Raw genomic sequence first — 56,144 nt, forward strand, 5'->3', positions numbered from 1 at the left:
CCACCCCGCAATACGATATACTAATGGGTCTGGTGGGCGCGTTTTTGTTTATAACACACCGCGACGCGCCCCCGCCCCGGGGTCCTGCCCGTGGCCGGGGACGCGTCGTGTCCACGGGTCAGGCGCCCACGTTCTCCTTGACCGTGATGCGGCCCTTGCGGATGGTCGCCACGCGCGGGGACTGCTTCGCCAGGGCCGAGTCGTGGGTGACCATGACGAAGGTGAGCCCGAGCTCCTTCCACATCCGGATCAGTACGTCCATGATCTCGTCGCGCATCGACTCGTCGAGGTTTCCGGTGGGCTCGTCGGCGAGCAGCACCTTCGGTTCCTTCACCAGTGCCCGGGCGATGGCCACCCGCTGCTGCTGACCGCCGGACATCTCGGCGGGCAGGTGCCCGAGCCGCTCGCCGAGCCCGACCGCGGCCAGCGCCTCGGCGGCCTTCTCGCGGCGCTCCTTCGTCTTCACTCCGAGCGGGACGAGCGCGGTCTCGACGTTCTCCTGCGCGGTGAGGGTCGGGATCAGGTTGAAGGACTGGAAGACGAAGCCGATGCTCTCGCTGCGCACCCGGGTGAGCCGGGCCTCCGGCAGCTTGGCCAGGTCGGTGCCGTCGAGGAGGATCTCGCCGGAACTGGGGCGGTCGAGCGCGCCGAGCATCTGCAGCAGGGTGGACTTGCCGCCGCCGGTGGGGCCCTGGATGACGAGCCGGTCGCCGTCGGGGATCGTCAGGTCGATGCCGTCGAGGGCGTGAACGGTGTCCTTGCCCCGGGTGTAGCGCCGGGTGACGCCTTTGAGTTCGTACATGGGTCAACTCCTGGATTGCGGTACGAGGGTGAGGGCCCGTCGGCAGTGGGGCGGGGCCCGCGAGGGCGGTGCCGGCACCGGTGCCGCCGGCGGTTCCGGTGCCGGCGGCGCTACGCGACGCGGCGCAGCGCGTCCGCCGGCCGGAGGCGGGAGGCGCGCCAGCCGCCGAAGGCACCGGCGACGAGACCGCCGGCCACCGCGAGGCCGACCGCGAGGGCGACGGTCGTGAGACTGACCGGCGCCGTGAGAGCGACCTCGAGGGTCTTGGCAGCCGCTTCCTGGCCGGGACCGCCACCGCCCGGGCCGCCCATGCCGCCTCGACCGCCCGCACCCCCTCCGCCGCTGCTGCCGAGTTCGGCCTGCAGCGTGGGGCTGACCGCGGTGACGGCGTACGCGCCCGCCAGGCCGAGCGCGATACCGAGCGCGCCGCCGATCAGGCCGTGCACGACCGCCTCGCCGACCACCTGTCCGGTCACCCGCCCCGACTTCCAGCCCAGCGCCTTCAGCGTGCCGAACTCGCGCACCCGGCGGGACACCGCCGAGGAGGTGAGCAGCCCGGCGACGAGGAACGCGGCCACGAGCACCGCGACCGACAGCCACGTGCCGACGCCGGTGGCGAGGGAGGACGCGGTGGACAGCGAGCCGGAGACGGTGTCCGCGAGGTCGGCGGAGGTGGTGACCGTCGTTCCCGAAACGTTCTTCCGGATCGCGGACTTGACGCTGTCGATCTGCTGCGAGTCGGTCGCCCGGACGTAGATCGTGGTGACCTCGTCCTCGGCGTCGGCGAGGGCCTGGGCCTGCTTCAGCGGGATGTAGAGGTCGGCCGCGGCGTCTCCGCTCTCGGCGGTGGCGATACCGATGATCTTGAACTTGGTGCTCTTGACCGTGACGGTGTCACCGGTCCCGAGCTCCTTCTCCTTGGCGTGGGCGGAGTCGACGACGGCCACCTCCGCGTCGGTCTCGCTCGCCTTGAAGGTACGGCCGTCGGTGATCCCGGAGGAGGTCAGCGGGCCGAGCTCCGACTCGGTGACGTCGGTGCCGTAGACGGAGTAGCTGTTGACGTCGAAGTCGGCGCCGCCGCCCTGGACCCGGCCGCCCTCCGACGGCGCGGCCCCGCCTGGACCGCCCTGCTGACCGCTCTCGCCGCTCTCGCCGTCCTGCTGGACCTGGCCGCGGGTGAACTCGCCGCTGACCTTGACGACCTGGAGGCTCAGCCCTCCCACTGCGTCGGCGACACCGCCCTGCTCGCCGACCTTGTCCACGGTGGAGCCGGCCAGGCTCTGGAAACCCTGCACCACGACGCGGTCGGTGCTCTGCTCCCCGCCGGAGTCCTCGTCCTGGGCGTCGAAGCTGAAGCTCGGCCGCTCCGAGCGCTCCGCGCCCTCTTCGGGCGCCTCCATGGCCTTGGTGACCGTCATGTCCGTGCCCAGTCCGTACAGCGACTGCAGGACCTTCTCCTGCGCCCTGCCCATCCCGGAGGACACGGAGCTGACGACGATGACCAGTGCGATACCGAGCGCGAGGCCGGAGGCGACGACGAGGGCCGCTTTTCTGCGGCGGCGCAGTTCGCGCCTCAGGTAGGTGAAGAACATGGAGGCAAGCTAGGGACGGCCCCTGATGAAGTGTTAAGCCCGGGATAAGAGCCGCATGAGAAGAGGACCGGGCCGCACGAACAGACGGATGCCGCCGCCCGCCCGGGAGGGCGGACGACGGCATCGGTCGAGCGGGTCGGGCAGTGGTGCCGGCGGCCGGGTCAGACCGCCGAGCCCGCCTTCCACTGGGCCCAGTCCATGTTCCAGCCGTTGAGGCCGTTGTCCGGGGCGATGGTCTTGTCGCCGGTGTTCTGCACGACGACCACGTCACCGACGATCGAGTTGTCGTAGAACCAGGAGCCCGGCGTGTTCGGGTCGTCGGCGCCCTTGGCGTCGGCCAGTCCGACGCAGCCGTGGCTGGTGTTGGCGCTGCCGAAGATGGACTTGGCACCCCAGTAGTTGCCGTGGATGAAGGTGCCGGAGGTGCTCAGGCGCATGGCGTGCGGCACGTCCTTGATGTCGTACTCGCCCTCGCCGTCGTCGTCGGTGAAGCCGACGGTCGCGCCGTTCATCCGGGTCTCCTTGAACTTCTCGGAGATCACCATCTTGCCTTCGTACGTCTTGTTGTCGGGCGACCCGGCGGAGATCGGGATCGTCCGGATGGTCTTGCCGTTCTGCGTGACCTTCATCTGCTTGGTCTCGGCGTCGACGATCGAGACCTGGTTGCGGCCGATCTTGAAGTTGACCGTCTTCTGCTGGACTCCGTAGACACCCTCGGCACCCTCGACCCCGTCGAGCGCCAGCTTCAGGGTGACGGTGGAGTTCTCCTGCCAGTAGTCCTCGGGACGGCAGTCCATGCGGTTGGCGTTGAACCAGTGGCAGGCGACCTCCTGGCCGCTGCTGGTGGAGACGGTGATGCCCTTCTGGACCTCGGCCTTGTTGGCGATCGCCTTGTCGAAGTTGATCGACACCGGCATGCCGACGCCCACGGTCGAGCCGTCGTCCGGGGTGAAGGTGCCGATGAAGCTGTTGGTCGGCGAGACCGTGGTGAACGACGCGTTCTCGTGGGCGGCGCGGCCCTCGGAGTCCTCGGCGGTGGCGGCCAGCTTGTAGGTGGTGGCGCGCTCCAGCTGGCCGCTGGGCTTCCAGCTCTTCTTGTCCGCCGATATCTCACCCTCGACGACGGTGCCGTCGGTGGCCGTCATCTTGACCTCGGTGAGCGTGCCCTTGGTCACGGCGACCGCGGCGGAGTTGTTGATGGAGGCGTTGTCCGAGCCGTCCTTCGGCGTGATCTTGATCTGGGCCGCGGAGGTCTTCTTGGCCGCCGCCTCGTCGACCTCGGTCTGCGACGCGCCCTTGCCGCTGTCCCCACCGGAACTCGTGTCCTCACCGCCGCCGGAACACGCCGAGAGCACCATCACTCCGCCGAGCAGGGCGGACGCAGCCATCAGGCCCCTGCGCCGCTTACCGTCCGTCATCACACGCTTCTCCATCGTCGCCGCTTGCCCGAACCCCACGGGCCCCGCACCCGAAGCCGAGAGTCCCCGTCAAACACTTCAACGCTACGGCCGGTAGGTCCCGTTCCATATGGGCCGCGAATGTGGGGCTCACCACGTCCATCGCGGCCGGGCGGGAGGTGATCGGCCCATGCGTCACCAGAGACGCCGGTCCCCGGGCAGCGGTTGCCACCCGGGGTCACGATTTCCCCAAACCGGGCCGGCCAGTCACACCGGCCCGCCGCAATTCACCTCATTCGCTCCCTAGTTGTTCAAGCTGGCGAGTATTCCACACTTAGCCACCTTTGCCCTCTTCATGAAGTATGCCCGCATTGAGCTATTTGTCGTGCTCGTCTGACGCGTCGTCGAACTCGTCACCGTCGAGGTCCCACTCGGGCGAGTCCGGGTCGTAGTCGATCTCCTCGCTGCTCCACGAGGCCTGCTGGAGTTCCACGCCCGGCACGTCACCGACCAGACCGAACGGGTCGACGAGATGCGCGAGCGCCTCGGCCATGTCCTCGGTCACCGCGTCCTGGACGGGCTCCCGCTCCTCGGCCGGCAGGTCGCCGTCGTCCGCGATCCTGGCCAGCGCGGCCCTGGCCAGTGCGTCCTCGTCACCGATCTCGAGAACAAGGTCGACCCGAAGCCGTACAAACCGTGATGTCTCTGGAGTGCTCATGCCCGGAGCGTACGGCTCCGGCTCCCGTGACTTTCCTGTGACCCGAGACTTTCACTACCATCAGCCCACACGGCCAATTCGCCAGCGCCACAAGGGGATCGATATTCCGTGTCATCCGCGCTCCGTCCGTTGCTGACCGCCACCGCCGCGGGCACCCTGCTGTGCGCCCTGTGGTTCGTCCCGTCCGCCAACGCGACCTCCGAAGCCCCGGCGGGAAGAACCGCCCCGGCAAGCCCGTCTCCGCAGGTCACAGAGCAGGCAAGGGCTGTTTCCAGCACCTCGGTCGGCACCTCGACCGTGTCGTACGACGGCACCGTCGGCGAGGTCCGGCTCGCCGACACCGGCAGCTTCAACAGCACGCCGTACATCGTCGGCGGCACCGCCTGCCTCACCCTCGGCGCGGGCTTCGTCGTCTACTCGGTCCGCCGGGAACGGCTCGACTTTTGACGTGCTTGACCTTCCCTTGGGATGATCTTGACCGCGGCGCTTCCTGTGCCGCGGCTCCCGTCACCGCAGCGGGCCGGTGACCCGTTCCACAGCCGCCAGCAGGCGTCCGTCGCGTACGAACGCCTCCGCCGCGGCGAGGTCGGGCGCGAGATGGCGGTCCGGGCCGGGACCGCCCACACCGGCCTGTCGCGCGGCCTCGACCACGGCCCGGGTCGCGGGCGCCGGGGTGAGGCCCTCGCGCAACTCCACCGCACGCGCGGCGGCGTACAGCTCGACGGCGATGACCCTGGTGAGGTTGTCGACCGAGGTACGCAGCTTGCGTGCGGCCGACCAGCCCATCGAGACGTGGTCCTCCTGCATCGCGGAGGACGGGATCGAGTCCGCCGACGCCGGGACGGCCAGCCGCTTCAACTCGCTCACGAGCGCGGCCTGCGTGTACTGAGCGATCATCAGACCGGAGTCGACGCCCGCGTCGTCGGCGAGGAACGGCGGCAGCCCGTGGCTGCGGTTCTTGTCCAGCAGCCGGTCGGTGCGGCGCTCGGTGATGGAGCCGAGGTCGGCGACGGCGATGGCGAGGAAGTCCAGCACGTAGGCCACCGGGGCGCCGTGGAAGTTGCCGTTGGACTCCACCCGCCCGCCCCCGGAACCGAACGCCCCCGAACCCGTGCCGTCGTAACCGGTGTCGCCGGGCAGCACCACCGGATTGTCGATGGCGGCGGCGAGTTCGCGCTCGGCGACCAGCCGGGCGTGTGTGATCGTGTCCCGTCCGGCGCCCGCGACCTGCGGGGCGCAGCGCACCGAGTAGGCGTCCTGGACACGCGGGGCGTTGTCCTGGTGATGTCCCGTCATGCCCGAACCGGCGAGCACGGCCAGCATGTTGGCGGCGCTGGCGGCCTGGCCCGGATGCGGGCGGATGGCATGCAGTTCGGGGGCGAGGACCTTGTCGATGCCGAGCAGCGCCTCCAGGCTCATCGCGGCCGTGACGTCGACGGACCGGTACAGGGTGTCGAGGTCGGCGAGGGCCATGATCAGCATGCCGAGCATGCCGTCGGTGCCGTTGAGGAGGGCGAGCCCTTCCTTCTCGCGCAGTTCGACGGGCCGGATCCCGTGCTCGGCGAGCAGGTCGCCGGCGGGGCGCAGGGTCCCGTCGGGCCCTTCGGCCTCCCCCTCGCCCATCAGGGCCAGGGCGCAGTGGGACAGCGGGGCCAGGTCGCCCGAGCAGCCGAGGGAACCGTACTCGTGCACCACGGGGGTGATCCCGGCGTTCAGCACGTCGGCGATCGCCTGCGCGACCTCGGGGCGTACGCCGGTGTGCCCGGAGCAGAGGGTCTTCAGCCGCAGGAACATCAGGGCGCGGACGACCTCGCGCTCGACACGGGGCCCCATGCCGGCGGCGTGCGAGCGGACGATGTTGCGCTGCAGCCGATCACGCAGCTCGGGGCCGATGTGCCGGGTCGCCAGGGCGCCGAAGCCGGTGCTCACCCCGTACACGGGGTCCGGCTTGGCGGCCAGGGCGTCCACGATCTCGCGGGAGGCGGCGAGGGCGGCCAGCGCCTCTCCGGAGAGCTCGACGCGGGCACCGCCGCGCGCCACGGCGAGCACGTCGGACGCGGTCACGCCGGACGCCCGCCCGTCACCCACCACCACCCTTTCAAGGCCGCGCTTCGCGTCTTCCCCGTTCACCACGGTATGCATATCCATATTCAGGAGCGTACGCAGTGAATGCCGTGATGTCACCACCGGGACCGAGGGTCACCCCTTACCGTTGCGCCCGGGCCCCGGGCGCGCGGCCCCCCTACGGCGAGTGCCGCCCCCGGAACCGGCGCCGCTCGCCGTCCGGCTCCCGCACCGGCTCGTCCGCCAGGCGCACGACCGGGTCACCCGGGCCCTCGCGCCCGGCGACGACGGGATGGCGTGCCCGCCCGGCCTTCGCGCGGTACTGCGCCGCGTCGGCCAGCCGGAAGAGCCGCCGGGCGGAATGCACGGGACCGATGGCGTCCCCGGTGGAGGCCACCCCGCAGGCCACACCGTCCCCGATACCCAGCTCCACGGCGCGACGGCACACTTCGTCGGCCACCTTGACCGCCTCGCCGGCGGGCGGCCCCACCGCCAGCAGACAGAACTCGTCCCCGCCGAGCCGCGCCGCGAGGGCACCGGGCAGCATGGCCCCGCACAGGGACAGCACGGTCCCGAACCGCTCGAGCAGCCGGTCGCCGACGGCATGCCCCAGGGTGTCGTTGACCTGCTTGAGCCCGTTCAGATCGCACACGACGAGGCTGACGACGGCCCCGTCCCGGCGGTGCCGCTCGATCGCCTCGTCGAGCCGCACATCCACGGCCCGGCGGTTGGCCAGCCCGGTGAGCGCGTCCGTGTACGCCAGTCGCCGCGCCTCCTCCAGCCGCTCGGTCTGCGCGATCCCGGCGGCGACGACGGCGGCCAGCACCGTCGCGAAGTCGGCGTCGCCCCGCCCGAAGACGGGTGCGCCCACCGGCCGGGCCACGTACAGCTCGCCCCACGCCCGCCCGTGCAGCACGATCGGGGCGACCACGCAGCAGCCGCGCCCGCGCCGGCGCAGGGCCGCCACCCGCTGGTGGGTGTAGCCGGGCCGCCCCTCCGTCGCCCCCCGGGCGGTCTCCACCCAGGCATCCGGCTCACCGCCGCCGGCCGCCCACCGCTCGTGCAGGAACTCGGTGATCTCGGCGAACTGGTGCACGGGATAGGCCTCGTCGTCCGGGAACTCCTCCTCGCCCTCGGCCAGCTCGCCGACGTTGACCAGGACCCGCAGCCGCCCCAGTTCGCGCTCCCACACCGACAGCGCGGCGAAACTCCCGCCGAGCGCCCGGCGGGCCCCGTGGGCCGCGGCCCGCCAGACCTCCCGCGAGCTGTGCGCGGCGGCCATGCCCTGAGCCAGCTCCACCACCGCCGCCAGCCGGCTGTCCTCACCCATTCCTCCAGGCTAGGGACGATCGGCATGAATAGGCATATTTAGGGAGCGAACGGGGAGCGCGACCATGCCCCCAGACGGTCGGCTTCGCTGCCCGCCGTGGAGCCCCACTCCCGTCGTGTTCTTCGCGGCCCGGCAGGAGGGCCGCCGGCCTCCGGGCCGGGCATGACTGCACCCCTGTCGAAGGCATCGTCCACAGGGGTCGCCACCGGGCCCGAGAGGTGCCGTCGGAGACGCCGACGAGAGGTCCGACCACCGCCCGGCCGAGCACGGTACCCGGCATCCCGCGGGCGGCAGGTCCGCATCACGTGGATGCGCGCGTACGGCGCCGACGCCCAAGCCGGCACCGCCCGTCGGCCCGACGCCCCTCCACTTCCGTGCACCGGCGCCGTTCTATTCCCCCGGCCAGTCCGGCGTGCGCTTCTCGTTGAAGGCGGCGACGCCCTCCGCGCGGTCGCCCGAGAACGCCACCGACCTCCAGGCGGCGTCCTCCACCTCGAGGCCGGCCGGCAGATCGAGCCCCTGCCCGAGCCGCAGCGCCCGCTTGGCCGCCCGCAGCCCCACCGGCGAGTTGGCGGCGATCCCGGCGGCCAGGGCCAGCGCCTCCTCCCGGTCCCGTCCCGCCTCCACGAGTTCGTCGACGAGCCCCAGTTCCCGCGCCTCGGCGGCCTCCACCCGGCGCGCCGTGAAGATCAGCTCGGCGGCCCGCGCGGCGCCCACCCGTCTGGGCAGCAGCTGCGTACCGCCACCGCCCGGAATCACCCCGACGGACACCTCGGGCAACCCCACCACGGCCGTACCGTCGGCGACGATCACATCGCAGGACAGGGCCAGTTCGAATCCGCCGCCCAGCGCGAACCCGTGCACCGCCGCCACCGTCGGCACCGGCAGCTCCAGCACACCGGTGTACGCGCCGCGCGCCACCGGCCGCTGGCGCACCAGGTCGGCGTCGCTGAAGGAATTGCGCTCCTTCAGATCGGCCCCCACGCAGAAGGCCCGCTCGTGCGACGAGGTCAGCACCACCACCCGTACGGCCGGGTCCTTCCCCAGCGCCGCGCAGGCCCCGGCGAGGGACCGGGCCATCTCGGTCGAGACGGCGTTCATGGCCTTGGGCCGGTCGAGGACGAGCTCCGCGACACGCCCCTGCTCATGCCGCCGCACCAGCACGAACTCCCCGAACCGTTCCTCACTCATGACACCCTCCGGTTAACGCGGGTTAACATCCGTCGCCCCGATCATCGCAGTCGGCCACCGCCGGCGAAAGGGCGCGCGCCCCGTCCCCTCCTCGCCCCCCGTCCACCCGTTCGAGTGGCATCCCGCCGACTCCGGCCCGGCCCCGTACGGGGAGGCCTGGCGTGCGAGGCACCGCGACACGTGGGGGCGCGTACACAGGGGGAGGAATCACCATGCCGACGAACACGCCGACCTGATCGCCCAGGTCGCCCCGACCAACCGTTCCGCCCGTTCCGCCCGAGCCACCCGAGCCACCCGAGCCGCGGTCCGCCGGGCGGGAGGTGGCCCGGGGAGCACCGGCGCACACCGGATTCGCCCTCTTCGGCACGCGTGTCCGGGGCCGCCACCGCAGACCCCGCCCCCAAAAGCTCCTGCCGGCCGCCGGCGGGCCGGCGCTGACCGCGGGCGCCCTGAGCCTCGTATGCCTGGCGTCCGACCCGGGCCCCGCCGGCCTCGGCGCCGGCACGGCCCCCGCCCGGTCGCCCCGGCCCCCTCGACCGCCACAAGCCCCGGCGCGGACAGCACGGGCGACACGGGCGGTGCCGCGGACAGCGCCGCTCCGGCGTCCCCGGCCGCCCCCGGGGCCGGCCCCCCTCGCCCACCGCGCCGGGCGGTCAGAGCGCGCCGCTGCGCACCCCCGGCGCCCCGGGCAGCACCGCCGCACCGCCCGCCGTCACATCGCCCCCTCACCACTCCCCACCTCCCCGGGGCCCCACCGGACGCACCCGGTGCCCCGCAGCCGCCGGTCCCCACCGGTGCCCCGCCGGACGACCCCGCTCCCCCACCTGCCCCGCGGACCGCACTCCGCCGCAGCCGAAACCACCGCCACCGGACCGGCAGGCACCACCCCCGCCACCGGACCGTCCGGGCGAACCGGACGGCGACGTCCCCCTCCTCTGCGTACCGGTCATCGGCCTGTGCGTGGGCGGCGGACCCGGCCTCAAGGGCTGAACCACCAGGGGCCGTCCCCAGGCCGCCCGGGGGCCGCCGGGAAGCCGGCTCTCAAGACCTCTGGGGATCGTCCCGACGCGTGAGCAGCCACGGCTCGACCACGCCCAGGCCGCGTACCGGCCGCTGCCACATCGGCTGCAGCCCGAAGCGGTACGTCGGCGGTTCCTCGCCCTCCTTCTCCGCCTCGGCCGCCGCCTCGGCCGCCGCCGCCTCGGAGGCGGGCGCGTCACCGGTGCGGATCAGTTCCTCGGCGAAGGCGGTGTCGACGAGTACGGCGTCCCGAGGGGCTATCGAGGTGAGCCGGGAGGCGAGGTTCACCGTCGTGCCGAAGACATCGCCCATCCGGGTGGTGACGGTGCCGAACGCCATGCCGACCCGCAGCTCCGGCATCGTCTCGTCGTTCGCCATGGTCTCGATCAGCCGCAGGGCGATCTCCGCGGCCGTTCCCGCGTCGTCGGCGGCGTAGAGCACCTCGTCGCCGAGGGTCTTGATGAGCCGCCCGCCGCGCGCGGCCACCAGGTCGGCGGCGGTCGTCTCGAAGGCCTCGACGAGTTCGCCGAGCTCCTCCTCCTCCATGCGCCGGGTCAGCCGCGTGAACCCGACGAGGTCGGCGAACGCGACGGCGAGCCGACGGTCCACCATCTCCTCGTCGTCGGCGGCCTGCAGCACCCGTCCGGCCGAGGCGGCGAGCTGCCGGCGCCAGACGTAGACGAGGAACTCCTCCAGCTCGGGCAGGAGCAGCTCGATGATGGGGTACGTGACCTCGGTGCGTGTCATGCCCAGCTCGGGCGGCTCGGTCAGTCCTTCCAGGAAGGAGTCGATCTGCCACTCGGCCAGTCGCGCGGTGGTCTGTCCGGTGGACCGCGCCACCTGCACGGCCATGGCCTCGCTCAGCAGCCCCGCCTCGACCAGGCCGGCCAGCCGGCGCAGCGCCAGGACGTCGGCCTCCGTGAACGCCTTGGCCTGCCCGACGTCGGCGAACCCCATGGCCCGCCAGAACCGTGTGGCCAGCTCCACCGTGACGCTGGCGCTGCGGGCCGCCTGAAAGGGGGTGTAACGGCGCTCGGCACCCAGAATGAGCTGTTCGAGACGCAGAGCGAGCGGGTCCTCGCCGTTGTCGGCGGGACGGGAGCCGTCCCCCCGCTCGCGCGCGGCCGAGGGTGGCGGAAGCTCCGCGCGGCCCTGCGCTTCCGTTCCGGAGCCCGAGTCGTCGACGGTCACGCGTTGCTGCCCTTCCGATCTGCCACGGCCATGTCTCGACCGGCCTCAACTCTACGGCAGGTGTGCGCCAGCTCACTCCGTTCGGTTGTGCCCGCAGGTGGCACGACCGGCGCACCCGGCATCGGGGTACCCACCGTACGCACCCGCACCCGTGCCCGCGTGCGCCCCTCACCCGCCCCCGGGCCGGCAGGGCCTGTGGACCACGGGGCGCCACGGGCCGACAGGGCTCACGGGCCCGACGGGGCTTACGGGCCCGACGGGGCTTACGGGCCCGACGGGGCTTACGGCTCGACGGGGCTTACGGCTCGACGGGGCTTACGGGCCGACGGGGCGTACGTGCACGATGTCGCCCGCTCCCACCGGTTCCTGCATTCCCTCCTCCGTGGCCAGCACCAGGCGCCCGTCCCCGTCGACGGCGACCGCCTCGCCCAGCAGCACCCGGTCCCCCGGCAGCTCGGCGCGCACCACCCGCCCGAGGGTCGCGCACCCCGCCGCGTACGTCTCCTGCAGGCCGCTCGCGACCGGGTCGCCGCCCGCCTCCCGCCAGCGCCCGTACCACTCCTCCAGCGACCGCAGCACGCCCCGCAGCAGCGGGTCCCGGTCCGTGGTCACCGCGCCGGCCAGCGCCAGCGACCCGGCGGTGGGCACCGGCAGCTCGTCGGCACGCAGGCTGACGTTGATCCCGACGCCGATCACCACCCCGTCGTCCCCGGCCCGCTCCGCGAGGATTCCGGCGGCCTTGCGCTCCTCGCCGCCGACGGTGACGAGAAGGTCGTTGGGCCACTTCAGGGCCGTGTCGACGCCCGCGGTCCGGGACAGTCCGGTGGCCACCGCGACGCCGGTGAGCAGCGGCAGCCAGCCCCAGCGGGCCACCGGCACCCCGGCGGGCCGGAGCAGTACGGAGAAGAAGAGACCGGAGCGGGCCGGCGCCGTCCACTGCCGGTCCAGGCGGCCCCGCGCGGCGGTCTGCTCCTCGGCGATCAGCACGGACCCCTCGTCGGCCGTCCCCTCGTCGGCGCGGGCCACGAGGTCGGAGTTGGTGGAGCCGGTGCGCTGCACCACGTCGACCTGCCGCCACAGCCCGCCGTCGCGCACCAGGCCTCTGCGCAGGCCGGCGGCGTTCAACGGCGGGCGGTCGAGATCGGACCAGCGTCCCGACCCGCCTTTCGACCCGGGCGGGAGGTCCGGGCCGGTCGCGCCTTCGTCATCCGGTGACTTCGTCATGCGGCCACCCTAGGTACGACGTCCCGCGCGCCGCACCGCGGCGGGGACGGGTCGGGGCGGATCTCAGCCCGTTCCCGGCTCTGTGAAGGGGGAAGCAGTGTGGGAAAGACCGCACTGCCGATCCCAGGGGCCCCCACTACGCTACGGATGAGTAACCGTCCCCCCTTTTGAGCAGGCAGGGAGCCGTATCCCGATGTCCGAGCCGGAAGTGCAGCAGCCCGACATTCACACGACCGCGGGCAAGCTCGCGGATCTGAGGCGTCGCATTCACGAGGCGACGCACGCCGGTTCGGAACGGGCCGTGGAGAAGCAGCACGCCAAGGGCAAGCTGACGGCCCGTGAGCGGATCGGTCTGCTGCTCGACGAGGGGTCGTTCGTCGAGCTGGACGAGTTCGCCCGGCACCGTTCCACCAACTTCGGGCTGGAGAACAACCGTCCGTACGGCGACGGCGTCGTCACCGGGTACGGCACGGTCGACGGCCGCCCGGTCGCCGTGTTCTCGCAGGACTTCACGGTCTTCGGCGGGGCGCTGGGCGAGGTGTACGGGCAGAAGATCGTCAAGGTCATGGACTTCGCCCTGAAGACCGGCTGCCCGGTCATCGGGATCAACGACTCCGGCGGTGCCCGGATCCAGGAGGGCGTGGCCTCGCTGGGCGCCTACGGCGAGATCTTCCGCCGCAACACCCATGCCTCCGGGGTGATCCCGCAGATCAGCCTGGTCGTCGGCCCGTGCGCGGGCGGCGCGGTCTACTCCCCGGCGATCACCGACTTCACGGTCATGGTCGACAAGACCTCTCACATGTTCATCACCGGTCCGGACGTCATCAGGACGGTCACCGGCGAGGACGTCGGCTTCGAGGAGCTGGGCGGCGCCCGCACCCACAACTCCGCCTCGGGCGTGGCCCACCACATGGCCGGGGACGAGAAGGACGCCATCGAGTACGTCAAGCAGCTGCTGTCGTACCTGCCGTCCAACAACCTCTCCGAGCCCCCGGCGTACCCGGAGGAGGCGGACCTCACCGTCACCGACGAGGACCGCGAGCTGGACACGATCGTCCCGGACAGCGCGAACCAGCCGTACGACATGCACGCGGTGCTCGAGCACGTCCTGGACGACGGCGAGTTCTTCGAGACGCAGGCGCTGTTCGCGCCGAACATCGTCACCGGCTACGGGCGGGTGGAGGGCCGGCCTGTCGGCATCGTCGCCAACCAGCCGATGCGGTTCGCCGGATGCCTGGACATCACCGCCTCCGAGAAGGCGGCCCGTTTCGTGCGCACCTGCGACGCCTTCAACGTGCCGGTGCTGACCTTCGTCGACGTGCCCGGCTTCCTGCCCGGGGTCGACCAGGAGCACGACGGCATCATCCGGCGCGGCGCCAAGCTGATCTTCGCGTACGCGGAGGCGACCGTTCCGCTGATCACCGTCATCACTCGCAAGGCCTTCGGCGGCGCCTACGACGTCATGGGCTCCAAGCACCTGGGCGCCGACATCAACCTGGCGTGGCCCACCGCCCAGATCGCGGTGATGGGCGCGCAGGGCGCCGTCAACATCCTGCACCGCCGCACCATCGCCGAATCGGACGATGCCGAGGCCACCCGTGCCCGGCTGATGCAGGAGTACGAGGACGCGCTGCTCAACCCGTACGTGGCGGCCGAGCGCGGCTACATCGACGCGGTGATCATGCCGTCGGACACCCGCCGGCACATCGTCCGCGGGCTGCGTCAGCTGCGGACGAAGCGGAGCTCCCTGCCTCCGAAGAAGCACGGCAACATCCCTCTCTAGGCCCGTTGGAGCCACCATGACGATCAAGGTCGTACGGGGCAACCCGACCCCGGAGGAGCTGGCCGCCGCACTGGCGGTGGTCCGGGTGCGCGCCGCGGCGGCGTCCGCCGTGCCGTCCGGCGCGCCCGCTCCCCGCGACTCCTGGTCCGACCCGTCCCGCATCGCCGGCCGCCGCCTGCCCCAGCCGGGGCCGACGGCCTGGTCGCGCACATACTGGCCGGGCTGAGCCGCAGCCGGCCTCAGGGGCGCGAGGCTGTCCCGATGTCCGGCTCCGCCGCGCGGGCACACAGGAGGACGACAGAGGGGGGCGATTTGAGTACCCGTACTCAGGCGCCCTCCCCCGGCTCAGCCCCACGCTGGTGGCATGCTGTGGTCCGATCCCGAGAACGAGCCGCCGAAGGAACTGCGGGACACGCAGGAGATGCTGCGGCGGCTGGGCGTTCTCGTGGCACTGGCCATGGTCCTCGCGATGATCGTGATCGGCGTGCGGTGAGACGCGCTGCGAGAGGTCCGGTGAGACCTCCGGTCTCCGGTGGGACCTCCGGTGTCCGGTGGGACCTCCGGTGTCCGGTGGGACCTCCGGTGTCCGGTGGGACCTCCGTGGGGGCGCCCGGACACGCCGGTGGGCGGATGCGCCGATACGCTGATCGCATGACAGATCAGCCCCGCCGCCGGCTCGTGCTCGCCTCCCAGTCCCCCGCCCGGCTCGGACTGCTCCGCCAGGCCGGACTCACCCCCGAGGTGATCGTCAGCGGAGTCGACGAGGACGCCGTCACCGCGCCCACACCGGCCGAACTGGCCCTCGCCCTCGCCGAGGCGAAGGCCTCCGTCGTCGCGGCGAAGCCGGAGGTCCTCGGTGCCCTGGTGATCGGCTGCGACTCGGTGCTCGAGCTGGACGGCCAGGCCCTCGGCAAGCCCGCGGACGCCGAGGAGGCCACCGCCCGCTGGAAGGCGATGCGGGGCCGCGCGGGCGTCCTCCAGACCGGCCACTGCATCTACGACACCGCCACGGACGGCAGCCGGTACGCCTCCGCCACCGCGTCCACCGTCGTCCGCTTCGGAGAACCCTCGGACGAGGAGATCGCCGCCTACGTCGCCTCCGGCGAACCGCTCCATGTCGCGGGGGCGTTCACCCTGGACGGCCGCTCGGCCCCGTTCATCGAGGGCATCGACGGCGACCACGGGAACGTCATCGGCATCAGCCTGCCGCTGGTGCGGCGCCTGCTGGCCCGGCTGGACGTGGGCATCACTCAGCTGTGGGCGCCGCGGGAGAGGTGACCGGGGCGCCGCCGGCGGCGGGCTCGGCGGGTGGTCCGGTGGCGCCGGCGGGCCCGCCCGGACGGCTGTCGGGGTCGTACGTCATCAGCAGCAGCACGATGAGGGCGAACACCGCCGTCATGCAGAGGAACGCGGACGCGCCGACCAGCCCCCACGCGAAGGCGCCCAGCAGCGCGTGCACCACGGCGGCGCTGATCAGCAGGACCCGGCCCGGCCCGAAGGGGGCGCGGTCGCGCAGGGCGACCAGCAGCGCGACGAGGCCGCACAGGGCGAAGTACAGCCCGAAGACGATGCCGCCGGCCTTCGAGGACACCGACATCATGTGCGGGTCGAGGCCGGCCAGTGACATGTCCTGCCGGTCGACGACGATCCCGAGGAACCAGTTCAGGGCACCGATGCCGAACCCTTCGGCGAAGAGCACGAGTGCCACGGTCCACGCCACCGGTCTGCGGACCACCGGCCCCCACCCACTTTCGAGCACGACTGCGGTTACCCCGAGTATGTTCGAGACGGCGCGAACGTTACTGGCAAGTAAAGTCAGGGACAAGGGTCCCGCGAACGGCAAAGAATCATTGGGCCATTCGTAGGGACTCGACAAAAAAACGCAGTGGGCCGCAGCACGCTCTCACAGAGACCTTGACCACATGGGAAGGCTAGGGTTTCCCGGAGGAGTCTTGCGTACCAAGGCGCGACATGGGATTTCGCGGGTCGAGCGAGCCTCGAATCACGCTCCGTGTGGGCAAGCTCACCAGTGGGGACGGGTCGTAGTGCCGTGTCGGCAGTCCCTAAACTCGGCTTGTTTCAAGGAGGGAGCCTCAATCGTGCGCAAGGTGCTCATCGCCAACCGTGGCGAAATCGCTGTCCGCGTGGCCCGAGCCTGTCGGGATGCCGGTATCTCGAGCGTGGCCGTCTACGCGGACCCGGACCGGGACGCTCTGCATGTCCGCGCCGCGGACGAGGCGTTCGCCCTGGGCGGTGACACTCCCGCGACCAGCTACCTCGACATCGGCAAAGTCCTGAAGGCCGCCCGCGAGTCGGGTGCCGACGCCATCCACCCCGGCTACGGCTTCCTCTCCGAGAACGCCGAGTTCGCCCAGGCGGTCCTCGACGCCGGGCTCGTCTGGATCGGCCCGCCGCCGCAGGCCATCCGCGACCTCGGCGACAAGGTCGCCGCCCGCCACATCGCCCAGCGCGCCGGCGCCCCCCTGGTGGCCGGTACGCCCGACCCGGTGTCCGGCTCCGACGAGGTCGTCGCCTTCGCCGAGGAGCACGGCCTGCCGATCGCGATCAAGGCCGCGTTCGGCGGTGGCGGCCGCGGCCTGAAGGTCGCCCGCACCCTCGAAGAGGTCCCGGAGCTGTACGACTCCGCGGTCCGCGAGGCGGTGGCCGCCTTCGGCCGCGGCGAATGCTTCGTCGAGCGCTACCTGGACAAGCCGCGGCACGTGGAGACCCAGTGCCTGGCCGACCGGCACGGCAACGTGGTCGTCGTCTCCACCCGTGACTGCTCGCTGCAGCGCCGCCACCAGAAGCTGGTCGAGGAGGCCCCGGCGCCGTTCCTGTCCGACGAGCAGGTCGCGGAGCTGTACTCGTCCTCGAAGGCCATCCTGAAGGAGGCCGGCTACGTCGGCGCCGGCACGGTGGAGTTCCTGGTCGGCCTCGACGGCACGATCTCCTTCCTGGAGGTCAACACCCGTCTCCAGGTGGAGCACCCGGTCACCGAGGAGGTCTCCGGCATCGACCTGGTGCGCGAGATGTTCCGCATCGCCGACGGCGAGGTCCTCGGCTACGACGACCCGCCGCTGCGCGGTCACTCCTTCGAGTTCCGGATCAACGGCGAGGACCCGGGCCGCGGCTTCCTTCCCGCCCCCGGCACCGTCACCGCGTTCGCCCCGCCGTCCGGTCCGGGCGTGCGCCTGGACGCGGGCGTCGAGTCCGGTTCGGTCATCGGCCCGGCCTGGGACTCCCTGCTGGCCAAGCTGATCGTCACCGGCCGCACCCGCGAGGAAGCGCTCCAGCGGGCCGCCCGCGCCCTGGACGAGTTCCAGGTCGAGGGCATGGCCACCGCCGTCCCGTTCCACCGCGCCGTGGTCAGGGATCCCGCGTTCGCCCCCGAACTCACCGGCTCCGGAGACCCGTTCACGGTCCACACCCGCTGGATCGAGACCGAGTTCGTCAACGAGATCAAGCCCTTCACCGCCGGCACGGACGCCGAGGCGGACGAGGAGGCCGACCGGGAGACCGTCGTCGTCGAGGTCGGCGGCAAGCGCCTCGAGGTCTCCCTGCCCGCCTCGCTCGGCATGTCGCTGGCCCGCACGGGCCTCGCGGCCGGGGCCAAGCCCAAGCGCCGGGCGGCGAAGAAGTCCGGCCCCATGGCCTCGGGCGACACCCTCGCCTCCCCGATGCAGGGCACCATCGTGAAGATCGCGGTGGAGGAGGGCCAGGAGGTCAAGGAGGGCGACCTCGTCGTCGTCCTGGAGGCCATGAAGATGGAGCAGCCCCTCAACGCCCACCGCTCCGGCACCGTCAAGGGCCTGAGCGCGGAGGTCGGCGCGTCCGTCACGTCCGGCGCGGTCATCTGCGAGATCAAGGACTGACGGCCCGGCCGTACGACATTCGGGGGCGAGCGGCGGACCGGCCTCGGTCCACCGCTCGCCCCCGTCCTCGGCCGATACGCCGGTGCCCGCCCCCGGTGCCCGCCCGGCCCCACGAAGGGGGCGAGCGGTCCCGGCCTGCTTTCGGCAGGACAGGCCCGCTCGGGCTCGCCCCGACCGCCGTACCGCTCGTCGGCCTCACCGTCGGCGGTACTGCGGTGGACCTCGCGTCAGGCGTCGGCCGCAACGGCCCGTGTCGGGCGACCGGGGCACCCCTGTCATGCTCGGTGCGGACAGCAGTCCCCAGGTCAGGACCGGCCGGGACGACGGCCCGTGCCGGAGGGACGGGCCGAGCAGCGGATCCGCGCCGGACGGACCGGCTCACCGCCTGCGCAGGTCCGCGACCCGTGCCCGCTCCGTGCTCTGGGCCTGTTCGGCCGCCCCCAGACCCGCCGCCGACCGCAGCCCCGGCCCCTGCCGACGGGGCCCCGGCAGCGGCATGTCCCGGCGCTGCTGCTGCCGTGCCGGGGCCCCGTCACCCCCCGGGCCCGCGATGCCTCCCGCCGCTCCGGCCACGGCGATCTGGACGCCCTGGTCGGCGAGTGCCTGCAACTCGGTGCCTGCGCGGTCGTCGTGCGCGGGCGGCTCGTCCGTCACCAGGCGGGTGATGAGGTCCGTGGGCACGGTCTGGAACATGGTGTCCATGCCGAGCTTGCCGTGGTCGGCGAGGACCACCACCTCCGCGGCGGCCTGCACCAGCGCCCGGTCGACGGAGGCCGACAGCATGTTGGACGTGGACAGCCCGCGCTCTGCGGTCAGCCCGCTCCCGGAGAGGAACGCCCTGGACACCCGCAGTCCCTGGAGGGACTGTTCGGCACCGCTGCCGACGAGGGCGTAGTTCGAACCGCGCAGCGTACCGCCGGTCATCACGACCTCGACCCGGTTGGCGTGCGCCAGCGCCTGGGCCACGAGCAGGGAGTTGGTGACGACGGTCAGCCCGGACACCCGGGCCAGCCGGCGCGCCAGCTCCTGCGTGGTGGTACCCGCACCGACCACGACGGCCTCGCCCTCCTCCACGAAACTCGCGGCGAGGTCGGCGATGGCGGTCTTCTCGGCGGTCGCGAGATGGGACTTCTGCGGGAAGCCGGACTCCCGCGTGAAACCACCCGGCAGTACCGCACCGCCGTGCCGGCGGTCGAGGAGTCCTTCTGCCTCCAGCGCGCGCACGTCCCGCCGTACGGTCACTTCGGAGGTCTGGACGACGCGGGCGAGTTCACGGAGCGACACGGCCCCGTTCGCTCGCACCATTTCGAGGATCAATTGGCGACGTTCTGCAGCGAACACGAAACTGACAGTAACTCCAGCGACCGTCTGTTTTCAGCACTTTGCGCTGAATAGCAGAAGTTGTTCGCGCACCCGACCGTCAAGTGGTATAAGCGCCAAGTGACGGCCTGGTTGCATCGCTCGTGCCGCACGCGTATCCCACAACTCCCCGTTACCAAAGGAGAGTTGACGGAGGCCCGTGGGACGTCGGCGGGATCCGCGGGGCGTCGACCGGCAGCCGGGTTCGATCCGTCAGGCTTCCCCGGGCACCTTCCGCGTGTGCAACTGCCGTGCCACCTCGGCGATCGATCCCGACAGCGAGGGATACACGGTGAAGGCGTTCGCGATCTGCTCGACCGTCAGGTTGTTGTCGACCGCGAGCGAGATGGGGTGGATCAGCTCCGAGGCGCGCGGCGCGACCACGACGCCGCCCACCACGATCTCGGTGCCCGGCCGGCAGAGGATCTTGACGAATCCGTCGCGGATGCCCTGCATCTTCGCGCGGGGGTTGCGCAGCAGCGGCAGCTTCACGACCCGCGCGTCGATCTTGCCCGCGTCGACGTCGGCCTGGGTGTAGCCGACCGTGGCGATCTCGGGGTCGGTGAACACGTTCGACGAGACGGTCTTCAGGTTCAGCGGAGCGACCGCGTCGCCCAGGAAGTGGTACATGGCGATGCGTCCCTGCATCGCCGCCACCGACGCCAGCGCGAAGACCCCGGTGACGTCACCGGCCGCGTACACGCCCGGGGCGCTGGTGCGGGAGACCCGGTCGGTCCAGATGTGCCCCGACTCGCGCAGCCTGACCCCGGCCTCCTCGAGCCCCATGCCCGCGGAGTTCGGGACGGCGCCGACGGCCATCAGGCAGTGCGACCCGGTGATGACCCGCCCGTCCGCGAGGGTCACCTCCACCCGGTCCCCGACCCGCTTGGCGGACTGCGCGCGCGAGCGCGCCATGACGTTCATGCCGCGTCGGCGGAAGACGTCCTCCAGTACCACGGCGGCGTCCGGGTCCTCGCCCGGCAGCACCCGGTCGCGCGACGACACGAGCGTCACCTTCGAGCCCAGCGCCTGGTACGCGCCGGCGAACTCGGCGCCGGTCACACCGGATCCGACCACGATGAGCTCCTCGGGGAGCTCGTTCAGGTCGTACACCTGGGTCCAGTTCAGGATGCGCTCGCCGTCCGGCAGCGCGTCGGCCAGCTCACGCGGCTTGCCGCCGGTGGCGATGAGCACCGCGTCGGCGGCCAGCGTCTCCTCGGTCCCGTCGGCGGCCCGGACGACGACCTTGCGCGAGCCGTCCAGGGCCTGCATGCCCTCGAGCCGCCCGCGGCCGCGCAGCACCCGCGCGCCGGCCCGCGTCACGGACGCCGTGATGTCGTGCGACTGGGCCAGGGCCAGCCGCTTCACCCGGCGGTTCACCTTCCCCAAGTCCACGCCCACGACCCGGGCGGCCTGGTCCACGTGCGGGGTGTCGTCGGCGACGATGATGCCCAGCTCCTCGTAGGAGGAGTCGAAGGTGGTCATCACCTCGGCCGTGGCGATCAGGGTCTTCGACGGCACGCAGTCGGTGAGGACCGACGCGCCGCCCAGGCCGTCGCTGTCGACGACGGTCACCTCCGCGCCGAGCTGCGCGGCGACCAGCGCCGCTTCGTATCCGCCGGGTCCGCCACCGATGATCACGATCCGAGTCACGTACTCCATTCTCCCGCACCCCGCACCGTGCGACCGCCCCGGGGGTCCGGCCGTGGCCCCGCTGTTACCGGACCTGTTGCCGGAGTGGCCCGCGGTGCGGCTGCCGTACGCTCTCCACCATGTCGCTCTACGCCGCTTACGCCGGCAACCTCGACGCGCGGCTGATGTCCCGCCGCGCCCCGCACTCGCCGCTGCGCGCCACCGGCTGGCTGAACGGGTGGCGGCTGACCTTCGGGGGCGGGAACCGGGGTCTGCCCTGGTCGGGCGGCCCCGACGGCGGCCTCCCCGCCGAGGACGGGACCGGGGCCGGGACCGGGGCCGGGACCGGCCTTGCGCAGGGGAGCGGAGGCGGAAGCGGGAACGGGAACGGCGCACTCGCGACCATCGTCGAGGACCACTTCGCACAGGTCTTCGTCGCGCTGTACGACATCGCCCCCATGGACGAGGAGTCCCTCGACCGCTGGGAGGGCACGGGCCTGAACATATACCGGCGCACCCGCGTCCGCGTGCACACCCTGGAGGGCGAGGAATCCGCCTGGACGTACGTCCTGGACGCCTACGAGGGCGGCCTGCCCTCGGCCCGCTACCTGGGCGAGGTCGCCGACGCGGCGGAATCCGCGGGCGCGCCCCACGACTACGTGATGGAACTGCGCAAGCGCCCCTGCTGACTCCGGCCGCGCGCCCGCTCGTACGAACCCGCTCGTACGAAGCTGCGCGCCGGAGCCGGTCGCGTTCTCGTCGGAAACGACAAGACAACGATCGCGAGCCCGTGAGCTTCGACATCTACGCGCGTAGGCGAACACCGGCTACTCTCATCCGCGTGAACGCTTCTCTTCTTCCGGACGACATCCAGGGCGACCCCCACACCGCAGCCGGCGCGGCAGCCGCGCGCCTGCGCGAGCTCACGGGCGCCGAGACCCACGACGTCGCCCTCGTGATGGGCTCCGGCTGGGCACCGGCCGTGGACGCCCTCGGCGCCCCCGACGCCGAGTTCCCGGTCACCGAGCTGCCCGGTTTCCCGCCGCCCGCGGTGGAGGGCCACGGAGGCACGGTCCGGTCCTACCGCCTCGGCACCAAGCGCGCCCTGGTCTTCCTGGGCCGCACCCACTACTACGAGGGCCGCGGCGTGGCCTCCGTCGCGCACGGCGTCCGCACCGCCGTCGCCGCCGGCGCCAAGACGGTCGTCCTGACCAACGGCTGCGGCGGTCTGCGCGAGGGCATGCGCCCCGGCCAGCCGGTCCTGATCAGCGACCACATCAACCTCACGGCCACGTCCCCCATCGTCGGCGCCAACTTCGTCGACCTCACCGACCTGTACTCGCCGCGTCTGCGGGCGCTGTGCAAGGAGGTCGACGCGAGCCTGGAGGAGGGCGTCTACGCCCAGTTCCCCGGCCCGCACTACGAGACCCCGGCGGAGATCCGCATGGCACGGGTGATCGGGGCGGACCTGGTGGGCATGTCGACGGTGCTCGAGGCCATCGCGGCGCGGGAGGCGGGCGCGGAGGTGCTCGGCATCTCCCTGGTCACCAACCTCGCCGCCGGCATGACCGGTGAACCCCTCAACCACGAGGAGGTCCTCCAGGCGGGCCGCGACTCGGCCACCCGGATGGGCACCCTCCTGACCCAGGTCCTGGGCCGCCTGTAGGGGGAACCCCTCCACGGGACCTGCAGGCCCCTTCCCGGGAACCCTCCGCAGGAGACCGGCACGGGCCCTCTTCACGGGCTCCGCGCCGGTCCCCTTCCCGGTCCCCCTCCCCGGGCCCTCTTCGCGGGCCCCCTTCACGGGGCGGGACGACGACGCAACGACCCCTTCGAGAGGCTGACCGACACGTGCACGACGACCTGACCACTCGCGCCCGCACCTGGCTCGCCGAGGACCCCGATCCCGAGACCCGTGCGGAACTCGCGGCACTCCTCGACGCCGACGACGTCACCGAACTCACCGCCCGTTTCAGCGGCACCCTCCAGTTCGGCACCGCGGGCCTCCGCGGCGAACTGGGTGCCGGCCCCCAGCGGATGAACCGCGCCGTCGTCATCCGCGCCGCCGCCGGCCTCGCCGCGTACCTGAAGCGGCACGGGCACACCGACGGCCTCGTCGTGATCGGCTACGACGCCCGCCACAAGTCGGCGGACTTCGCCCGCGACACCGCCGCCGTCATGACGGGCGCCGGCCTCCGGGCCGCCGTCCTGCCCCGGCCCCTGCCCACGCCGGTGCTCGCCTTCGCCATACGGCACCTCGGCGCGGCCGCCGGGGTCGAGGTCACCGCCAGCCACAACCCGCCCCGCGACAACGGCTACAAGGTGTACCTCGGCGACGGCTCCCAGATCGTCCCCCCGGCGGACGCGGAGATCGCCGCCGAGATCGCGGCCGTCGGGTCCCTGGACGGCGTACCCCGTCCCGACGCCGGCTGGGAGACCCTGGACGACTCCGTCCTGGACGCCTACCTCGCCCGCACGGACGCGGTCCTGGCCAAGGACTCCCCCCGGACCGCCCGCACGGTCTACACGGCGCTGCACGGCGTCGGCAAGGACGTCCTGCTCGCCGCCTTCGCGCGGGCCGGTTTCCCCGAGCCGGTCCTGGTCGCCGAGCAGGCCGAGCCCGACCCGGACTTCCCCACCGTCGCGTTCCCCAACCCGGAGGAGCCCGGCGCGATGGACCTGGCCTTCGCGACGGCCCGCGGGGCGGAGCCGGACCTGGTCATCGCCAACGACCCGGACGCCGACCGTTGCGCCGCGGCCGTCAAGGACACCGCCGCAGACGGGGGCTGGCGCATGCTGCGCGGCGACGAGGTGGGGGCGCTGCTCGCCGCCCACCTGGTCCGCCGCGGGGTGAGCGGCACGTTCGCCGAGTCGATCGTCTCGTCGGCGCTCCTCGCCCGCATCGCGGAGCAGGCGGGTCTGCCGCACGAGGAGACGCTGACCGGCTTCAAGTGGATCGCCAGGGTCGAGGGCCTGCGCTACGGCTACGAGGAGGCGCTGGGCTACTGCGTCGACCCGGACGGCGTACGCGACAAGGACGGCATCACGGCCGCCCTGCTCCTCGCCGAGCTGGCCTCCGAGCTGAAGGAGGAGGGCCGTACGCTCCCGGACCTCCTCGACGACCTCGCCGTGACCCACGGCCTGCACGCCACCGACCAGCTCTCCGCCCGCGTCGAGGACCTGTCCCTCATCGCGGACGCGATGCGCCGGCTGCGCGAGAACCCCCCGGCCGAACTGGCCGGCCTGCCGGTCACCGAGGCCGAGGACCTGACCCGGGGCACGGACACCCTGCCGCCCACCGACGGCCTGCGCTACGCCCTCCGGGGCGCCCGCGTCATCGTCCGCCCGAGCGGTACGGAGCCCAAGCTGAAGTGCTACCTGGAGGTCGTCGTCCCGGTCACCGCGCGGGGCGACCTTCCCGCGGCCCGCACCGAGGCGGCGGCCCTGCTGACCGCGATCAAGCGGGACCTGAAGGCGGCGGCCGGCATCTGAGCGACCGGCCTCGGGAACACACGCGGGAAAGGGACAGGAGGGGCTGCCGGTCCGGCAGCCCCTCCTGTCGTACCGTCCCTCAGCCGAGCCCCAGCAGGACCGCCAGCAGCACGGCGCCGGCCAGCGACGGGGCGATGATCCCGTAGGCCCACCGCACGCTCGCCTCACCCTGGGCGTGCGCCTCGCCCGTGTTCCTCTCGTGCAGCTCGCGCAGCTCGTCCATCGAGCCGTCGGTCCCCGTCCGCTCGCCCCCGCCCGGCCGGTCCGAGGCGGAGCCCACGTACCGGGGCCCGGCGTTCGCGCCTCCGCCGAGGGAGGCCTCGGGGCCCAGCACCGCGCTGTCCGAGGCCTGCGGGTACCGCCGCGCCGCCTTCTTGCGGGCCCGCAGCGACACGGGCAGGGCCCACAGCTGGTACTTGGTGCCGTCGTCGGAGAAGACCTCGTTGGTGTAGCCGGAGCGCAGCGAGGAGACCCGCCCCCAGGGCAGCACGATCGTGCGGAACGGGTTGCGGACGCGCAGCCGGTCCTCGTTGGCGTACACCGCGGGGACCAGGGTGTAGGCGGCCACCAGGGGCACGAGGAACAGCAGCGCGGCGAGCGCGAGCCACGGGGCGTCGCCCTCGCCGACGATCACGGCGTCGAGGGCGAGCCAGCAGGCGAGGCCGAGGATCAGCGCACCGCCGACGAACCCCGAGGTCGACCGGTACACCCGGTCGGCGTACTCGGGCTCCGGGCCCGCCGAGCCGTCCGCGCTTCCCGAGCCCGCCGCAGCCGGAGTCGGAGCCGGAGAGTCCGCGGGCGCGGGCTCCGAAGCCGCCGGGGACTCCGGTTCCGCCGAGGGCTCGGCGGACTCGGCGGAGTCCTTCGTCCCGTCGGCAGGCTCGGTGGACTGGGCAGGCTCGGCGGGCTCCCGGTCGGACGGCTGAGGCTCGGGGGTCGTCATGCCCCCGATTCTGCCCGACGCCCGCACCCGCACCGGCAGGCGGTGGGCGGGGGCGGGCGGAAGCCGGGCGGGGCCCCGCTCCTGTCGCCGAACGGGCCGGAGGGCTGTACAGCCGCTACGCGCGTAGATATGCTCGGCTGGTGACCATGTCCTCCACTGCACCCTCCTCCCCCAAGCCCTCGCCGGCGTCCGAGCGGGGCGGTGCCCCCGCCGCGCTGAGCGACGTCACCGCGTCCGACAGCACGCTGCGCCGCTTCCTGCACGGGCTGCCCGGCGTCGACGCGGTCGGCCTGGAGGCGCGTGCCGCCTCGCTCGGCACCCGCTCGATCAAGACGACCGCGAAGGCGTACGCCATCGACCTCGCCATCTCGATGGTCGACCTGACGACGCTGGAAGGCGCGGACACCCCGGGCAAGGTCCGGGCGCTCGGCGCGAAGGCGGTCCGCCCCGACCCCTCCGACCGTACGGCCCCCGCCACGGCCGCGGTCTGCGTCTACCCCGACATGGTGGCCACGGCCAAGGAGGCCGTCGCCGGCTCCACGGTCAAGGTCGCCTCCGTCGCCACCGCCTTCCCGGCCGGCCGTGCCCCGCTCGCCGTCAAGCTGGCCGACGTCCGGGAGGCCGTCGCCGCCGGTGCCGACGAGATCGACATGGTCATCGACCGCGGCGCGTTCCTCGCGGGGAACTACCGGAAGGTGTTCGACGAGATCACCGCCGTGAAGGAGGCCTGCGGGGCGAGCGCCCGGCTGAAGGTCATCTTCGAGACGGGTGAGCTGTCGACGTACGACAACATCCGCCGGGCGAGCTGGCTCGGCATGCTGGCCGGCGCGGACTTCATCAAGACCTCGACCGGCAAGGTGGCGGTGAACGCCACGCCCGCGAACACGCTCCTGATGCTGGAGGCGGTCCGTGACTTCCGTGCGCAGACCGGGGTCCAGGTCGGCGTGAAGCCGGCCGGCGGCATCCGCACCACGAAGGACGCGATCAAGTTCCTCGTCCTGGTCAACGAGACCGTCGGCGAGGACTGGCTGGACAACCACTGGTTCCGCTTCGGTGCCTCCTCGCTTCTGAACGACCTGCTGATGCAGCGTCAGAAGCTGGCCACCGGCCGCTACTCCGGCCCCGACTACGTGACGGTGGACTGATCACCATGACCAAGAAGACCAAGAAGACCAGGACCACGGCCGTGCAGGCCGCCGAGGCCGGCGGGACCAGCCCGGCCACCACCGGCCGGGCGGCCACCGCCCAGGCCGCCCCCGCCCGCTCGTCCGCGTTCGAGTACGCTCCGGCGCCGGAGTCCCGCGCGGTCGTCGACATCGCCCCGTCCTACGGCCTGTTCATCGACGGCGAGTTCACCGGGGCCGCCGACGGGCGGGTCTTCAAGACCGTCAGCCCCGCCACCGAGGAGGTCCTCTCCGAGGTCGCGCAGGCCGGCGAGGCGGATGTGGACCGCGCGGTGAAGGCGGCCGGGAAGGCCTTCGCGGCCTGGTCGGCGCTGCCCGGCGCCGAGCGGGCGAAGTACCTGTTCCGCATCGCCCGGATCATCCAGGAGCGCAGCCGCGAGCTGGCCGTCCTGGAGACGCTGGACAACGGCAAGCCGATCAGGGAGACCCGGGACGCCGACCTGCCCCTGGTCGCCGCGCACTTCTTCTACTACGCGGGCTGGGCCGACAAGCTCGAGCACGCCGGCTACGGGGCCGACCCGCGCCCCCTGGGCGTGGCCGGCCAGGTCATCCCGTGGAACTTCCCGCTGCTGATGCTCGCGTGGAAGATCGCCCCGGCGCTCGCGACCGGCAACACGGTCGTCCTGAAGCCGGCCGAGACCACCCCCCTCTCCGCCCTGTTCTTCGCGGACGTCTGCCGTCAGGCGGGCCTGCCCCGGGGTGTCGTCAACATCCTTCCCGGATACGGCGACGCGGGCGCCGCGCTGGTCGCCCACCCCGACGTGAACAAGGTCGCCTTCACCGGCTCCACGGCGGTCGGCAAGCAGATCGCGCGGACCGTCGCCGGCAGCCGCAAGAAGCTCACGCTCGAACTCGGCGGCAAGGGCGCCAACATCGTCTTCGACGACGCCCCGATCGACCAGGCCGTCGAGGGCATCGTGAACGGCATCTTCTTCAACCAGGGCCAGGTCTGCTGCGCGGGCTCCCGCCTGCTGGTCCAGGAGTCGATCCAGGACGAGCTGCTGGACTCCCTCAAGCGCAGGCTCTCCACGCTGCGGCTGGGCGACCCGCTGGACAAGAACACCGACATCGGCGCGATCAACTCCGAGGAACAGCTCGCGCGGATCACCTCGCTCGTCGAGCAGGGCGAGGCCGAGGGCGCCGAGCGCTGGTCCCCCGCCTGCGAACTCCCGGAGAACGGTTACTGGTTCGCGCCGACGCTGTTCACCGGCGTCACCCAGGCACACACGGTCGCGCGGGACGAGATCTTCGGCCCGGTGCTGTCGGTGCTCAGCTTCCGGACCCCGGACGAGGCCGTCGCCAAGGCCAACAACACGCCGTACGGCCTGTCCGCGGGCATCTGGACGGAGAAGGGCTCCCGCATCCTGGCCGTCGCGAACAGGCTCCGCGCGGGTGTCGTCTGGTCCAACACGTTCAACAAGTTCGATCCCACCTCGCCGTTCGGCGGCTACAAGGAGTCGGGATTCGGCCGCGAGGGCGGCCGCCACGGCCTGGAGGCGTACCTCGATGTCCGATAAGACCGACAAGAACGTGAAGGCAGGCAGGGCCGAGACGGTCGGGCAGCCGCGGCTGAGCGTCTTCAAGACCTACAAGCTGTACGTCGGCGGGAAGTTCCCGCGTTCGGAGAGCGGCCGGGTGTACGAGGTGACGGACTCACAGGGCACGTGGCTCGCCAACGCCCCGCTGTCGTCCCGCAAGGACGCCCGTGACGCGGTGGTCGCCGCCCGCAAGGCGTTCGGCGGCTGGTCGGGGGCGACGGCGTACAACCGCGGTCAGGTCCTCTACCGCGTCGCGGAGATGCTGGAGGGCCGCAGGGAGCAGTTCGTGTGGGAGGTCGCCGACGCGGAGGGCCTGTCGAAGGACCGGGCGGAGGCCCAGGTGGACGCGGCGGTGGACCGCTGGGTCTGGTACGCGGGCTGGACGGACAAGATCGCCCAGGTCTTCGGCGGCGGAAACCCGGTCGCGGGCCCGTTCTTCAACCTGTCCTCCCCCGAGCCGACCGGCGTGGTCACGGTCCTGGCGCCCCAGGAGTCGTCCTTCCTGGGCCTGGTCTCGGTTCTCGCCCCGGTGATCGCGACCGGCAACACCGCGGTCGTCATCGCCTCGGAGAAGGCCCCGCTCCCGGCGCTCTCGCTCGGCGAGGTCCTGGCCACCTCCGACGTGCCCGGCGGCGTGGTCAACATCCTGTCCGGCCGTACGGCGGAGATCGCCGCGCCACTGGCCGCGCACCAGGACGTCAACGCGATCGACCTCGCGGGCGCCGACGAGGCGCTCGCGAAGGAACTGGAGATCGCCGCGGCCGACAACCTCAAGCGCGTCCTGCGTCCACAGCCTGTGGACGACTGGTCGGCGACGCCCGGAACCGACCGCATGACGGCGTTCCTGGAGACCAAGACGGTCTGGCACCCGACGGGCTCCCTGGGCGCCTCGGGCTCCGCCTACTGACCGAGGAGCCACCGCGGGCCGGAGAGCCGCGTCCCTTCCGGGAGGGGGCGCGGCTCTCCGCACGCCCGGCGGACGGGCCGGGGATCAGGCGCCCAGCAGACCCGTCGCCCGCCCGGCGGCCGGAAGGGCGTCGACCGACTCCGCCTGGGCCACCGGGCCGGTCAGGTCCCGGGAGGACACCGGCCTGAAGTCGGCGACCTGGGTGCCGACGCCGTTGTCGAGCGGGTCGACGCCCGTACCGGCCAGCGGGTTGGGCTTCAGGCCGGAGACCGGACCCGCGACATGGCCGACCGTGCCGGCCAGGGGCTGCGCACCGGCCTGCGGGTCGACGGCGCCGAGCGACGCGGGACGCGTGGTGCGCGGGCCCTGGGCCGCCTCCGAGTCCGCCGCTGCCGCCGTCGCCGCGCCCGCTCCCAGGGCGACTCCCGCGGCCGCCAGGGCGGTCAGGGCGCGCCGGGCGGCCGGCTTCTTGGGTGCTGCGTGTCGGGCCATCACTGCTGCCACCTCTTGCCTCCACCGGCCACTCCCGCTGAGTGACCGGACCGACGCGCAGCGTAGTGGACGTGTGGTGCGCGCCTCAAAGCGGACCCGCACGGTCGTGCAACGCCCGCTCGATGCGCCAGACTGGTGTCCCGTGAGTTCCCAGTCGCCCTTCTCCGCGCGTGTCGTGCTGCTCTGCGGCCCCTCCGGCTCCGGCAAGTCCCTCCTCTCGGCCCGCTCCGGCCTGCCGGTGCTGCGCCTCGACGACTTCTACAGGGAGGGCGACGACCCGTCGCTGCCCCTCGTGACGGGCAGTTCCGACATCGACTGGGACCACCCCGGCTCCTGGGACGCGGACGCCGCCGTCGCCGCGATCGACCGGCTGTGCCGTACGGGCCGTACGGATGTGCCCGTCTACGACATCGGCCTGAGCGCCCGTACGGGTGCGTCGCACGTGGACTTCGGCGCGGCCCCGCTGTTCATCGCGGAGGGCATCTTCGCCGCGGAGATCGTCACGCGCTGCGGCGAACTGGGCCTCCTGGCCGACGCGTTGTGCCTGAGCCGGGGTCCGGTGAAGACCTTCCGCCGTCGGTTCCTGCGGGACCTCAGGGAGGGCCGCAAGTCCGTGCCGTTCCTGCTGCGCCGCGGCTGGCGGCTGATGCGGCTGGAGCGGTCGATCGTCGGCCGCCAGACCGCGCTCGGCGCCCACGCCTGCGACCGCGACGAGGCACTGGCCCGCCTCGCGGCCGCGCGGGGCGGCAGCGGACGGGCCGGGGCCGGTACGAGTGCGGCGCGCACGCCCGCACAGTCCGCTTGGACGTCATCTCATTTGGATCGCTAGCTGTCCGGTCGTGGTTCCGATCGTGCAGCGGCTGGTGCCGGATGAGTTGCGGGAACTGTTCCAGCGGGTGGTGCCCGAGGCGCCTTCGCGACCACAGGGCGGTGATCGGCGTCGGCATGGCGATCGGGAGGTGCTGGCCGCGATCGTGTTCGTAGCGACTTCCGGATGCACGTGGCAGCAGCTTCCCGCCGCGTCGTTCGGACCTTCCGGTGCGCCGGCTCACCGCCGGTTCGCCGAGTGGTCGAAAGCCAGGGTGTGGGCCAAGCTCCACCGCCTGGTCCTCGACGAACTCGGCTCCCGCGGCGACCTGGACTGGTCGAGGTGCGCGATCGACTCGGTGAACATGCGGGCCCGGAGAAGGGGGACCTGACAGGCCCGAATCCTGTGGACCGGGACAAGCACGGGTCGAGGATCCTTCTGATCACCGAGCGGACCGGTCTGCCCGTCTCCGTCGGGATATCCGGCGCCAACGTTCACGACAGCCAGGCCCTGATCCCGCTGGTGAAGGGCATGCCTTCGATTCGATCCCGCCGAGGACCTCCCCGCCGCAAGCCCGGCAAGCTCCACGCCGACAAGGGCTACGACTACCGCCACCTGCGGCAATGGCTCTCCGGCCGAGGCATCCGACACCGTATCGCCCGCAAAGGCATCGAGACCTCACAGCGCCTCGGCCGACATCGCTGGACCATCGAACGCACCATGGCCTGGCTCGCGGGATGCCGCCGACTCCACCGCCGCTACGAACGCATGGCCGAACACTTCCTCGCCTTCACCAGCATCGCCCGCGCTCTCATCTGCTACCGCAGATTCGCCACATGAGATGGCCGCTTACCGGGCACGGCAGGTCCTGAGGTAGCTGAGGAACGATGCCTGCAGCCCAGTCACGTGCGTTTCGTGCATGAGTGCGCTGGTGACGGATCCGCTGCGTGAGGTGAGGCGGTGAAGGAACGTGGCCGCGTTCTTCGCGAGATTCTGGTAGACCGCCACGTCTCCGAGGATCTCTCGGTCGTTGAAGGTCACGTGAAGCTTGGTGGCAGGCAGGGTGTCACCCATTGCTTGAAGACGAGCGAAGACCTGACTGTCCGCATTGACAATGCCGGGGCTGCCCGCGCCGATGCTCTCGAAGAAGGTGCTATTGGTGAGCCAGGCGTAGAGACTGAAGAGTCCGCCGTAGGAATAGCCGAAGAGGCCGTGACCGCTCGGGGCTGTGCCGTAGTCGCGTTCGATCCGCGGGTGCAGGTCGTCGGTGAGGAAGTTCAGGAACATATCCCCGCGACTGTCGCTCAATTCAGCGAGGTAGGCGTCGGCTTGCTCGCGAGTCATCGTGCCCGCTTCGACCCCCATCTCCACCGCATCGATGTACTCCTTCGCGATGGGTTCGCCGGGGGGCACGAGGTCGCGGTTGCGCAACCGCTCCCAGTGCTCTGCTTCCTCGCCTGCGTAACCCACGCTGACTTGGACGTAGGGCTGAATCGACTGCATGGGGTCCAGTTGCGTGACGATGAGTGGGGCGGTCATGCCCACGGCCCAGTTGCCGTCGAGCACGTACACGACAGGCGCTTGCGCCGCGGCAGGGTCGTAGCGCGGTGGCGTGGTGACCCAGACGCCGTAGTCGTGCCCACCGCTGGAGCGCATCTCGAAGTAGTCGGTGTGGGCGAGGCAGCCCTGCCACATGGTGCTCATCTGAGGTCCTTTACGATTTGGCCAGCCTGGATTACGAGGACGGCGTTGGTGGGGTCGGAGAACAGTTCTGGGTCTTCGAGCGGGTTGCCGTTCCAAAGAACGAGGTCTGCCTGCGCGCCGGGAGTGATGACACCCACCTGGCCGGACAGGCCGAGGATCTCGGCGTTGGTCTGGGTCGCCGCCACGAGCGCTTCCATCGGCGTCTCGGGGGCTGCGCGCAGGCTGAGTTCTCTGCCGCGACGGTCCTGGGCCGGACCGATGAGATCGGAACCCAGCCCGATCCGTACTCCTGCGTGCTTGGCGACAGCGAGCGCCTTCGTCATCTGCTCGCGTGCGCCCTTGGCTCGGTCGCGGGTCGACTCGGCGAGACCGGCTCCGGCGGTGTCGTGCAGCAGTTGCTCGACGACAGCGAACGTGGGCACGAGGGCAACCTCGCGAGCGGCCATCAGGGTCGCTGTGGATTCGTCGAGGCTGGTGCCGTGCTCGACACAGCGCACCCCGGCCTCGACCGCGTTTCGTATGCCCTCGTTGTTGTGGGCGTGAACTGTCACATAGGTGTTCCGTGCCGCAGCTTCTTGAACTGCAACAGCGATCTCTTCGACGGTGAACTGGGTGTCGGTCAGTCGATCATGTGCGCCCACCACTCCGCCGGTCACGCAGAGCTTCAGGAAGGAGGCTCCGCGACGGAAGGCTTCGCGGACGTTGTGTCGCAGCTCGTCCGCGTTGCCCGCCATCGTGGAGAGGGCGCACAGGCCCGCGATGTGGTGGCTGCTCCACAGCTCGGTGGGTTCCCATTCGGCTCCGTAGTAGCCGTGCCCGCCGATCTGGCACTGAACAGGTCCGCACGACAGGACGCGCGGCCCTCTGACCTTGCCCTTCTCGATCGCGGTGACGACACCGCCGTCGATCCCGCCGGTGTCGCGAACGGTGGTGAAGCCGGCGTCGAGCGTCGCGCCGGCCGTGGCGAAGATGTCCGCCGCGATCTCGGCGGCGCTTATCCGAAACGAGAAGTGCGGCTGGATCGGGCTCGACAGGCCCAGGTGGACGTGAGCGTCGATCAGGCCGGGCGTCATCGTCAATCCCTCGGCATCGAGACGCTCACCGGGCGCGCCGGAGGCACCGAGTCGGGTGATGCGGCCGTTCTCGACAGTGATGTCGAGGTTGCTGGGATCGCGCCCCGATCCGTCGATGACCGCCGCGCCGACTACACGAGCAGGTCCCATGGTCGATCCTCCGCCGTTGCGAGCTGACTGCGACCATGTGCGAAGCAACACGGAACCGCCAATCCTTCTTTTCCAATGGATAAACTGTGGGAGTGATCCTGTCAACCTCGGAACGCAAGGGCAGCGCGCGCGAGCGACTCCTGGCACGGCTTCTCGACGCCTTCGGCGAGGCCCTTCCCCCGCCGGAGATGTCGCTCCGTGAGATCGCCGCCCGGATCGAGACCAGCCACGCCCTGTTGCGATACCACTTCGGGTCACTCTCGGGCGTCTTGGCCGCCATGCTCAAGGCGCAGCGGTCCCGTGACAACGAGGCACTCTTGGAGGCCGCCCAGCAGGGCACCTTCGACGATTTCGTTGTGGCGATCTGGCGTACTTACACCCGGCCAGAGCAGCTGTCGCGTGCCCGCGGCTTCTTCTACGTCGTCGGACTGGCCGCGTACGGCCCCGAGGACTTCCGTGAGTTCGTAGAGTCGATCGGCGACCTGACCGTGACGCTGTCCTCACTCGCGGAACGCGAAGGGCTCGACACGAAGGAAGCGCGGGATGTGGCCACCGTCACCATTGCCGCGATTCGCGGCCTCCTCTTGCAGGAAGTCCTGACTCCCGGAACCCGCTCGGAGGACGAGGTCACCTTGATCCTGCGCATGGGAGAGGGCCGATCCGTTCCACCATCACGTCCGGAGCGTTAAGACCGTGTCCTACGTGGTGACGCGGACCTCCGCACGCACAGAAGCGGGACCGGAAGGCCCCCCGGCCCTCCAGTCCCGCTTCCTTGTGGCTCCCCCGCTCCGCGGTGACGTCCCCCGACGTCCCCGCGTCCCCCGTTACCTGCTCCCCCCGGTTTCCCTCGGTCCCCCTGAGATCCCCCGATCCCCTCGGTTCCCCGTTTTCCCCGTGCCCCCGTGCTTCCCCCCGTACCTTCAGGCGACCAGTTCGCCGAAGGCGTCCTCCTCGTCACGGCCGAAGCTCAGGACCTCGTCGTCGCGCAGCCGGCGGAGCGACCGCCAGATGCTCGACTTCACCGTGCCGACACTGATGCCGAGGATGTCCGCGATCTCCGGGTCCGTGCGGCCCTCGTAGTAGCGCAGGACCAGCATGGTGCGCTGGAGCTCCGGCAGCCGCGCCAGCGCCTGCCAGAGGACCGCGCGCAGCTCGGTGCCGCGCATCGCGTCCGTGTCGCCCACCGTCTCCGGCAGTTCCTCGGTCGGGTACTCGTTCAGCTTGCGGCGGCGCCACGCGCTGATGTGCAGGTTGGTCATGGTGCGGCGGAGGTATCCGCCGACCGCGGCCTTGTCACTGATCCGGTCCCACGCCCGGTAGGTCGAGAACAGCGCGCTCTGCAGCAGGTCCTCGGCCTCGAAGCGGTCGCCGGTCAGGTGGTAGGCGGTCGCGTACAGGGAGGCGCGTCGCTCCTGGACGTAGGTGGTGAACTCCACCTCCGACAGGGAACGGCGCTCCCCCGTCCCCTCCCCGTACCCGCTTCCCCCGTGCGTTTCCCCCGTGTTCCCCGTGCCCCCCGTGGGCGCGTCGATCACCGTCATGAAGCCGGTGTGACGCCCGATGCCGCGACCGCACCCCCGTTTGGTCGCGGCACCGGTCTTCTCGCCACCCCGGTGCACGTCGTGCAGACGCGTGACAACCGCGCTGTTGCTGATGCCGTGCAGCGTGTTCATCTCGCGCCCCCCGTCGTGGACTTCCGGTGTGTTCGCCTTGCTGTCCTGCTGATGACGAAAAGCTTGCCCGGGTGACTTCATCGCCGTGTCCGCCGACTGTCACAGACCTGTCACAGGGGCCGGCCGCGGCCCGGAGCCGTCGTCGCACACACCTTCCGCACAGGTGTCGGTGCACGTAGCCGCCTTTATGCGGTCCCAACGGGCATCTGCCCCCACGGGTCGAACCGGGAGCCCTCCATGGGCCAGAATGAGCCTGTGCCTTCCCTGTTGCTGATCGAGGACGACGACGCCATCCGCACGGCCCTGGAGCTCTCACTGACGCGCCAGGGTCATCGCGTGGCGACCGCTGCCAGTGGTGAGGACGGTCTGAAACTGCTGCGCGAACAGCGGCCGGATCTGATCGTGCTGGACGTGAACCTGCCCGGCATCGACGGATTCGAGGTGTGCCGGCGCATCCGGCGCACCGACCAGTTGCCGATCATCCTGCTGACCGCGCGCAACGACGACATCGACGTCGTGGTCGGTCTGGAGTCCGGTGCCGACGACTACGTGGTCAAACCCGTGCAGGGCAGGGTGCTGGACGCCCGGATCCGGGCGGTGCTGCGCCGCGGCGAACGGGAGTCCACCGACTCGGCGAGCTTCGGCAGCCTGGTCATCGACCGCTCGGCGATGACCGTGACGAAGAACGGTGAGGACCTCCAGCTGACGCCGACCGAGCTGCGTCTGCTGCTCGAACTGAGCCGTCGTCCGGGCCAGGCGCTGTCCCGCCAGCAGCTGCTGCGGCTGGTGTGGGAACACGACTACCTGGGCGACTCGCGCCTCGTGGACGCCTGCGTCCAGCGGCTGCGCGCCAAGATCGAGGACGTACCGTCGTCCCCGACGCTGATCCGTACGGTGCGGGGTGTCGGCTACCGGCTGGATCCGCCTCAGTGACACACGAGCAACAAGGGCACCAAGAGCACCAGGAACACCACGGCGGGCCCCGCGGCTGGTCCGCCGCGCGCAGGGGCGTCTGGTCACGGCTGCGGTTCACCAGCCTGCGGCTGCGGCTCGTCGTCGTGTTCGGGCTGGTCGCGCTCACCGCCGCGGTGTCCGCGTCGGGCATCGCGTACTGGCTCAACCGCGAGGCGGTGCTCACCCGCGCCCAGGACGCGGTCCTGGGCGACTTCGAGCAGGAGATGCAGAACCGGGCGGGTGCGCTGCCCGGGCATCCGACGCAGGACGAACTGCAGCACACGGCGGGCCAGATGGCCAACAGCAGCCAGCGGTTCTCGGTACTGCTGATCGCCGAGAACCCCCAGGGCCGCACCGTGTACGGCAGTTCGGGCGGTCTGAGCGGCTTCTCGGTGCAGGACGTGCCGGTCTCGCTGCGCGAGGCGGTGAACGAGCGGCAGAAGGTCACCTCGACCAACAAGTACGCGTACCACCTGTACTGGCAGCGGATCACCGAAGGCGGCACCCCCTATCTGGTGGCGGGCACCCGGACGATCGGCGGCGGGCCGACCGGTTACATGCTCAAGTCGCTGGAGCCGGAGGCCAAGGACCTCAACTCGCTCGCCTGGTCGCTGGGGATCGCCACCGGGCTCGCGCTGATCGGCTCCGCGCTGCTGGCGCAGGCCCTGGCGACGACCGTGCTGAAGCCGGTGCAGCGGCTCGGGGTGGCCGCCCGGCGGCTCGGCGAGGGCAGGCTGGACACCCGGCTGCGGGTGTCGGGCACGGACGAGCTGGCCGACCTGTCGCGGACGTTCAACAAGGCGGCCGAGGCGCTGGAGAAACGGGTGGCCGACATGGCCGCCCGGGACGACGCGTCCCGGCGGTTCGTCGCGGACATGAGCCACGAGCTGCGCACCCCGCTGACCGCGATCACGGCGGTGACGGAAGTCCTCGAGGAGGAGCTGGAGTTCGAGGGCGGCGGAATCGACCCGATGATCGAGCCCGCCGTACGGCTCGTGGTCAGTGAGACGCGGCGGCTCAACGACCTGGTCGAGAACCTGATGGAGGTCACCCGCTTCGACGCGGGCACCGCCCGCCTCGTCCTCGACGACGTCGACATCGCCGACCAGATCACCGCCTGCATCGACGCCCGTGCCTGGCTGGACGCGGTCGAACTGGACGCGGAGCGCGGCATCCACGCCCGGATCGACCCGCGCCGGCTGGACGTGATCCTCGCCAACCTCATCGGCAACGCCCTCAAGCACGGCGGCTCGCCGGTACGGGTGTCGGTGCGGGAGGAGCGCGCGGACGGGAGCGGAAGCGGAGGTGACCGCTCGGGCGGCACCGATGTCGCGGGGGCAGGCGGCGCAGACGCTGTCGACGGCACGGGAACGGCCGACGAGGCGGATTCCGGGACCGGCACCGAGGACGGAGGCACGATGGTCATCGAGGTGCGGGACCAGGGGCCGGGCATTCCCGAGGACGTCCTGCCGCATGTCTTCGACCGCTTCTACAAGGCCAGCGCCTCCCGGCCGCGTTCCGAGGGCAGCGGGCTCGGTCTGTCCATCGCGATGGAGAACGCCCATGCCCACGGCGGCGAGATCACCGCGGCCAACGCCCCCGGGGGCGGCGCGGTGTTCACGCTGCGGCTGCCGCGCGACGTCTCCGCGCTGACGGAGCAGGACGCCGGGGACGCGCGGGCGAGCACGGGCGGCGCCTCCGGGAAGGCCTGCGGCGGCAGGGGCGGCACCCGGCGTGAGAGCGCCGAGGGGGACGCGTGATGACCGTACGTCCGATGAACGTGAGCCCGATGAACGTGAACCCGGTGCGCGTACGCCGCCTCCCCGGGCTGCTCGCCGTCACCGCGCTCGGTGTGCTGCTCGCCGGGTGCGGGATCCGGGCCACCGAGGTGCCGACCGACTTCGGTCCGGCGCCCTCCCGGGTGCGCTGTTCGCAGGCCGAGGCGGGCGGGTCCTCATCGCCCGCGCAGGGCCTGCCGGCGCAGGTGTTCCTGCTCTGCGGCTCGTCCCTGGTGGCCGTCGACCGGACGGTACGGGTGCCCGAGGGTGCGGCGGACTCCGGGCAGTGGCGCGCCCAAGTGGCGCAGGGGCTGCTGGACCAGCTCTCCGCGCCGCCGGCACCCGGCGAGAAGGAGGCCGGGTACACCACGAACGTACGGGGCGGGATGACCGTGAGCGGTCCGCGGCCCGGCGATCCGGGGGACACACTGCGTCTGAGCACCCCGCCGGGAAGCCTGACGTCCTACGCGCTCGCGCAGATCGTCTGCACGTTCTCCGACTCGGCGGCGGCCGAGGGCGACGGCTCGGTGATCCTGGGCGGCCGGGACGACGAGCGGCCGCGCCGCTACCGGTGCACCGACGAGGTCCGGGCCCGTCCCGGCGGCACGGAACCCCCGTCCACGGCGGCCACCGACGGGTGACGCCGGACGCGGACGGTGCACCGCGCTGTGGCGCACGCCTCACCCGACTGACGGGGGCCTGCGCGGAACCGATCCTGCCGGGGGCCGCGTCTAGGGGTTCGTGCAGCGTCAAGGCCCCGTCGGCGGCACCGCCGCGTTCCGTATCCGTGTGACAGGAGGTCTCCTCCTGGCCGGGTATCTCGTGTTCGTCGCCTGGTGCACGCTGCGCCCTCTGCAGGTCCCCTGGGTGACGCCCGCCAACCTGCGCCCCTTCGACGGCATCCGGGCGGATTTCGCGCTGGGCTGGGCGGCGGGGGTCCGCCGGGTCGCCGAGGGACTGGCGCTGTTCGCGCCGCTCGGTGTGCTGCTGCCGATGACGGGGGGCAGGCTGACCGTCTCACCGGTGGGTTCACTGATCCGCACCATGACCGCTGCGGCACTGCTGTCGCTGGGCATCGAGATGCTGCAGACCGGGGTGCCGGGCCGGGTCGTGGACGTCGACGCGCTGATGCTGAACACCCTGGGCGCGGCTCTCGCGCATGCCGCCCTGGTGCCGGCGGGACGTGCCCGGCTGCGCCGCCGGGACCTGCGCCGGGCCGGGGCGAGGGACCGCCGGGAGGAGTCGGCTCAGGGTCGGACCCCGACGATTACCAGGGTCGGGATCGCCCCGTGGAGTGATGCTTTGCCCCCTTCGTCTCCGTAACGTGGAGGGCATGGAAGGAGCCCCGCGGAAGCCGGCCGGAGCCGCTCCGGACTCGGGACCGGGCCCAGGCCCGGTGTCGGACCCGGAGCCGTTTTCGGGCCCCCGGCGCCCGCGGGCCACTCGGCAGCACGACCACGAAGGAGTTCACGATGTCCCGCCTCGCCCGCCCCACCGACAACCGCGTGATCGGCGGCGTGTGCGCCGCGCTGGCCCGCCGCTTCGGCACCTCCGCGACCACGATGCGGGTCGTTTTCGTGGCCTCGTGCCTGCTCCCCGGCCCGCAGTTCCTGCTCTACATAGCGCTGTGGATCCTGTTCCCGTCCCAGGACAAGGTCAAGACGAGCGCCTGGTGAGGACCGCGTCCTCCGCGCCGCCCTCCCCGTGAGCACGCCGATGGGGCGCCCCGGGTCCGGGGCGCCCCATCGGTCACGGGTCCGCCGGGGACAGGCCCTGTGCGGGGTGTTCCTGTGGACGTCAGCCGACGGGGAAGCCGTTGACGGAGCCCTGCAGCGGCAGGCCGCCGAGCAGACCGGCGACCGGCTGCGTCGGGCCGTCGGCGAGCCGCTGCTCGACGACCGGCTGCGCGGCCGTCGTGCCCGTGCCGGCCACCTGCCGGCCGGCCTCCACCGCCTGCTCCGTACTGGGCAGCGCGGAGAGGTTCTCGGCCGGGAGGGCCTGGGTGGCGGTGTCCAGCACGGGAAGGGCGTCCGGGACGGCCGGGGCCGCGGTGGCGGCACCCGCACCGGCGGCGGCGAAGGCGGCACCGAGCGCGGCGACACCGAGGGTCTTGGCGGCAGACTGCTTCATGAAGATGTGTCCTCGACATGGGATACGGGGATGTGAGCGGTCCGGCGACCGTAATCAGACGGGACCACCGGCCGCAAACAGCGGAATGCGGACGAATGGTGGACGCCGCCCGCATGCCCGCTGCCCGAAAATTCTCCCGATCACTCTTCCGAGGCGACAGAACCGCTGGTGGAGGCAGTCTGGCGGAACAGCCATTCGGATTTCAGCTCGGCATAACCGGGCTTGATGACGTCATTGATCATGGCGAGTCGTTCGTCGAAAGGAATGAATGCCGATTTCATCGCATTGACGGAGAACCACTGCATGTCGTCGAGCGTGTAACCGAACGCGTCGACCAGGTGCTCGAATTCCTGGCTCATGCTCGTGTGCGACATGAGCCTGTTGTCGGTGTTCACCGTGACACGGAAATGCAGCCGGCGCAGCAGGCCGATGGGGTGCTCGGCGTACGAGGCCGCCGCCCCGGTCTGCAGGTTGGAGCTGGGGCACAGCTCCAGCGGGATGCGCTTGTCCCGGACGTAGGAGGCGAGCCGGCCGAGCTCGACCGTGCCGTCGTCGTGCGCCTGGATGTCGTCGATGATGCGCACCCCGTGCCCGAGCCGGTCGGCGCCGCACCACTGGAGGGCCTGCCAGATGGACGGGAGCCCGAAGGCCTCGCCGGCGTGGATCGTGAAGTGGTTGTTCTCGCGCTTGAGGTACTCGAAGGCGTCGAGGTGCCGGGTGGGAGGGTAACCGGCCTCGGCTCCCGCGATGTCGAAGCCGACGACGCCCAGGTCCCGGTGGCGGTTGGCGAGTTCGGCGATCTCCAGGGCGCGGGCCGCGTGCCGCATGGCGGTGAGCAGCGCGCCGACACGGATGCGCCGGCCGTCCCGCCCGGCCCGCCGTTCCCCTTGCCGGAACCCCTCGTCGACCGCTTCGACGACCTCTTCGAGGGTCAGCCCGCCCTCGAGGTGCTGCTCGGGCGCGTAGCGCACCTCGGCGTAGACGACACCGTCCTCGGCCAGGTCCTCGACGCACTCGGCGGCCACCCGCACCAGGGCGTCCCGGGTCTGCATGACGCCGACGGTGTGCGAGAACGTCTCCAGGTACCGCTCCAGGGAACCGGAGTCGGCGGCTTCCCGGAACCAGAGGCCGAGCTTGCCCGGGTCGGTCTCGGGGAGTCGGGTGCAGCCGCCCTCGCGGGCCAGGTCGACGACGGTGCCGGGGCGCAGGCCGCCGTCGAGGTGGTCGTGCAGCAGAACCTTGGGCGCCCGGCGGATCTGGTCCGCGGCCGGGGTGTTCGCGGCGCTCTGGCTCGTCATCTCGACACTCTAACGCCTACGCGCGTAGATCGCCTGTCGTCGCCTACGCGCGCAGATCACCCGGCGTGCGCATATGCCGATACCCAACGGTGACCGCACGGCAGGGTCCCGTACACCGTTGCTTCTGACACTGTTTTGTCATGGCACAGCAAGCGACACCGGTGCGCGGGGCACGGCTGGGGAGGGCGCTCGGCCCGGAGCCCAGGGCGGCGAGCGGCGTGGTGCTGCTGCTGCCCGGCGGTGATCCGGTCTCCAGCCGCAGACCGTCCCCCCTGGTGGCGGCCGCCTCCGTACGCGCGCTGGGACGCCGTCTCAGCCGCGCGGGGCGGGCCGAGCAGCTCGCCGTTCATGCCGTCCACTACCGCTACCGGGGCTGGAACGGCAGTGAGGCGCATCTCGCGCGGGACGCCACCTGGGCCGTCGACGAGGCCGTGCGGCGCTACGGGGACGTTCCCGTGTGCCTGGCCGGCCCCGGCATGGGCGGCAGGGCGGCCCTGCGCGCGGGCGGCCACGAGGCCGTCGGCTCCGTGCTGGCGCTGGCCCCCTGGCTGCCCGAGGAGGATGTGGCCGCACCGCCCGAACCGGTGAAACAACTGGCCGGCCGGCAGGTACTGATCGTGCACGGCACGCACGACGCCCGGACCGACCCCGAACTGTCCTTCCGGCTGGCGGCGCGGGCGAAGAAGGCGAACCGGAACGTGTGCCGCTTCGAAGTGCACGCAGACGGGCACGGGTTGCGCCAGTACCGGGACGAAGTACTGGCGCTGTGCGAGGACTTCGTGATGGGGACGCTGTTCGGGCGGGCGCTGTCGCGTCCGGTGCGGGACGCGCTGGCGGCGCCTCCGCCGCTGGGGCTGCGGATGCCGCTGGCCTCGGGGTTCGGTACGTCGTTACGGCGGTAGGCGACCGCGGCCGTACGCGCCGGGGTGACGGGTGCCGGGTGACGGGTGCCGGTCAGCCCGGGAGCAGGTGGCCGCGCCGCGACAGCAGGAACCTCTTGAACGCCGACACCGGCAGGGTGTCCGGCCGCCCCGCCAGCCAGGCGACGCCGATCTCACGGGCCGCCCGCGGCGAGGTGACGGTCAGTTCGACCACACCGGGGCGGGGCACGGCCGGCGGGGGCAGCAGGGCGACGCCGAGTCCGGCCGCGACCAGGCCCCGCAAGGTCTCCGCCTCCTCGCCCTCGAAGGCGACCCGGGGCCGGAACCCGGCCCGGGCGCAGAGGTCGTCGGTGATGCGGCGCAGGCCGTAACCGGGTTCCAGGGTCACGAAGTTCTCGTCGGCGGCCTCGGCGAGGCGGATCCGGCGGCGCCCGGCGAGCCGGTGGTCGGCGGGGACGACCAGGCGCAGCTTCTGCTCGTCCAGGCGGCGGGCGACGAGGTCGGGGGCGTCCGGGACCGGGGAGGTCAGGCACAGGTCGAGCTCGCCCGCGCGGAGGCCTTCCAGCATGGCCTCGCCGTGATTCTGGACGAGGCTGAAGCGGATGCGCGGGTGGTCGGCGCGGAAGGCGTGCAGCAGGCCGGGCACGGTCTCGGCGCCCATGGTGTGCAGGAACCCGAAGGCGACCTTGCCGGTGGCCGGGTCGGCGTCGGCGCGGACCTCGTCGGCGGCCCGCTCGATCTCGGCGAGGGCCCGTTCCACGGAGGCGAGGAAGGTGCGGCCGGCGGGGGTGAGGGAGAGAGTCCGGCCGTGACGGGCGAACAGGTCGACGCCCAGGTCCTGTTCGAGGCGGACGACGGACCGGGAGAGCGTGGACTGCGGTACCTGCATCTCCTGGGCGGCACGGGTGACATGCTCCGTGCGGGCGACGCCGGCGAAGTGGACGAGGCGCGGCACGAGCAGCGCGACAATGTCTTCTGTGTCACTGGACGGTGACAGCCGGCCCGATGACCTCTGCTGATGCTGCATGGGAACGATTATGACGATTCCATGCATTGGACGGATGAGTGGGGCCGTCCGTAGGTTCGCGGCATGTCTCCCGCCAGTACCAAGGCGTCCACCACCATGGACGCCCGCACCTCCGTCACGTCCCCTGCCTCCCCCTCCTCTCCTCCCGCGGGCCCGCCGACCGCTCCGGACGCCCCGGGCGCGCCGGGCGGTGCCGACTCCCGTCTGTCCCCGGGCGGCCCCGGTTTCCGCCGGATGAGCTTCGCCCTGTTCCTGGCGGGTGTGGCGACCTTCGCGCTGCTGTACTCCACGCAGGCCCTGCTGCCGCTGATCTCCGGCGACCTCGGGGTGAGCGCGGGCGATGCGAGCTGGACGGTGGCGGCGGCCACCGGCGGTCTCGCGGTGTTCGTGCTGCCGATGAGCGTGCTGTCGGAGCGCTACGGACGCCGTACGGTCATGACGGCCTCGCTGGCCGTCGCGGTGACCGTCGGGCTGCTGGTCCCCTTCGCCCCGTCGCTGGGCTCCCTGGTGGCGCTGCGGGCGCTCCAGGGGGCGGCCCTGGCCGGGGTGCCCGCGTCGGCGACCGCGTATCTGGCGGAGGAGGTCCGGCCGAAGGCCCTGGTGACCGCGATCGGACTGTTCGTCGCGGGCAACAGCGTCGGCGGGATGAGCGGCCGGGTCATCACCGGCTGGGTGGCCCAGGAGTGGGGCTGGCGGGTCGCCGTCGGCGTGATCGGGGTGCTCGCGGTGGCGTGCGCGGTGGCGTTCCGGCTGCTGCTGCCGGCGCCGAAGCACTTCCGGCCGGGTTCGCTGCGCCCGCGCGTACTGCTCGGCACGGTCCGCGACCATCTCGCGAACCCGCTGCTGCGGCGCCTGTACGCCATCGGCGCCCTGTTCATGACCGTGTTCGGCGGGGTCTACACCGTGATCGGCTACCGGCTGGCCGAGGCACCCTTCTCCCTCCCGCAGGGCATCGTCGGCTCGATCTTCCTGGTGTACCTGGTCGGCACGGTGGCGGCGTCGGCGGCGGGCCGGCTGGTGGGCCGGCTCGGCCGCCGGGGCGCGCTGTACGCGGCGGGCGGCACCACGGCGGCGGGTCTGCTGCTGTCCCTGGCCGGCTCCCTGTCCCTGATCCTGCTGGGCCTGGTGCTGATCACCGGCGGTTTCTTCGCGGGCCACGCGGTCGCGTCCTCGGCGGTCGGGCGGACGGCCACCCAGGGCCGCGCCCAGGCGTCGGCGCTGTACCAGTCCGCCTACTACGTCGGCTCCAGCGCGGGCAGCACGGTCGGCGCGCTCGCCTTCCACTCGGGCGGCTGGGCCGGGACCGTGGGGGTCGGCCTGGTGGCGGTGGCCGGCGTCGTGGCCATCACGGTGCTGGGCACCCGCGCGGCCCGGGCGGAGCGGCGCGGGCTCGCCCCGGCGTAGGGCCGGTTCCACGGGTCCAAAGCGGTTCCGCGGACGGGACCGGCGGGCGGCAGCAGTTGTTCCGCCCGCCGAACCCGCTCCCCCCACCTGCACGTTCGTCGACTCGGAGGGCCGTTGTCAGTGGGCTGCGGTAGCTTCCGAAGTGCTGGGTGCGAAGGCGCGCCACAGACAAGCCACAGGGGTTGACGGACGATGACGAACGGCACGGCGACGACGACCGGTCTCGACGCCAGGCTCGAGGCGCACCGCGTCGAGTTGACCGGGTACTGCTACCGCATGCTCGGTTCCTCCTTCGACGCGGAGGACGCGGTGCAGGACACGATGGTCCGTGCCTGGCGCAGCTTCGACAGGTTCGAGGGCCGTTCCAGTCTGCGCTCCTGGCTTTACCGCATCGCGACCAATGTCTGCCTGGACATGCTGACGGCGGGCAACAAGCGGGCCCGCCCGATGGACCTGACGGAGTCGACGCCGCTGGCCCGCGCGGCCCTCTCCCCCCGGCCCGACCACACCTGGCTGGAGCCGATGCCGGACTCCCGCATGCTGCCCGAGACCGCCGACCCGGCGGAGGCGGCGGTGGCCAAGGAGTCCGTGCGGCTCGCCTTCATGGCCGCCCTCCAGCAGCTGCCGCCCAAGCAGCGGGCGGTGCTGGTGCTGCGCGAGGTGCTGGCCTGGAGGGCGAGTGAGGTGGCCGAGCTGCTCGGCACCTCGGTCGCGTCCGTCAACAGCGCGTTGCAGCGGGCGCGGGCGACGCTCGCTGAGGGCCGGCAGCCGGGCGCCGAGGCGTCCGTCTCGGATCCGTTGGACGAGGAGCAGCAGAAGCTCCTGGAGCGCTATGTGGCGGCGTTCGAGGGGTACGACATGTCGGCGCTGACGGCGCTGCTGCACGAGGACGCCATCATGACGATGCCGCCGTTCGACCTGTGGCTGACCGGCACCGGCGACATCACGGGCTTCATGACGACGCTGGGCTCCGCCTGTGCGGGCTCGCGGCTGCTGCCGGTCCAGGTGAACGGCCTGCCCGGGTTCGCCCAGTACAAGCCGGACCCGGAGAGCGGCGGGTTCGTGCCGTGGGCGGTCCAGGTGCTGGAGATATCAGACGGCCGGATCACCGGGTTCCACTGCTTCCTCGACACCCAGCGCTGGTTCCCGCTCTTCGGGCTGCCCCTCCACCTCGAAGCCGAGTCCGACGAGGTCGAGCAGGGAGCATAGGGCGGGGTCGGGGTCGCGCAGCCGTATCCGGCCGCCGGTCCGGCGGGCCAGGAGCTGGAGGCGCGCCAGCAGGTTCACGGCGGCGAGCCCCGGCGGCCCCAGCCCTCCCACGTCGCAGACGACCACCCCGCCGGCCCCGCCACCGTCCAGGAGTGCCCGCAGCGCGTCACTCGGCCCGCTCACCCCGTCCGGGGTGACGGGGCCGCGCAGGACGAGTACAGGGGGTGTCATGGCATCCACGAGCGGTAGACCGGGCGCGGGCGCGTAACTCATCGCGGTGGCTCCTCGTGGCACACCGCGCCGCATCCCCTCCTCGTGATGCGGCGCAGTGGAGATCACATTGACCCGGGCACGACCCGCCCCCGAGGGTTGCCTGTATGCGCCACAGATCTTCCCCGTCCGCGGTCCCCGGTACTCGCAGTGCCCGCCACCCCGGCGAGGAGCCGTCGTGCAGGGGGTGCTGAGCGGCTTCGCGGTGATCGCGGTCGTCATCGGCGCCGGCTACCTGATCGGCCGCCGGGGGTATCTCGGCCGGCAGGGCCACGAGGTGCTGACGAAGCTCGCGTTCCACGTGGCGTCCCCGGCGCTGCTGTTCACGATCCTCGCCGAGGCCGACCTGTCGCTGGTCTTCTCCGGCCGCCTCCTGGTCACCGCGCTGAGCACGGCCGCGGTGGCCGGCGTCTTCGTGGCGGTGGGTGCCGCGCGCGGCTGGGGCGTGGGCCGCACCACCATCGGCGCCCTGTGCTCCAGCTACGTGAACTCCGGCAACCTGGGCATCCCGATCGCCGTGTACGTCCTCGGAGACGCCTCGCTCGTGGCGCCGGTGCTGCTGTTCCAGCTCGTCGGGGTCACACCGGTCGCGCTGACGATCCTGGACCTGGCGACCGCCGGGGAGAAACAGCCCCTGGGGCGGCGGCTGCTCACACCGCTGCGGAATCCGGTCGCGCTGGGCTCACTGGCGGGGGTGGCGGTGTCGGCGAGCGGCCTCGGGATCCCCGGCCCGGTCATGGACCCGCTGACGTTGATCGGCAACATGGCGGTCCCGGCGGTCCTGCTCGCGTTCGGCATCTCGCTGCGCGGCAGCTCCCTGCCCCTGCGGGGCGGTGAACGCGGGACGGTGCTGCTCGCCGTGGCCCTGAAGTCGGTGGGCCAGCCGGCGGTCGCCTGGGTACTGGCGGTGACGGTCTTCGGCCTGCGCGGCGCCCAACTGCTCGACGTGGTGGTGACGTCGGCGCTCCCGGCGGCGCAGAACATCTTCACCTACGCGAGCCGCTACCGCGTGGGCGAGACCCTGGCCCGCGAGGCGATCCTGGTGTCGACCCTGCTGTCGGTCCCGGTGCTCGTGGTGGTGGCGACGCTGCTGGGGTGACTCAGGTGTCGGGGAACTCGCCGGTGTCGATGACGAGACCGAAGGGCGCCGGGATCTTGACGGGCTCCCCGAACGTGACGGATTCCAGGGGGCGGTGGACATCGCCCTTCGGTTCCCCGAAGAGGGTCGCCCTTGGGCCGTCGGGGGCCCAGCGGTCCACGAGGAGGTGGAGCGGGATGCCCGCGGCGGCACGGGCGGCGGGCTTGCTGACGCGGTCGTGGCGCGCGTTGGACTTGGAGGTCACCTCGACCACGAGTTCGGCGCGGGCGGCGGGAGTGTGGGTGTCCGACTCCGAGTCGTCCCGGACCGGGGCCACCAGAAGGTCCGGGATGAGCATCCCCAGGCGTGAGGGCACGGCAATGGCCTGGGTCTGGCGGATTTCCCGGTGCTCGGGGATCACAGAGCAGAGACGCCGCTGGATGCGGCCGCGATGACGTTGTGCCGGTACGCGGGAGCAGGTGACACGGGGGCGATCCCCTCGATGATCTCCACCTTGCTGCCCTCGGGCCATTCCGTCTCCTCCCAGAACCGGACGAGGCCGTCCCAGCTCTGTTCGGGGTCCTGGCTCACGGTGAGTGCGCTCATGGCGGTCTCCCGTCGGTGCGTCACCGATCCCGGCATGCCGAACGGGACCGGTGGCGGTCCACCGGTCCCGTTCACCCGGTCGGGGCGTGTCCGACAGCGGCCTCCGGCCGCGGGCGAAGGTCAGGCGATCCGCTCCAGCACCACCGGCGTCGCCGTGAACGGCGTGCCGGGGGCCTCGATGTCGTAGGAGCCGGACACCGCGTCGAGGGCGTAGTCGAAGCGGTCCGGGGTGTCCGTGTGGAGGGTGAGCAGGGGCTGGCCCGCGGTGACGGTGTCGCCGGGCCTGGCGTGCAGTTCGACGCCCGCGCCCGCCTGCACCGGGTCCTCCTTGCGGGCGCGGCCCGCGCCCAGGCGCCAGGCGGCGACGCCGATGTCGTAGGCGTCCAGGCGGGTCAGGACGCCGGAGGCGGACGCCGTCACCACATGCTGTTCGCGCGCCGTCGGCAGGGGGGCGTCCGGGTCGCCGCCCTGGGCCGCGATCATGCGGCGCCAGACGTCCATCGCGGTGCCGTCGGCCAGGGCCTTCGCCGGGTCGGCGTCCTTGATACCGGCGGCGTCGAGCATCTCGCGGGCCAGGGCGAGGGTCAGTTCCACGACGTCGGCGGGGCCGCCGCCCGCCAGGACCTCCACCGACTCGCGGACCTCGAGCGCGTTGCCGGCGGTCAGGCCGAGCGGCGTCGACATGTCGGTGAGCAGGGCGACGGTCCGCACGCCGTGGTCGGTGCCGAGGCCGACCATCGTGGAGGCGAGTTCGCGGGCGTCGTCCAGGGTCTTCATGAAGGCTCCGCTGCCCACCTTCACGTCCAGGACGAGCGAGCCGGTGCCCTCGGCTATCTTCTTCGACATGATCGAGGAGGCGATCAGCGGGATCGCCTCGACGGTGCCGGTCACGTCGCGCAGGGCGTAGAGCTTCTTGTCGGCGGGGGCGAGGCCGTCGCCGGCCGCGCAGATCACGGCGCCGACGCCGTCCAGGACGGAGAGCATCTCGTCGTTGGACAGCAGCGCGCGCCAGCCGGGGATCGACTCCAGCTTGTCCAGGGTGCCGCCGGTGTGGCCGAGGCCCCTGCCGGACAGCTGCGGGACGGCCGCGCCGCAGGCGGCGACCAGCGGGGCGAGCGGCAGGGTGATCTTGTCGCCGACGCCGCCCGTGGAGTGCTTGTCGGCGGTGGGCCGGGACAGCGAGGAGAAGTCCATGCGCTCGCCGGAGGCGATCATCGCCGCGGTCCAGCGGGCGATCTCGTTCCGGTTCATGCCGTTGAGGAGGATCGCCATCGCGAGGGCCGACATCTGCTCGTCGGCGACCTCCCCGCGGGTGTACGCGTCGATCACCCAGTCGATCTGCTCGTCACTGAGTTCGCCGCGGTCCCGCTTGGTGCGGATGACGGAGATGACGTCCATGGCCATGGCTGGCGTTCCTTCCGGAGTGCGAAGGGCTCGGCCCTTCGGGACGCGGCCCCTCCGGTCGGGAGCGGGCCGCGAGGAGGGGCCGCGGTGGAGCTGCAGGGGTGCGGTGGGCTACGGGGGTGGGCGAGCGAGGTACTGCGGGGTCTACGGGGTCCCGCAGAGCTACTGGGCGAGGTGTTCCGGGCCGAAGGCCTGGGGCAGCATCTCCGAGAGCGGCAGGACACCCGCCGGGGTTTCCAGGAGCAGCTCCGGGCCGCCGAACTCGTACAGCAGCTGCCGGCAGCGGCCGCACGGGACGAGTATCGCGCCCCTGCCGTCCACGCAGGTGAAGTGCGTGAGCCGGCCGCCGCCGGTGCGCTGCAGCTCCGAGACCAGTCCGCACTCGGCGCACAGGCCGAGCCCGTAGCTGGCGTTCTCGACGTTGCAGCCGGAGACCGTGCGCCCGTCGTCGACCAGGGCGGCGACGCCGACCGGGTAGTCCGAGTAGGGGGCGTACGCGTGGGACATGGCCTCCCGTGCCACCGCGCGCAGCGCCTCCCAGTCGATGTCCGCCGCGGCGGCCTGGGCCGGGGTCATCCGCCCTGTCCCTTCCGGTACGGCAGTCCGTTCGCCCTGGGCATGCGCAGCCGCTGCGCGGACAGGGCCAGGACCACGAGGGTGATGACGTACGGCGTGGCGGCGACGACCTGGTTGGGGACCTCGTTGGTGCCGGCGTACCAGGCGTAGACGAGGGCGCCGACGACCAGGGTGATGGCCGCGGCCACGTACTTCTTGCGGATCGCCAGCCAGATCGCGCCGATGACCAGCAGCAGCGCGCCGAGCAGCAGCAGGGCGTGCACGTTGGTGGAGCCGCCGCGCAGGTTGAGGCTGTCGGTGTAGCCGAAGAGCCCGGCGCCGATGGCGAGGCCGCCCGGCATCCAGTTGCCGAAGATCATCGCGGCGAGGCCGATGTAGCCGCGCCCGCTGACCTGGCCCTCCAGGTAGAAGGGGTTGGCGACGATGGAGAGGAAGGCGCCGCCGAGGCCGGCCAGACCGCCGGAGATGATCACGGCCAGGTACTTGTACTTGTAGACGTTGACGCCGAGGGATTCGGCGGCGACGGGGTTCTCGCCGCAGGAGCGCAGGCGCAGGCCGAAGGCGGTGCGCCAGAGGATCCACCAGGTCGCGGGGATGAGCGCGACGGCGATGAGGGTCAGCCAGGAGACGTTGGTGACCAGGCCGCCGAGCAGGCCGGCGACGTCGGAGACGAAGAACCAGCCCTTGGCGTTGAGGTCCCGCAGCGCGTCGGACAGCCCCGGCACGGTGAAGCGGCCGAGCGGTTCGATCGCCGGGGACTGCTTGGCCGAGCCGCCCTGGTGGCCCTCGAAGGCCAGCGGGGCGAGGTAGCGGGTGGCGCCGAGGGCGAGGATGTTGATGGCCACACCGGAGACGATGTGGTTGACGCGGAAGGTGACGGTGACGAAGGCGTGCAGCAGTCCGCCGAGGCAGCCGCCGATGATGCCGACGAGGACGCCGGTCCACGGGCCCCACTGGAATCCGGCCCAGGCGCCGAACCAGGTGCCGAGGATCAGCATGCCCTCGAGGCCGATGTTGACGACACCCGCGCGCTCGGCCCACAGGCCGCCGAGTCCGGCGAGGCCGATGGGGACGGCGAGCTGGAGGGCGGTGGACATCTGGCTGACGTTGGTGATGCCGTTCGCGCCGGTGATGAGGCGGACGATCGAGACCAGGGCCAGGGCGCCGGCGATGACCAGCAGCAGCACGGGCCACGACATGCGGCGGCCGGTGGGCGCCGCGTGCTGCAGCGAGGGCTGGTTGACGTCGGTCGCTGTGGTCGGAGCGGTCATCGGCCGGCCACCTCCTTCATGGTGTTGTTGTCGGCGCCGAGGACGTGACCCGCGGCGAGTTCCGCGCCGACCTGGCGCTGCTGGCGGCGCAGGCCCCACTCGCGGACGGCCTCGTAGGCGACGACGACCGAGAGGACGATCAGGCCCTGCATGATGACCGCGATCTCCTTGTCGTAGCCGTGGAAGTCCAGCTCGGGCGAGGCCTTGTCGAGCCAGGCCCACAGGAGGGCGGCGAAGGCGATGCCGACGGGGCTGTTGCGGCCCAGGAGGGCGATGCCGATGCCGAGGAAGCCGATACCGGTGGGGAAGTTCAGGTTGTACGTGTGGGAGTCGCCGAGCAGGATCGGCAGGCCCGCGAGTCCGGCGAGGCCGCCGGAGATCAGCATGGCGCTGAGCACCATGCGCTTGGGGTCCACCCCGCTGGCCGCGGCGGCGGTCGTGGAGGCGCCGGAGGCGCGCAGGTCGAAGCCGAAGCGGGTGCGGTTGAGGACGATCCAGTAGCCGATGCCGAGCAGCGCGGCGAGGACGACCAGGCCGTAGATCTCCCCGGCCTCACCCATGTCGATGCCGGGGACCCAGCCGGACTCGTACATCTCGCCGGTCGTGTTGTTGTTGCCGACCTTGACGCCGAAGACGGTCGGCAGCCACAGGTAGCCGATCACGGACGTCGCGATCGCGTTGAGCATGATCGTGGCGACGACCTCGCTGACTCCGCGGGTGACCTTGAGGACGCCGGCGATACCGGACCAGAAGGCGCCGGTGAACACGGCGGTGAGGAGCAGCAGCGGGATCTGCAGCACGGCCGGCAGGTTCATGTGGGCGCCGACGACGGCGGCCATGACGGCGCCGAGCTGGTACTGGCCGTCGACCCCGATGTTGAAGAGGTTCATCCGGAAGCCGATGGCCACCGCGAGGGCGGCGATGTAGTACATCGACGCCTGGTTGACGATCAGGATTTGGATGTCGGAGAAGGTCGCCTGCTCGAACATCAGGGCGAACGGCTCGACGGGGTTCTTGCCCGAGGCGAGCAGCACGATCGCGCTGAGCGTGAAGGCCACGGCGAGCGCGATGACCGGTCCGGCCACCGCGAGGAGCACGCGCTCCTTGTCGAACTTCTTCATCAGCGGGCCTCGTCTTCCGGAGACTCGGGGGCGCCGGCCGCGGTGCCGGGGGCATCTGCCCCGGTCTGTCGGGCGTCGGCCGCGGTCTCGGGGTTCTCGTCGTGTTCGAGGTGGCCGGTGGCGGCACCGGTCATGGCCGTACCGAGCTCCTCCGGGGTGATGGTGGCGGGGTCGGCGTCCGCGACGAGCCTGCCGTCGTAGATCACCCGGAGGGTGTCGGACAGGCCGATCAGCTCGTCCAGGTCGGCGGAGATCAGCAGGACGGCGAGGCCCTCGTGGCGCGCCTGACGGATGTGGTCCCAGATCGCGGCCTGCGCGCCGACGTCCACACCGCGGGTGGGGTGGGAGGCGATCAGGAAGCGGGGCCGGTGGCTCATCTCACGGCCGACGATCAGCTTCTGCTGGTTGCCGCCGGACAGGGAGGCGGCGGTGACGTCGATGCCGGGGGTGCGTACGTCGTACTTCCGGACGATGCGGCGGGTGTCCTCCTGGGCCGCCTTCGGGTCCAGCCAGACGCCCTTGGCGTTGGGCTTCTCGGTGACGTGGCCGAGGATGCGGTTCTCCCAGAGGGGGGCCTCCAGGAGCAGGCCGTGGCGGTGGCGGTCCTCGGGGATGTACCCGATGCCCTCCTCGCGGCGCTTGCGGGTGGCCCAGCCGGTGATCTCCTCGTCGGCCAGCCGGATGGTGCCGGAGTCGGCGTGCCGCAGACCGATGAGCGCGTCGACCAGTTCGGTCTGGCCGTTGCCCTCGACGCCGGCGATGCCGAGGACCTCACCCGCGTGGATGGTGAAGCCGATGTCGTCGAGCAGGGCCTTGCCGCCGGGGGCCGCCAGGCGCAGCTTGTCGACGGTGACGACCGCGCGGTCGGTGACCGTGGACTCGGCGGTCTCGGGCGTGGGCAGTTCGCTGCCGACCATCATCTCGGCGAGCTGGCGCGAGGTGGTCTCGGCGGGAACCGCGGTACCCACGGTGGTGCCCCGGCGGATGACGGTGATGTCGTCGGCGACCGAGAGGACCTCGCCCAGCTTGTGGGAGATGAAGATGACCGACAGGCCCTCCGCCTTGAGCTCGCGCAGGTTGTCGAAGAGCGCGTCGACCTCCTGCGGGACGAGGACGGCGGTGGGCTCGTCGAGGATCAGCGTGGTCGCGCCGCGGTAGAGGACCTTGAGGATCTCCACGCGCTGGCGGGCGGCGACACCGAGCTCCTCGACCAGCAGGTCGGGGCGTACGCCGAGGCCGTAGCGCTCGGAGATCTCCTTGATCCTGCGGCGGGCCTTCGCGCCGATGCCGTACAGCTTCTCGCTGCCGAGCACCACGTTCTCGAGGACCGTGAGGTTGTCGGCGAGCATGAAGTGCTGGTGGACCATGCCGATGCCGCGGGCGATGGCGTCGGCCGGCGAGGAGAAGGAGACCGTCTCGCCGTGGATCGCGATGGTGCCCTCGTCCGGCTTCTGCATGCCGTAGAGAATCTTCATCAGCGTCGACTTGCCGGCCCCGTTCTCGCCTACGAGAGCGTGCACGGTGCCCTTGCGGACCGTGAGGTGGATGTCGTGGTTGGCCACGACACCCGGGAACCGTTTCGTGATCCCGGCGAGTTCGACGGCGGTCACCGATTCGTTGACCGCCGCTCCGGCCGGAGGACTGCTGGACGCGTTGATGGCGCACTCCTGGGGACGGGGGTCGTCTACGCGCGTAGCGCCCCTACGGCATCGAACGGGGTCGCGCACCTTGCTCGACGGGGTGCGGGGAGCCTACTCCCCGCACCCCGCCGAGCGGTCACAGCCCCACGGGTTACACGCTGTTCAGGTCCTGCCGGATCAGCTGGACTCGACCTTGATCTCGCCGTTGATGATCTTCTTCTTGGCCGTCTCGATGACGTCCTGGAGCTTGTCGTTGTCCGCGAACACGGGGTTCGAGTTCGACAGGCCGACCTCACCCGACGCCAGATCGCCCCTGAGGATACCGGTGCGCGGAGAGTTGTCCTCGACCGACTGCGCCAGCTTGTAGACCGACTTGGCGACGTCCTTCATCGCCGAGGTGAGGATCGAGTCCTTGTACTTCGCCAGCGCCTCCTGCGCGTACTGGTCGGAGTCCACACCGATCGCCCAGACCTTGTTGGCGGCCGCGGCCTCGATGGCGCCCTGACCGGACAGACCGGCCGCCGTGTAGACGACGTCGGCCTTCTTCTCGATCTGCCCCTCGGCGGCGGCCTTGCCCTTGTCGGGGCTGGAGAAGCCACCCTCCTCCGCCGTCTGGGTCAGGAACTGCGAGATGACCTTGACGTCCGGGTCGGTGTCCTTGACGCCCTGCTCGAAGCCGGCCCGGAACTTGTGGATCAGCGGGATGTCCACGCCGCCGATGAAGCCCACGACGTCGGTCTCGGTGGTCTCGGCGGCGGCGACACCGGCCAGGTAGGAGGCCTGCTCCTCGGAGAAGACCAGGTCGGCCACGTTGTCCAGCTCGACCGTGGCGTCGTCGACGATGCCGAAGGTCGTGTCCGGGTACTTCTCGGCGGCGCCCTTCACGGCGGCGGCGTAGGCGTAGCCGACACCGATGACCGGGTCGTAGCCCTGCTTCGCCAGCGAGGCCAGGCGCTGCTCCTTGTCCGCGTCGGTCTCACCGTCGGTGGGTTCGACGTCGGCGGTCTTGTAGCCGTACTCCTTCTTCGCCTGCTGCAGGCCCGCGAAGGCGGCGTCGTTGAAGGACTGGTCACCCCTGCCGCCGACGTCGTACGCGATGGCCAGACCCTTGTCCTCTGCGGACTCCGACGAGCTGGAGGAGGTAGAGGTGCCACCGCAGGCGGCGAGCGCGAGTGCCAGAGAGGCGGTCGCCGTGCCTGCGACCGTGATCCGGGAAATCCGGCGCATGTGTGGTGCTCCTTCGTACAAGCGCCGGAAGTTCGGGGGACGGCGCTGGCTTCGCCGCAGATTAACGCGCGTAGACAGTCCCGGAAAACCCTTCTGTCCACCTTGTTATGCGGCCGTGGCCTACCCAGGCCCTACCGCGAGTACACCGTTGCCAATCGCGAACGGATCGTGGCACTGGGTGACATTCGGGCGATGTACGGGCGAGGTACGGCGTGAGGTGACAAGCACCGTGACATCCGACACGGCGTCCGCCGGCCGGCGGACGCCGGATATCGGAGCGGGCTGTCGGGTCTGCCGCGGACGGAGGAGGGATCAGCGCAGCCGGCGCGCGCGCAGCACCAGGTCGTCGGTGTGGTGCGCGCCGGCGCCGCCGTCGGGTGCCACGCGGGGCCGCTGCTCGTCCACCTCCACCTCCCAGTCCTCGTCGAGCAGAGCGGCGACCATCGAGGGCCAGACGTAGTCGGCCGGGTCGAAGCCGCTCTCGTCCTCCTGCCGGGTGTCCATCCCCGCGTGGTGGACGAGCAGCAGTACGCCGCCGGGCGCGACGGCCGCGAGCAGCGCGCGCTCGGCCGCGGCGTCGGGGGTGCGCAGCAGGGCGGGGTACTGGGCGGAGACCAGGTCGAAGGAGACCGGCGGGAGGGCCGCCTCCGTCAGTGAGGCGTGAACCCAGCGAACGGCGAGGCCGGCGTCCCGCGCGTGCCCGGCCGCCCGTTCCAGCGCCACGCCCGAGACCTCGAGCGCGGTCACGTCCCAGCCACGGCGCGCGAGCCAGACGGCGTCCGCGCCCTCGCCACAGCCGACGTCGAGCACCCGCCCGGGTGTGAGCCCGGCGGCCTCGGCCACGAGCGCACCATTGGGCCGGCCGCTCCACAGCTGCTGTCGGTCGGTGTACCGGTTGTCCCACTCCGCCCTCACCGCGGGGTCTCCGGCGTATCCGTCGGCGGGGAAGGAGGTGTCGAACGCGGGCGATCCCGCTGCGGTGTCGTCGTTCATCGGCCCACCGTCGCCCAACGCGTCCCGGACACGCCACTCCTGTTGCCGGTCCGGCAAAACGGCATCCGAAGGGCACGGAAGCCGGGCGGGCACCCCCTGGGGGGGCCCCCCCGCGGAAACCCAGGGAATAAAAAAAAA

At 71.8% G+C, this 56,144-nt stretch carries 52 protein-coding genes and 1 pseudogene; 24 read left to right on the forward strand and 29 right to left on the reverse strand.

The window, feature by feature from the left end; genetic code table 11:
* Positions 1-118: 118 nt before the first annotated feature.
* The 4 genes from ACFWVE_RS20785 to ACFWVE_RS20800 form a co-directional block, all read right to left on the reverse strand.
* The gene (locus ACFWVE_RS20785) at positions 119-802 is read right to left on the reverse strand and encodes an ABC transporter ATP-binding protein (protein ID WP_384015988.1); all 684 of its coding nucleotides are present in this window, start codon (positions 800-802) and stop codon (positions 119-121) included.
* Positions 803-912: 110 nt separating this feature from the next.
* The gene (locus tag ACFWVE_RS20790) at positions 913-2,394 is read right to left on the reverse strand and encodes an ABC transporter permease (protein WP_384015990.1); all 1,482 of its coding nucleotides are present in this window, start codon (positions 2,392-2,394) and stop codon (positions 913-915) included.
* Between the two features lie 161 nt (positions 2,395-2,555).
* Positions 2,556-3,812, reverse strand: a complete 1,257-nt coding sequence (locus ACFWVE_RS20795; protein ID WP_384015992.1) for an Ig-like domain-containing protein — start codon at positions 3,810-3,812, stop codon at positions 2,556-2,558.
* Positions 3,813-4,167: 355 nt separating this feature from the next.
* Positions 4,168-4,509, reverse strand: coding sequence for a hypothetical protein (locus ACFWVE_RS20800; RefSeq protein ID WP_384015994.1), 342 nt, complete (start codon positions 4,507-4,509; stop codon positions 4,168-4,170).
* 108 nt (positions 4,510-4,617) lie between these two features.
* Here ACFWVE_RS20800 and ACFWVE_RS20805 point away from each other — a divergent pair, with 108 nt between their 5' ends.
* A complete protein-coding gene (locus ACFWVE_RS20805) occupies positions 4,618-4,956 on the forward strand; it encodes an LAETG motif-containing sortase-dependent surface protein (protein ID WP_384015996.1) in 339 nt (112 codons plus the stop codon).
* A 60-nt stretch (positions 4,957-5,016) separates the two neighbouring features.
* Here the strand turns inward: ACFWVE_RS20805 and hutH are convergent, their stop codons facing one another.
* From hutH to ACFWVE_RS20830, 5 genes are all read right to left on the reverse strand, one after another.
* On the reverse strand, positions 5,017-6,657 hold the full coding sequence (gene hutH / locus ACFWVE_RS20810; protein WP_384015998.1) for a histidine ammonia-lyase: 1,641 nt from the start codon (positions 6,655-6,657) through the stop codon (positions 5,017-5,019).
* A 94-nt stretch (positions 6,658-6,751) separates the two neighbouring features.
* A complete protein-coding gene (locus ACFWVE_RS20815) occupies positions 6,752-7,903 on the reverse strand; it encodes a diguanylate cyclase domain-containing protein (RefSeq protein WP_384016000.1) in 1,152 nt (383 codons plus the stop codon).
* Positions 7,904-8,293: 390 nt separating this feature from the next.
* Positions 8,294-9,094 (reverse strand): enoyl-CoA hydratase/isomerase family protein, encoded by an 801-nt coding sequence (locus tag ACFWVE_RS20820; protein ID WP_384016002.1) that lies wholly within the window; start codon positions 9,092-9,094, stop codon positions 8,294-8,296.
* Between the two features lie 1,041 nt (positions 9,095-10,135).
* Positions 10,136-11,305 carry an adenylate/guanylate cyclase domain-containing protein gene (locus ACFWVE_RS20825; RefSeq protein ID WP_384016004.1) on the reverse strand — a complete coding sequence of 390 codons (1,170 nt, stop codon included), beginning with the start codon at positions 11,303-11,305 and terminating at the stop codon, positions 10,136-10,138.
* Positions 11,306-11,620: 315 nt separating this feature from the next.
* Positions 11,621-12,529 (reverse strand): biotin--[acetyl-CoA-carboxylase] ligase, encoded by a 909-nt coding sequence (locus tag ACFWVE_RS20830; RefSeq protein ID WP_384016005.1) that lies wholly within the window; start codon positions 12,527-12,529, stop codon positions 11,621-11,623.
* Positions 12,530-12,722: 193 nt separating this feature from the next.
* Here ACFWVE_RS20830 and ACFWVE_RS20835 point away from each other — a divergent pair, with 193 nt between their 5' ends.
* The 4 genes from ACFWVE_RS20835 to ACFWVE_RS20850 all read left to right on the forward strand — a co-directional run bounded on the left by ACFWVE_RS20835 (position 12,723) and on the right by ACFWVE_RS20850 (position 15,590).
* Positions 12,723-14,312, forward strand: coding sequence for an acyl-CoA carboxylase subunit beta (locus ACFWVE_RS20835; protein ID WP_384016007.1), 1,590 nt, complete (start codon positions 12,723-12,725; stop codon positions 14,310-14,312).
* A 16-nt stretch (positions 14,313-14,328) separates the two neighbouring features.
* Entirely contained in the window at positions 14,329-14,538 is a 210-nt protein-coding gene (locus tag ACFWVE_RS20840; RefSeq protein WP_384016009.1) for an acyl-CoA carboxylase subunit epsilon, read from the forward strand.
* Between the two features lie 138 nt (positions 14,539-14,676).
* Positions 14,677-14,805, forward strand: coding sequence for a morphogenic membrane protein MmpB (gene mmpB, locus ACFWVE_RS20845; RefSeq protein WP_384016011.1), 129 nt, complete (start codon positions 14,677-14,679; stop codon positions 14,803-14,805).
* A gap of 158 nt (positions 14,806-14,963) precedes the next feature.
* Positions 14,964-15,590 (forward strand): Maf family protein, encoded by a 627-nt coding sequence (locus tag ACFWVE_RS20850; RefSeq protein WP_384016013.1) that lies wholly within the window; start codon positions 14,964-14,966, stop codon positions 15,588-15,590.
* Here the strand turns inward: ACFWVE_RS20850 and ACFWVE_RS20855 are convergent.
* Positions 15,559-16,047 carry a hypothetical protein gene (locus tag ACFWVE_RS20855; RefSeq protein WP_384016015.1) on the reverse strand — a complete coding sequence of 163 codons (489 nt, stop codon included), beginning with the start codon at positions 16,045-16,047 and terminating at the stop codon, positions 15,559-15,561. The two genes, ACFWVE_RS20850 and ACFWVE_RS20855, sit on opposite strands and share 32 nt — an antisense overlap.
* Before the next feature lie 364 nt (positions 16,048-16,411).
* Here ACFWVE_RS20855 and ACFWVE_RS20860 point away from each other — a divergent pair, with 364 nt between their 5' ends.
* A complete protein-coding gene (locus ACFWVE_RS20860) occupies positions 16,412-18,184 on the forward strand; it encodes an acetyl/propionyl/methylcrotonyl-CoA carboxylase subunit alpha (protein WP_384016017.1) in 1,773 nt (590 codons plus the stop codon).
* Positions 18,185-18,562: 378 nt separating this feature from the next.
* On the opposite strand, the gene ACFWVE_RS20865 is transcribed toward ACFWVE_RS20860, so the two are convergent.
* Positions 18,563-19,525: a DeoR/GlpR family DNA-binding transcription regulator gene (locus ACFWVE_RS20865; RefSeq protein WP_384016019.1), complete on the reverse strand. Its 963-nt coding sequence runs from the start codon at positions 19,523-19,525 to the stop codon at positions 18,563-18,565.
* A 231-nt stretch (positions 19,526-19,756) separates the two neighbouring features.
* Positions 19,757-21,205, reverse strand: a complete 1,449-nt coding sequence (locus ACFWVE_RS20870; RefSeq protein WP_384016021.1) for an NAD(P)H-quinone dehydrogenase — start codon at positions 21,203-21,205, stop codon at positions 19,757-19,759.
* 110 nt (positions 21,206-21,315) lie between these two features.
* Between ACFWVE_RS20870 and ACFWVE_RS20875 the strand changes: the two genes are divergently transcribed.
* The 3 genes from ACFWVE_RS20875 to ACFWVE_RS20885 all read left to right on the forward strand — a co-directional run bounded on the left by ACFWVE_RS20875 (position 21,316) and on the right by ACFWVE_RS20885 (position 24,667).
* Positions 21,316-21,864 carry a gamma-glutamylcyclotransferase gene (locus ACFWVE_RS20875; RefSeq protein ID WP_384016023.1) on the forward strand — a complete coding sequence of 183 codons (549 nt, stop codon included), beginning with the start codon at positions 21,316-21,318 and terminating at the stop codon, positions 21,862-21,864.
* 152 nt (positions 21,865-22,016) lie between these two features.
* On the forward strand, positions 22,017-22,841 hold the full coding sequence (locus ACFWVE_RS20880) for a purine-nucleoside phosphorylase (RefSeq protein ID WP_384016025.1): 825 nt from the start codon (positions 22,017-22,019) through the stop codon (positions 22,839-22,841).
* A gap of 185 nt (positions 22,842-23,026) precedes the next feature.
* Positions 23,027-24,667, forward strand: coding sequence for a phospho-sugar mutase (locus tag ACFWVE_RS20885; protein WP_384016027.1), 1,641 nt, complete (start codon positions 23,027-23,029; stop codon positions 24,665-24,667).
* 79 nt (positions 24,668-24,746) lie between these two features.
* Here the strand turns inward: ACFWVE_RS20885 and ACFWVE_RS20890 are convergent, their stop codons facing one another.
* A complete protein-coding gene (locus tag ACFWVE_RS20890) occupies positions 24,747-25,610 on the reverse strand; it encodes a PH domain-containing protein (RefSeq protein WP_384016029.1) in 864 nt (287 codons plus the stop codon).
* 146 nt (positions 25,611-25,756) lie between these two features.
* Between ACFWVE_RS20890 and deoC the strand changes: the two genes are divergently transcribed.
* The 3 genes from deoC to ACFWVE_RS20905 are packed head-to-tail and all read left to right on the forward strand — an operon-like array spanning position 25,757 to position 29,239.
* The gene (gene deoC, locus ACFWVE_RS20895; protein WP_384016031.1) at positions 25,757-26,755 is read left to right on the forward strand and encodes a deoxyribose-phosphate aldolase; all 999 of its coding nucleotides are present in this window, start codon (positions 25,757-25,759) and stop codon (positions 26,753-26,755) included.
* A 5-nt stretch (positions 26,756-26,760) separates the two neighbouring features.
* On the forward strand, positions 26,761-28,311 hold the full coding sequence (locus ACFWVE_RS20900) for an aldehyde dehydrogenase family protein (protein WP_384016033.1): 1,551 nt from the start codon (positions 26,761-26,763) through the stop codon (positions 28,309-28,311).
* On the forward strand, positions 28,301-29,239 hold the full coding sequence (locus ACFWVE_RS20905; protein ID WP_384016035.1) for an aldehyde dehydrogenase family protein: 939 nt from the start codon (positions 28,301-28,303) through the stop codon (positions 29,237-29,239). The genes ACFWVE_RS20900 and ACFWVE_RS20905 overlap by 11 nt, the downstream gene beginning before the upstream one ends.
* Positions 29,240-29,323: 84 nt before the next feature.
* Here ACFWVE_RS20905 and ACFWVE_RS20910 read toward each other — a convergent pair whose 3' ends face one another.
* Entirely contained in the window at positions 29,324-29,731 is a 408-nt protein-coding gene (locus ACFWVE_RS20910; protein WP_384016039.1) for a hypothetical protein, read from the reverse strand.
* A gap of 142 nt (positions 29,732-29,873) precedes the next feature.
* Between ACFWVE_RS20910 and ACFWVE_RS20915 the strand changes: the two genes are divergently transcribed.
* Positions 29,874-30,560, forward strand: a complete 687-nt coding sequence (locus ACFWVE_RS20915) for a uridine kinase (protein ID WP_384016041.1) — start codon at positions 29,874-29,876, stop codon at positions 30,558-30,560.
* A 10-nt stretch (positions 30,561-30,570) separates the two neighbouring features.
* A protein-coding gene (locus ACFWVE_RS20920; RefSeq protein ID WP_384016043.1) for an IS5 family transposase occupies positions 30,571-31,379 on the forward strand; the annotation gives its coding sequence in 2 pieces (ribosomal slippage) (positions 30,571-30,915 and positions 30,918-31,379; 807 coding nt in all).
* Positions 31,380-31,388: 9 nt separating this feature from the next.
* Here ACFWVE_RS20920 and ACFWVE_RS20925 read toward each other — a convergent pair.
* A complete protein-coding gene (locus ACFWVE_RS20925) occupies positions 31,389-32,243 on the reverse strand; it encodes an alpha/beta hydrolase (RefSeq protein WP_384016045.1) in 855 nt (284 codons plus the stop codon).
* Positions 32,240-33,466, reverse strand: a complete 1,227-nt coding sequence (locus tag ACFWVE_RS20930; protein WP_384016047.1) for an amidohydrolase family protein — start codon at positions 33,464-33,466, stop codon at positions 32,240-32,242. Before ACFWVE_RS20930 ends, ACFWVE_RS20925 begins: the two co-directional genes overlap by 4 nt.
* Before the next feature lie 86 nt (positions 33,467-33,552).
* Between ACFWVE_RS20930 and ACFWVE_RS20935 the strand changes: the two genes are divergently transcribed.
* The gene (locus ACFWVE_RS20935) at positions 33,553-34,155 is read left to right on the forward strand and encodes a TetR/AcrR family transcriptional regulator (protein ID WP_384016049.1); all 603 of its coding nucleotides are present in this window, start codon (positions 33,553-33,555) and stop codon (positions 34,153-34,155) included.
* 231 nt (positions 34,156-34,386) lie between these two features.
* Here the strand turns inward: ACFWVE_RS20935 and ACFWVE_RS20940 are convergent, their stop codons facing one another.
* Positions 34,387-35,139, reverse strand: a complete 753-nt coding sequence (locus tag ACFWVE_RS20940; RefSeq protein ID WP_384016051.1) for a SigE family RNA polymerase sigma factor — start codon at positions 35,137-35,139, stop codon at positions 34,387-34,389.
* A 255-nt stretch (positions 35,140-35,394) separates the two neighbouring features.
* On the opposite strand from ACFWVE_RS20940, the gene afsQ1 reads away from it, so the two are divergent.
* The 5 genes from afsQ1 to ACFWVE_RS20965 all read left to right on the forward strand — a co-directional run bounded on the left by afsQ1 (position 35,395) and on the right by ACFWVE_RS20965 (position 39,547).
* Positions 35,395-36,072: a two-component system response regulator AfsQ1 gene (afsQ1, locus tag ACFWVE_RS20945; protein WP_384016052.1), complete on the forward strand. Its 678-nt coding sequence runs from the start codon at positions 35,395-35,397 to the stop codon at positions 36,070-36,072.
* Entirely contained in the window at positions 35,970-37,853 is a 1,884-nt protein-coding gene (locus ACFWVE_RS20950) for an ATP-binding protein (RefSeq protein WP_384016088.1), read from the forward strand. The genes afsQ1 and ACFWVE_RS20950 overlap by 103 nt, the downstream gene beginning before the upstream one ends.
* Before the next feature lie 29 nt (positions 37,854-37,882).
* On the forward strand, positions 37,883-38,512 hold the full coding sequence (locus ACFWVE_RS20955) for a hypothetical protein (protein WP_384016090.1): 630 nt from the start codon (positions 37,883-37,885) through the stop codon (positions 38,510-38,512).
* A 100-nt stretch (positions 38,513-38,612) separates the two neighbouring features.
* On the forward strand, positions 38,613-39,194 hold the full coding sequence (locus ACFWVE_RS20960) for a VanZ family protein (RefSeq protein WP_384016054.1): 582 nt from the start codon (positions 38,613-38,615) through the stop codon (positions 39,192-39,194).
* A 149-nt stretch (positions 39,195-39,343) separates the two neighbouring features.
* Entirely contained in the window at positions 39,344-39,547 is a 204-nt protein-coding gene (locus ACFWVE_RS20965; RefSeq protein ID WP_384016056.1) for a PspC domain-containing protein, read from the forward strand.
* Between the two features lie 121 nt (positions 39,548-39,668).
* Here the strand turns inward: ACFWVE_RS20965 and ACFWVE_RS20970 are convergent, their stop codons facing one another.
* Both ACFWVE_RS20970 and ACFWVE_RS20975 read right to left on the reverse strand, forming a co-directional pair.
* The gene (locus tag ACFWVE_RS20970) at positions 39,669-40,001 is read right to left on the reverse strand and encodes an ATP-binding protein (protein WP_384016058.1); all 333 of its coding nucleotides are present in this window, start codon (positions 39,999-40,001) and stop codon (positions 39,669-39,671) included.
* Between the two features lie 140 nt (positions 40,002-40,141).
* A complete protein-coding gene (locus ACFWVE_RS20975; RefSeq protein WP_384016060.1) occupies positions 40,142-41,299 on the reverse strand; it encodes an adenosine deaminase in 1,158 nt (385 codons plus the stop codon).
* 140 nt (positions 41,300-41,439) lie between these two features.
* On the opposite strand from ACFWVE_RS20975, the gene ACFWVE_RS20980 reads away from it, so the two are divergent.
* Positions 41,440-42,201: an alpha/beta hydrolase gene (locus ACFWVE_RS20980; protein ID WP_384016062.1), complete on the forward strand. Its 762-nt coding sequence runs from the start codon at positions 41,440-41,442 to the stop codon at positions 42,199-42,201.
* 52 nt (positions 42,202-42,253) lie between these two features.
* Here ACFWVE_RS20980 and ACFWVE_RS20985 read toward each other — a convergent pair whose 3' ends face one another.
* The gene (locus ACFWVE_RS20985; protein ID WP_384016064.1) at positions 42,254-43,207 is read right to left on the reverse strand and encodes a LysR family transcriptional regulator; all 954 of its coding nucleotides are present in this window, start codon (positions 43,205-43,207) and stop codon (positions 42,254-42,256) included.
* Positions 43,208-43,270: 63 nt separating this feature from the next.
* Between ACFWVE_RS20985 and ACFWVE_RS20990 the strand changes: the two genes are divergently transcribed.
* A complete protein-coding gene (locus ACFWVE_RS20990; RefSeq protein ID WP_384016066.1) occupies positions 43,271-44,611 on the forward strand; it encodes an MFS transporter in 1,341 nt (446 codons plus the stop codon).
* Positions 44,612-44,803: 192 nt separating this feature from the next.
* A complete protein-coding gene (locus ACFWVE_RS20995) occupies positions 44,804-45,820 on the forward strand; it encodes a sigma-70 family RNA polymerase sigma factor (protein WP_384016068.1) in 1,017 nt (338 codons plus the stop codon).
* Here ACFWVE_RS20995 and ACFWVE_RS21000 read toward each other — a convergent pair.
* The gene (locus tag ACFWVE_RS21000; RefSeq protein ID WP_384016070.1) at positions 45,704-46,093 is read right to left on the reverse strand and encodes an STAS domain-containing protein; all 390 of its coding nucleotides are present in this window, start codon (positions 46,091-46,093) and stop codon (positions 45,704-45,706) included. The two genes, ACFWVE_RS20995 and ACFWVE_RS21000, sit on opposite strands and share 117 nt — an antisense overlap.
* Positions 46,094-46,268: 175 nt before the next feature.
* Between ACFWVE_RS21000 and ACFWVE_RS21005 the strand changes: the two genes are divergently transcribed.
* Positions 46,269-47,189 (forward strand): AEC family transporter, encoded by a 921-nt coding sequence (locus tag ACFWVE_RS21005; protein ID WP_384016072.1) that lies wholly within the window; start codon positions 46,269-46,271, stop codon positions 47,187-47,189.
* A 1-nt stretch (position 47,190) separates the two neighbouring features.
* Here ACFWVE_RS21005 and ACFWVE_RS21010 read toward each other — a convergent pair.
* From ACFWVE_RS21010 to ACFWVE_RS21045, 8 genes and pseudogenes are all read right to left on the reverse strand, one after another.
* Positions 47,191-47,774 (reverse strand): annotated as a pseudogene (locus ACFWVE_RS21010) (Uma2 family endonuclease).
* Positions 47,775-47,894: 120 nt separating this feature from the next.
* The gene (locus tag ACFWVE_RS21015; protein WP_384016074.1) at positions 47,895-49,178 is read right to left on the reverse strand and encodes a thymidine phosphorylase; all 1,284 of its coding nucleotides are present in this window, start codon (positions 49,176-49,178) and stop codon (positions 47,895-47,897) included.
* A 162-nt stretch (positions 49,179-49,340) separates the two neighbouring features.
* A complete protein-coding gene (locus tag ACFWVE_RS21020; protein WP_384016076.1) occupies positions 49,341-49,754 on the reverse strand; it encodes a cytidine deaminase in 414 nt (137 codons plus the stop codon).
* Positions 49,751-51,025, reverse strand: a complete 1,275-nt coding sequence (locus tag ACFWVE_RS21025) for an ABC transporter permease (protein ID WP_384016078.1) — start codon at positions 51,023-51,025, stop codon at positions 49,751-49,753. Before ACFWVE_RS21025 ends, ACFWVE_RS21020 begins: the two co-directional genes overlap by 4 nt.
* Positions 51,022-52,146 carry an ABC transporter permease gene (locus tag ACFWVE_RS21030; protein ID WP_384016080.1) on the reverse strand — a complete coding sequence of 375 codons (1,125 nt, stop codon included), beginning with the start codon at positions 52,144-52,146 and terminating at the stop codon, positions 51,022-51,024. Before ACFWVE_RS21030 ends, ACFWVE_RS21025 begins: the two co-directional genes overlap by 4 nt.
* Entirely contained in the window at positions 52,146-53,756 is a 1,611-nt protein-coding gene (locus ACFWVE_RS21035) for an ABC transporter ATP-binding protein (RefSeq protein WP_384016082.1), read from the reverse strand. The genes ACFWVE_RS21030 and ACFWVE_RS21035 overlap by 1 nt, the downstream gene beginning before the upstream one ends.
* A gap of 207 nt (positions 53,757-53,963) precedes the next feature.
* Positions 53,964-55,013: a BMP family protein gene (locus ACFWVE_RS21040; RefSeq protein ID WP_384016084.1), complete on the reverse strand. Its 1,050-nt coding sequence runs from the start codon at positions 55,011-55,013 to the stop codon at positions 53,964-53,966.
* Positions 55,014-55,325: 312 nt separating this feature from the next.
* Entirely contained in the window at positions 55,326-56,006 is a 681-nt protein-coding gene (locus tag ACFWVE_RS21045) for a class I SAM-dependent methyltransferase (protein ID WP_384016086.1), read from the reverse strand.
* Positions 56,007-56,144: the final 138 nt, after the last annotated feature.

The organism is Streptomyces sp. NPDC058632 (assembly GCF_042717095.1).
GTDB lineage: Bacteria > Actinomycetota > Actinomycetes > Streptomycetales > Streptomycetaceae > Streptomyces.

Coding starts and splice junctions, on each gene's coding strand:
- ACFWVE_RS20785 (WP_384015988.1), bottom strand. CDS start 802: ATGTACGAACTCAAAGGCGTCACCCGGCGCTACACCCGGGGCAAGGAC.
- ACFWVE_RS20790 (WP_384015990.1), bottom strand. CDS start 2,394: ATGTTCTTCACCTACCTGAGGCGCGAACTGCGCCGCCGCAGAAAAGCG.
- ACFWVE_RS20795 (WP_384015992.1), bottom strand. CDS start 3,812: ATGACGGACGGTAAGCGGCGCAGGGGCCTGATGGCTGCGTCCGCCCTG.
- ACFWVE_RS20800 (WP_384015994.1), bottom strand. CDS start 4,509: ATGAGCACTCCAGAGACATCACGGTTTGTACGGCTTCGGGTCGACCTT.
- hutH (WP_384015998.1), bottom strand. CDS start 6,657: ATGGATATGCATACCGTGGTGAACGGGGAAGACGCGAAGCGCGGCCTT.
- ACFWVE_RS20815 (WP_384016000.1), bottom strand. CDS start 7,903: ATGGGTGAGGACAGCCGGCTGGCGGCGGTGGTGGAGCTGGCTCAGGGC.
- ACFWVE_RS20820 (WP_384016002.1), bottom strand. CDS start 9,094: ATGAGTGAGGAACGGTTCGGGGAGTTCGTGCTGGTGCGGCGGCATGAG.
- ACFWVE_RS20830 (WP_384016005.1), bottom strand. CDS start 12,529: ATGACGAAGTCACCGGATGACGAAGGCGCGACCGGCCCGGACCTCCCG.
- ACFWVE_RS20835 (WP_384016007.1), top strand. CDS start 12,723: ATGTCCGAGCCGGAAGTGCAGCAGCCCGACATTCACACGACCGCGGGC.
- ACFWVE_RS20840 (WP_384016009.1), top strand. CDS start 14,329: ATGACGATCAAGGTCGTACGGGGCAACCCGACCCCGGAGGAGCTGGCC.
- mmpB (WP_384016011.1), top strand. CDS start 14,677: ATGCTGTGGTCCGATCCCGAGAACGAGCCGCCGAAGGAACTGCGGGAC.
- ACFWVE_RS20850 (WP_384016013.1), top strand. CDS start 14,964: ATGACAGATCAGCCCCGCCGCCGGCTCGTGCTCGCCTCCCAGTCCCCC.
- ACFWVE_RS20870 (WP_384016021.1), bottom strand. CDS start 21,205: ATGGAGTACGTGACTCGGATCGTGATCATCGGTGGCGGACCCGGCGGA.
- ACFWVE_RS20875 (WP_384016023.1), top strand. CDS start 21,316: ATGTCGCTCTACGCCGCTTACGCCGGCAACCTCGACGCGCGGCTGATG.
- ACFWVE_RS20890 (WP_384016029.1), bottom strand. CDS start 25,610: ATGACGACCCCCGAGCCTCAGCCGTCCGACCGGGAGCCCGCCGAGCCT.
- deoC (WP_384016031.1), top strand. CDS start 25,757: ATGTCCTCCACTGCACCCTCCTCCCCCAAGCCCTCGCCGGCGTCCGAG.
- ACFWVE_RS20900 (WP_384016033.1), top strand. CDS start 26,761: ATGACCAAGAAGACCAAGAAGACCAGGACCACGGCCGTGCAGGCCGCC.
- ACFWVE_RS20905 (WP_384016035.1), top strand. CDS start 28,301: ATGTCCGATAAGACCGACAAGAACGTGAAGGCAGGCAGGGCCGAGACG.
- ACFWVE_RS20910 (WP_384016039.1), bottom strand. CDS start 29,731: ATGGCCCGACACGCAGCACCCAAGAAGCCGGCCGCCCGGCGCGCCCTG.
- ACFWVE_RS20925 (WP_384016045.1), bottom strand. CDS start 32,243: ATGAGCACCATGTGGCAGGGCTGCCTCGCCCACACCGACTACTTCGAG.
- ACFWVE_RS20930 (WP_384016047.1), bottom strand. CDS start 33,466: ATGGGACCTGCTCGTGTAGTCGGCGCGGCGGTCATCGACGGATCGGGG.
- ACFWVE_RS20940 (WP_384016051.1), bottom strand. CDS start 35,139: ATGAACACGCTGCACGGCATCAGCAACAGCGCGGTTGTCACGCGTCTG.
- ACFWVE_RS20955 (WP_384016090.1), top strand. CDS start 37,883: ATGAACGTGAACCCGGTGCGCGTACGCCGCCTCCCCGGGCTGCTCGCC.
- ACFWVE_RS20965 (WP_384016056.1), top strand. CDS start 39,344: ATGTCCCGCCTCGCCCGCCCCACCGACAACCGCGTGATCGGCGGCGTG.
- ACFWVE_RS20970 (WP_384016058.1), bottom strand. CDS start 40,001: ATGAAGCAGTCTGCCGCCAAGACCCTCGGTGTCGCCGCGCTCGGTGCC.
- ACFWVE_RS20975 (WP_384016060.1), bottom strand. CDS start 41,299: ATGACGAGCCAGAGCGCCGCGAACACCCCGGCCGCGGACCAGATCCGC.
- ACFWVE_RS20980 (WP_384016062.1), top strand. CDS start 41,440: ATGGCACAGCAAGCGACACCGGTGCGCGGGGCACGGCTGGGGAGGGCG.
- ACFWVE_RS20985 (WP_384016064.1), bottom strand. CDS start 43,207: ATGCAGCATCAGCAGAGGTCATCGGGCCGGCTGTCACCGTCCAGTGAC.
- ACFWVE_RS20990 (WP_384016066.1), top strand. CDS start 43,271: ATGTCTCCCGCCAGTACCAAGGCGTCCACCACCATGGACGCCCGCACC.
- ACFWVE_RS20995 (WP_384016068.1), top strand. CDS start 44,804: ATGACGAACGGCACGGCGACGACGACCGGTCTCGACGCCAGGCTCGAG.
- ACFWVE_RS21000 (WP_384016070.1), bottom strand. CDS start 46,093: ATGAGTTACGCGCCCGCGCCCGGTCTACCGCTCGTGGATGCCATGACA.
- ACFWVE_RS21015 (WP_384016074.1), bottom strand. CDS start 49,178: ATGGCCATGGACGTCATCTCCGTCATCCGCACCAAGCGGGACCGCGGC.
- ACFWVE_RS21020 (WP_384016076.1), bottom strand. CDS start 49,754: ATGACCCCGGCCCAGGCCGCCGCGGCGGACATCGACTGGGAGGCGCTG.
- ACFWVE_RS21025 (WP_384016078.1), bottom strand. CDS start 51,025: ATGACCGCTCCGACCACAGCGACCGACGTCAACCAGCCCTCGCTGCAG.
- ACFWVE_RS21030 (WP_384016080.1), bottom strand. CDS start 52,146: ATGAAGAAGTTCGACAAGGAGCGCGTGCTCCTCGCGGTGGCCGGACCG.
- ACFWVE_RS21040 (WP_384016084.1), bottom strand. CDS start 55,013: ATGCGCCGGATTTCCCGGATCACGGTCGCAGGCACGGCGACCGCCTCT.
- ACFWVE_RS21045 (WP_384016086.1), bottom strand. CDS start 56,006: ATGAACGACGACACCGCAGCGGGATCGCCCGCGTTCGACACCTCCTTC.